Here is a 56,901-nt window from a genome sequence, read left to right as displayed (position 1 = left end):
CAGGTCGGTTGAGTCGACAGGATGGACTCGTGTGAAGGTGACGGTTCAGTCCTGAGGGGCGGTATCGGCAGTATCGAGATCCGCTCCAGCTCTCGACTCCCCACCCGACTCGGATCGCGAAGGCGGCGCGAATTCGGCATCGGAACCGGTGATGACGTACCCGAACAGGATCGCCGAGAGTACGGACTGGGTAGCGAGTCCGAAAATGGAGAATCCGACCCAGATCTGATGGAATGCGATAATCGTCGTGCCGGCGATCAGACTGATCTTCGCCGGCCCAGTGGCTCGAAACGAGAGTCGGATCGCCGACAGTGTCAGCAGGACGTACGCGACGGCACCGACGAACCCAGTCGTCAGCAACATTCTGGCGTAGGAGTTGTGTGTTGCCGCAACCCCATCCGGGGGCGCGTAGGGTGCGATGAAGGCCATGTGATTGCCGAGGCCGACACCGAACAACGGGGAAGTCTCGATGGCTCGCCAGATGCCGAGCCAGATGAGTTCTCTGTCCCTCAGATTGAGGGTCGCGATAGGTTCAGGTCCCGGAAGGAAGCCAAGCGCCACAGCCAGCACGTAGACGAGAGAAGCGAGGAGCGTCCCGACGTACAGGCCGGTCATCCACCGTCCGAGTACTTTGTAGGACAGGTATACGCTGACGGTAATCCCGAGCGCGCCGGCTGCCGCACGGCTCCCCGTAAGATACGCTCCGAGGAAATTGATTCCGAGGACGCCCCACGCGACCCAGTCGCGCCAATCTCGTTCGATCTCGGCCAGCCCGCACGCAAAGCCCAGGCTGACCACGAACCCCATCGAGTTGGGATTGTCCATGATACTCGTGATAGGGTCGATTGTCGCTGGATCGATTACGAACAAGGGGAGATTGAGGTCGTAGACGTGTGGCGTGACAGTGATTCCGAACAACGAGTAGGTCCCGACGACGGCCGTCGGTATCCCGATCAGCGCGACCACGGCACTGACACGCGCCACCATCCAAATGAAGTCCTCGACGGCGAAGATTTTCGGGACGAAAAACAGGTACACCGAAGTTACGAGTGTGAACGTGATCGCCCGGACGAGTTCGTTGAGCGAGGGAGTCCCGAACAGCCCACCGGACAGCGCGTGGAAGACGAACACGGCGTAGATACTCATAAGGAGGATCGCAGTCGGCCTGTGGACCGTGATCTCCAGTTTCCGCTGTCGGAGCAGGAGATAGCCGACTGCGAGCAATGGGAGCGCCGTCAGCACGTAGGCGATCGAGTTCGGGAGCAGTGCGGACCGCGGCAGGAGTGCGAGGCCGACGATACACAGGAGGAGAAACCAGTGTGTCGTGCGAGTCATCGCGGCGCTCCCGACCTCACTCGCCGAGTCAGAGATACTCATGAGTTGACGACGGGAGCGCGTTTCGCGGCCGACGACGAACCAGCCACCGCCGACCACGACTGGCCGTGCGACCGACTGTCAGCCGCCGACCCATATCCCCGGACCGAGAGTGTGTCTGTCATTACCGCTCGTGCAGAAGCGTTTCCAGATTCTCGACGACGTACTCTTTGTCCCGGTTTTCGACGTACCAGTCGATGGTCTTGGCGAGTCCGTCCTCCAGCGAGTACTCCGGTTCCCATCCCAGCAGTTCCTCCGCACGTGTCGTATCGGCGGCACGGTGACGGACCCCTACGGGTTTGTCTTCCTGGTGATCGATCTCGTCGGGCCGCCAGTCGAGCTGGTCGAATATCGTCTCGGCGACCTCGTTGATGGAGATGTAGTCGCGAATCCCTGCGTTGACGGGCGTCCCGTCTTCGATTTTCTCGTTGGCGAGGACGAGTGCGCTGACGATGTCGTCGACGTAGGTGAAGTTCCGCGTCTGCTCGCCGTCACCCCAGATCTGGTAGGGGTCCTGCTCGGCGTAAGCCTTCGCGATAAGCGCGATGATCGCGTGCGTCTCGTTTTCGCGTGGCCCGTAAGCCGTGAAGATCCGAACTGCGCTGGCGTCGACACCGTACTGTTCGTGGAACGCCTGCAGCGAGCGTTCACCCATGAGTTTGGCCCAGCCGTACGCCTCGTCGGCGTAGGCTCCGCCACGTTCGTCGAACGAGACCATATCCTCGGAGAGCCGCTGGCGTTCCTGCTGGATGTCGGTGGGATATGTGCAGGCACTGGAGGCGAAGGTGATCTTGTCGACACCGTTCTCGACTGCCGTCTCGAAGACGATGTTGTCGAGAGCCATGTTCGTCGCACAGTTCGCCGGATAGTTCGAAATGTAGCCGCGTCCGCCGTGATCGGCAGCGAGGTGAAAGAGACGATCGATATCACGCGTGGCCTCCTCGGCGAAGGCCCAGTGTTTGAGATTGCCGTCGAGGACTTCGATGTCGTCACGGACGGCCGCGAGGTTCTTCGGTTTACCGCTCGAGAAGTCGTCAGCGACGCGGACGGACGCGCCGCGGTCGACGAGCGCCTCGACGAGATGACTGCCAATAAATGACGCCCCGCCTGTGACCAGTACGGTTTCGCCCTGATATCCCATGTTGATGGCTACTCTTCCGAGTCAGGTAACCCATATCTTTTGGTTCCGCCGCCGATACGTCGCGGGCCGTCCGACACCTCAGAGTCTGTCACCGTGAACGGTAGAATTTAACGACCGAGGGCCGTCAGCGAATTCACGGCGAATGAACACGTCACTGCTGATCTCGAACGTCGCCCCCGAGGACGCGGGGGACTCACCGGCGGGTCGTATCGAGAAAATCGCCACACAAAAGACATTACTCAGAGAGCACGGCTGGGAACAGATCATCGGCAAAATCACCCGCGGTCGGTACCTCCCACAGGGGATCGCTCATTGTCTCCGTCTCGGATACAAGCACAGCGTTGACGTAGTCCACTCAATCAGCGAACCGATACACCTCCACATCGCCGGGTTCGTCGTCAGCCGCGTACTCGGCGTACCATGGGTCGCCCACGCCCGCGACTCGATGGTCGTGAACAAACCGGGTGTCACACCGGGATCGACTGACGAACGACTCAGGGAGGTCGTCGAAGGGTTCGTTGCCAGGTTCGCCGACAGGGTCCTCTGGGACGAGAACGGAGCGATGATTCCGGAGGGGTACTTCGAACGGACCTACCCAGAGGTCAACCAGTCGAAGTTCGTACAACTGCCGAGTATCGGATTCGTCGCCGAGAAGTTCGACGGTGTCGCGCCGGCGACCTACGAGGAGCAAACGATCACGTTCGCCGGCAGTTTCTACGCCGGGTGGGGGGAACCGTTCGAGTTCTTCGACGGGCTCCAGCGCTACCTGGCCCGCGAGGACGCGGAATCAGTCACGTTCCACGTCTACGGCGAGTGGGGCGAGACCTATCAAGAAGCCTGTGAGGCCCGTGGTATTGAGGACCACGTAGTCCCACACGGCTGGGTCCCGCACGAAGAACTGGTGCCGCCCCTGAAGGGATCGGATATCCTGTTACACATCGGTGGCCGAGACCCACAGCACTCGGCCGGGATCGGGACTAAGGTCTACGACTACATCGGCGCACAACGACCGATTCTCGTCCTGGGAGACCCGTCCTTCCGCGTGGCGACAGTCGTTGAATCGAACGACCTCGGGGTCGTCGTTCCCGGTGACGATCCGGAAGAGGTCGCGACAGCCATCGACCACCTCCTGACCGAGTTTGAGTTCGATCCCGACAGTTCGGTCCGCCAAGAGTTTTCGCGTGAACACCGCATCGAGGCGCTCGCGCACGAACTCGACGAGGCGGTCGCCAACGCCACCTGACACGACCCGCTCATGGGGTTCCGAGATTCTAACATCAAAAATGATTCATAAAATCGAAGATTATATCCCAGACGACACGCGTATGGAGGGACGATGACCTCGTGTGGCTTTACCTTCGAACACTATCGTGATATCCTGACAAAAGCCGACGACAATTTCACTTTCTCAACATTTTCGGCGGACCCGGACGACACGAGACGGCTGTACCTCCGTCACGACATCGACGTGTCGGTTGAAAACGCGGTCGAGATGGCTCGAATCGAAGCCGAACATGGTGTCAAGTCGACATATTTCGTGGCAATCAACTCGCCGTACTACAACCTCCTGAACGACACACAGACCGAACGGCTCCGCGAGATAGCCGAACTGGGTCACACGGTCGGGCTCCACGTCGACGAGCGGGGTGCATACATGGACGGATTCGAGTCGGTCGAGACGGCCGTCGAGTCGATTTATGAGTTACTCTCGAGCGTTGTCGACATCGAGCGCGTACTCTCGTTTCATATGCCCTCGCAGTACGACTTCAACCAGCGTGAAGAGATCGGTGCGTTCAGAAACGCATATGCGACGAAGTACACCGACGGCGACCCGGTGAAGTACCTCTCCGACTCGAACCGACACTGGCGGGAGGGATGTTTCTGTGAGCATCTTGGAGAGCGATCAGCACATACCTATCAAGTACTCGTCCACCCGATCTGGTGGCACGAGACGCCGCTGAGCAACCGCGAACTCTACAGGAAACTCCAGGAGACCACCCAGGAAGGACTGAAGGTGAACCTCAAAGACGACATCGCAATCTTCGACGAGCTATGACTGAGGCGGGGCAGGACGCGACCGTGGGCGTGGCCGGCACCAAAATCTATACTCAGGACTGTCTGGACACGCTCCTTCGAGCGGGTCGCGGAATTGATTATCTAGTGACGCTCACTCCGAGTCAGGCGAGCGAGTATGGCGTTGCCGGCTACCAAGACCTGCGGCCGTTCGCCGAGACCCACGACATCCAGGTGTACCATCCGGAGGAGTACGGTCTCGGGACGGCGACCGACCGGGACGCGATCAAGGGAATGGATCTGGACGTATTACTGGTCACCGGATGGTCGCGTCTGGTCCCAGAACCGATCCTCGAATCGGTGTCAGCTGGCGCGATCGGCGCACACGGTAGTCCAGACGGACTCCCGAAAGGGCGCGGGCGAGCGGTGCTGAACTGGGCGCTCATCGAGGGCGAAACCGAGTTCGAGATCGCGACGTTTTTTTTGGAACCGGGGGTCGACGACGGCAACGTCATCGACACCACAACCTTCTCCGTGACCGAGTTCGACACCGCATCGACACTCAGATACAAGACGTGGATGGTCTATACGGACACCGTCCTAGAACACTTCGACGACATCGTTCGCGACGAGGTAGCGACGACACCCCAACCAGCGTCGGGGGCGACATACTACCCCAAACGGCGACCGGAGGACGGCGCGATCGACTGGAGCAAATCTGCCGTGTGGCTACACGCGTTCGTCCGTGCCCTCACCGATCCGTACCCGGGTGCCTTCACACACCTTGACGGCGACAGAGTGACTATCTGGGACGCACAGCCGTTCGACGACCGGTTGGACTTCAGTTCAGGGACCCCTGGTCGCGTGGTCAAGGTGTTCTGTGACGGTGAAATCCTGGTCGAAACCGGCGATTCGGCTCTGTTGGTGACCGACTTCGAGGGCGTCTCGCCGTCGGCCATCGAGCCAGGATCGGTCTTTCGATCGGTGCCACACGAAGAGACGCTAGGTGAGATCCGAACCCGGTATCCCGACTTCGTCGAGGACAATCAAAAAGAGATATAGACCAGATCTGCATACAGATTTAAGAGCAACCCACCAGTAGCGAGACGGAACCAATGGCGCTCGAAACAGGCGACGACTCTGCGGTTTCGCCACAGGCCGATGTCGGCCACGAGTATCAAGATGGATGTGAGCCGGCGAAGCTAGGGGACCGTGCAGTCGTCAGGTCTCACTCGATCATCTACGCTGACGTGTCGATCGGTGACGACCTGACGACCGGCCACCGGATCCTCGTACGGGAACACACCACCGTCGGTGACGACGCGATTATCGGGACAGACACCGTCATCGAGGGACACGTGACCGTCGGCGATAGAGTCACGATGGAAACGAACACCTATGTTCCGACCCACGTCGAGATCGGCGACGACGTGTTCTTCGGTCCTAACGCGGTGTTGACGAACGATCGATATCCACTCCGCCGCCGGGACGAGTACGAACCCGACGGACCGACGCTGGGAGACGGGGTCACGGTCGGTGCGAACGCCACGCTGCTCCCGGGCGTCGAGGTCGGTGAAGGGGCGATGATCGCTGCCGGTAGCGTCGTAACTGGAGACGTCCCGCCGTGGCATCTCGCAGTGGGCACACCAGCACGGACGGAACCGCTTCCGGAAGACCTACGTGAGCGAAACCGACGTAGGTGAGAGTATGGAGACGATATCCGTCGGTGTCGTCGGCTGTGGCAAGATCGCCGAACGCCACATCAACGCCTACGCGAAACTCGACGGCGTGGACGTGACGATCACCGACATTGACGAGAGCAAGCGGTCGGTCGCCGAAGAGTACGGCGTCGAGTGGTGTACTGATCCCGACACCCTGATCGAACGCGCCGATATCGACGCGATCGATGTCTGTGTCCCCGTCACCGCCCATGAAGACGTGATCAGCCAGTCGCTAGGTCACGACAAGGACGTCTTCTGTGAGAAACCACTCGCACGGACGACCGCGCAGGCGAGGCGGATCAGGGAGAAGGCCGATCAAACTGACAACATCGTAATGGTGGGGTATCTCTACCGATTCCACCCAGCTTTCCAGTTCGTCAAGGAGGTCCTAGATGAGCGGATCATCGGCTCGCCACACTACGCAATCTTCCGTGTCGGTGGCCGCGGCTCCCACCGCCCGTGGAAACACAAACAGGCCGCGGGCGGTGGCGTCGGTAACGAGATGCTCGTCCACATGCTCGATCTCGTATTCTGGTACTTCGGCGAGCCCCAGTCGGCCGAATCACTGCACACCGACACCATCCTGCGAGAACGCGAGATTGGCGGTGAGACTGTCCAGGCGGACGCCAACGACCTAGCGTTGCTCAACCTGGACATGAACGACGGGTTCTCCGTACTCTGCCAGAGCGACCTGCTCACGCCGTCGTACATGAACTACGTCGAAATCCACGGGAGTAACGGCTCTATCTTCACGACGATCCTCGATTACTTCCCGACGATCGTCTACTGTCAGGAGCGACGCGGAATCTACGATAAGGGGCGGAACGTCCGGGAGTTCGACCGCGTCGACCTGTTTGAGCGGGAACTCGATCAGTTCGTCGACTGCGTCCGGACCGGATCGAAACCGGAACTGAACGACGTGGCTGACTCCGTCGCAGTCAGAAGTATTATCGAATCGACGATCGAAGGCGAACCACGATGACCGACCGGATACCGATCGCCGACGTGCAGCTCTCGGACGCGGCCATCGGGGCGGCCGTGGACGTGCTCGAATCGGGCTATCTCAGACAGGGCGATCAGACGGCCGCCTTCGAGGCCGAGTTCGCGGACGCCGTCGGTGCCGACCACGCCATCGCGGTCAGTTCGGGGACGGCCGCCCTCCACGTCGCGTACCTGGCCGCCCTGGACGGCGGGGAGGTCGTCGTCCCGTCGTTCAGTTTCATTTCGACCGCGAGCATGGTCCACTACGCGGGCTGTACGCCCGTCTTCTGTGACATCGACCCCGAGACCTACACGATAGATGTCGAGGACGCACGTGCCCGCGTGACCGAGGACACCGTCGGCGTCGCACCGGTCCACCTGTTCGGCAACGCCTGTGACATCGAGGGCGTGATGGACCTCGCGGCCGACCACGACCTCCGGGTGTTCTGGGACGCCGCCCAGGCCCACGGCGCGACCTACGACGGCCGTGACATCGGGAGCTTCGACGACTTCGTCTGCTACTCGTTTTACCCGACCAAGAACATGACCACCGGCGAAGGCGGGATGATTACCACGAACGACGACGACCTCGCGGCGCACTGTCGGAACCTCCGGAGCCACTGGCAGACGGACAAGTACTACCACCCCGACCTGGGGTTCAACTATCGGATGACCGACATGGAAGCCGCCATCGGGCGCGTCCAGCTCGACCGTCTCCCGGAGTTCGTCGAGCGTCGGCAGGAACTGGCCGCCCACTACGACGAGCGACTCGCCGACGTCGACGGCGTGACGATCCCCCACGTCGACGACCGGGTGGGCCACTCGTACAACCAGTACTCGATCCTGCTGGACACCGACGCGCTCGGGTGTTCCCGCGACGAGTTCGCGGCCCGACTCGACGACCACGGCGTCGGGACACAGGTCAACTACCCGATCCCGCTCCACGAACAACCCGCCTTCGAGACCCACGACGTGTCCCTGCCGACCAGCGAACGGGTCGCGGACCGGATCCTCTCGCTGCCGATGTATCCGACGCTTTCAGAGGACGACGTCGAGACCGTCGCGGCCACCGTCCGGGCGGTCGCGACTGAGTGAGACTTCGACAGGACCATACCGATACCGACACCGACAGACACTGCCGATGAAGAAACGACAACCCCCGTTCGCCGGTAGGTGAGCAAAGAGATGGTACACATCGGACTTCTCGAAACGAACTACCACTCGCACATCCTGTACTATATCGCAAGAGTCGCCGACACGCCGGACTCGTCGGTCACCCTGTTTACCGTTCCCGAGATCGAAGAGAAGATCCGGGATCGAATCGAGGAGACGGGAGTGGCGGTTGAGTGGGTCGTCGCCGATCCCGACGAGAGCGAGCGGGCGTTTCTCGACCGGATCGAACCGATCTGTGAACGGACACTCGACGTACTGATCGTGAACACTATCTCCGGGCCGGCCCCGGAACTGTACAACTACATCCGATTCGACCCAGACTGTCCCAAACTGCTCTGGATCTACAACGTCAGGACGTGGCTGGAACCGAAGCTGTCGGTCCCACGCAACCTCAAGTCGTTTCTGGACTACAACTCACGGACGATCTGCAACCAATTGGTCCGCAGGAACTACGACGGCCTGCTCGTCCAGTACTCGCCGTGGAAGACCTACATCGAGCGCGAAACCGGGTACGACGGGCCGGTCTACGCGTTCCCGCGGATCTTCTACGAGAACGACGAGACGACGGCCGAGGCCGATGTGACCGCCGACCCTCCGACCACGGTCACCGTGCCGGGTGCGATCATCGACAAGCGTGACTACGACCTCGTGCTCGACGCCGTCGAGTCACGGTTCGACGCCGACGACCCCGTCGAACTCTGTCTGCTCGGCCGCCCGGGAACCGCGAGGGGTGAGACCGGCTACGGCGACCGGATCCTCGACCGCTGTGCCACGCTCGACGAACGGGGGTACGACGTGACCTACTACCGCGACTGGATCCCACAGTCAGAGTTCAACGAGTGGCTAGAGGCGTCCGACGTGATACTGAGTCCGGTCACGATTCCGAAAGAGCGGTACGGTTACACCGAGTTGCACGGCCAAACCACGGGGACGGGTGCAATCTTCGACGCACTGGGCTACGGGAAGCCGCTGATCCTCCCGGACGAGTACGTCGTCGGCGACGAAATCGAGGGACTCAGCCATCAGTACGGTACGGCGGACGCGTTCGGGGACCTGCTCGAACGGTTCGTGACCGACGAGGAGTTCCGCCTGTCGGCCAAACGAGCCGCGTTCAGGAACGGCCAGCGGTTCACCCTCGACAAACAGCAGGACCGGTTCGCCAGGATCCTCGATCGGTTCCTCGACGGCGTCGTGGACGCCTGATGGGTCACTCGGAGACGGTCCCGTCCAGTCCGTCCTTCCCGAACGGACGGTAGTCTACGGTCTCGAACGCGTCGGCGTCGAGACACCGCCAGAGGTCGAACAGGACGATCCCGCTCGTGGCGTACAGCGACGGGTCCGTGAACTCGTCCCAGGGGGTCGCGATTACCGCGAGGTCGGCCATAGAGACTGCCGTCTCGGCGTCGACGAAACTGACGGCCGCGTCGATCCGGTCCCGTGCATCCTCGACGGCTGCCGGATCCGCACAGACCAGGTCGTACTCCCTGTCCAGCGCCGCGGCCAGCTCGACACCCTGTGAGTTCTCGGCGATCGGCGTCCCCGGTTTGTAACTGAGGCCCAGGATCGCGACGGTCCCCGAATCGAGTGTCCGGCGGACGGCGTTTGCGACCCACTCCGTGTGTGCCGCGTTGACCCTGTCGGTCGCCGTCGCCAAGTGGCCGACTGCACCCGCATCCTCGGCGAGTGACTCGAACGCGTCGTTGTCTCTGGAGTAACACGGCCCGCCGTACCGTGCGGCAGGTTCGAGGTACTTCGTGTTGATGATCGAGTCCGATTCGAGCGACGCCATCACCTCGTCGATGTCGGCGTCGACGCCTTCGGCGATCTGGCCCATCGTGTTGGCGAAGCTGATCTTCATCGTCCGGTAGGTGTTGTTCATCATCTTCGCCATCTCCGCGCTCGCCGGCCGCATCCGGTGAATCGGGGCGTCGTTATCACAGATCGTGCGACAGACATCGGCGACAACGTCGCCGGCACGGGCGGACTGCTCGCCGATCAAAAAGAAGTCGGGCCGTTCGAGGCCATCGATGATCTCGCCCATCGCAGTGAACTCTGGGTTATAACAGAGGCCGAACTCCTCGCCGGCAGTCAGCCCGGAACTCTCTTCGAGAGTCTCCCGGATGGGACCGTCGACAGATCCCGGCATGACCGTACTGCGAACTGTGACGACGTGGTAGTCGTCGGTCTCGGGGAGTACCTCACCGACCGTCCGGCAGACCGCGAGCACCGAGTCCAGCGAGTGGTGTCCGTCCTCGGAGAGCGGCGTATTGACGAAGACGAAGGTCGCGTCCGAGTCGGCGACGGCACCCGCGGTATCGGTCGTCGCCGTCAGTCGGTCACCTGCGTCGTCGAGATACGCCTGGAGACCGGGTTCGGGGTAGGGAGCAGTGTCCTTCGATACTGTTTCGACGATATCTTCGTCGATGTCAGTCCCAGTGACATCGTATCCAGCGTTCGCGAGGGACGCGGCGAAACAGAGCCCCAGTCTACCGAGACCGACGACAGAGACGTGTCGAGAAGGCATACCTGAGTTCAGTTACCGAGTCCGTAAAAGATGTTCGTTCGGTTTTAGTTCAGATAGCCGAGTTCACGCAGATTCGCCTTGATGTCGTCGGTCAGTTCGGTCTCGTCTGCCACTGACTGGAAGTCATGTCCCAGCTCCTGGAACAGTGCGTCCCGGAGTGTCGACAGCAACTCCTCGTCGGGGTCTTCGACCTCTGTCTCGTCCGGTCGCTCGTAGAGTGTCTCGGTGCCGTCGGAAGCATAAACGTACAGATGGGTTTCGGTCCGGACACACTTGCGCCCCTGAACGAAGTCGTCTATCTGTTCCTCCGACATGTACTCTATCGTCCCCTGCTTCCAGCCATCGCCTTCGATCGTATTGACGCCGTATTCCGAAAACACCGTATCGCGGCTTTCGCCACCGAATACGGATCTGCCACTCGTTTCCTCGGGTGCTGGTATCGACGATACGTCACAGAGCGTGTCGAATATATCGACGAGTGAAACCAGATCACGGCGACGGTCGGACGGAATACCCGGTCCGTTCATCACCAGCGGAACACGGAGCACCTCCTCGAAGAGTCGATACGGGAGGTGGTCGATCTGGTCTTTCTCGCCGAAGTGCTCGCCGTGATCGGAAGTGAATATGACGATGGTATTTTCCAGTTCACCGCTCCGTTCCAGAGACGACAGTAACTGTTCGACCTGCGTATCGAGATACTCCATTCCAGCGACGTACCACTTCTTCAGAACGTCGAATTCGGCGTCCGTGAGGTAGTCGGGGTCGGCCAGAAACCTCGCGACTCCCTCCCTCCCTTGGGCGTTCAGGACGTGGTCCACTCGTGCGTCGCTGAGTTCCAGCGTTTCCTCGAGTCCCAGCAATCGCTCCGTGAGAAACCACTTCGAGCGTTGGAGTTCTGGAACCGCCCGTTCTTTGTACGGCCGAGGCGGGTCGTACGGCCGGTGGACGAGCGTCGTATTCAACATCCCGAAGAAGGGGCGTTCCAGTTCTCGCCGGATTTTGCTGGACAGGTATTTGAATTTGAGATACGTGTGACTGTCGCCACCGTATCTGAACCGCCGTACCAGATTCTTTATCAGCGGACCGCCGATCGTCGGATCGCGGAGACACTTCCTGTAGAACTCCTTGGAACGGTGGCTCGGTCTGTCGTCCGTATAGACCTCGAAGTACTCGTCGAAACCACGGTCGAACCCGTATGCGGCACCCATTTTCGATGGGCCAGGAATACCGAACGTGTCGTACCCGTGTTCGCTGAGCCAGGTGGCGATGAGGGGAATGTCTTCGGGAACGTTCGTTTGATCCACGACCCCGGTTTCAGACGGGTATTGCCCGGAGAACATCGCCGCGTGTGAGACTGGCGTCCACGGACCCGCAGCGTAGGCCTGCTCGAAGATCGTACCGTCCTCAGCGAGTCGGTCTATCGTTGGCGTATCCGCCTCACCGCCATAACAGGACAGGATATCGGCCCTCAAAGTATCAGCGATTATTAATATTATGTTTGGTTTCGTGGTGTCGTCCGACATAACTCCGAGTCCGTTACCTCAGAACAAGAGTATTGGGGGCGGGGTGAGAATGGATACAGCACAGACAGTCGGAACCGGGTCTCGTTCGGTGGGAGTATTACTTCGAGTATCTCTCCCTGTTCTCGACGAGATGTGTCCGTGCGTCCTCCGGCATGTCTTCGAATCGCAGTACGTTTTCACACTCCACGCCAGGGCAGGTAACGGTTCTGGACGACTCCAGCAGGTTCCCCGCAACGACGGTGCCACAGTCGGGACAGACTAGTGTGTAGATTTTCATCGGCTCAGAACGTGTGTATCGTCGGCAATCGTCATTTCGATCTGGCCCCGGGCTTCGACTTCGCTCCGACATCCGACGACGCTGTTTCGAACGTGGCCACCCGTTATATCGACTTCGTCCATGAGTACGCTCGAGGAGACGGTCGTCGACTCGAGGCGGCCGTCGGTCCCGACACTCGCGTACGGCCCGATGGTCGTATCTGGTCCGACGACAGTGTTCGGTCCGATGACGGCGGGCCCCTCGACGGTAGCTGACTCGTCGATAGTACAGTCGTCTGCGATTGCGACTGGTCCGTCGATTTCCCCGTTTACGACCGCGGTTTCGGCGATATCCCGTTCGATGTCGTCCAGTAGCACACGGTTGGCCTCGATTACGTCAGCAGGCGTTCCCACATCGATCCACGTCCCATCGACGATGTCCCAGGTCGCTGAACCTGTCTCGACCACGGAATCGAGCGCGTGTGTGAGTTCCAGTTCACCCCTCCAGGAGGGGTCCAGGTCGTCGATGGTATCGAAGATGGTATGCTTGACAGCGACAGCGCCGACGTAGGCCAAATCCGTCGGGGGATCGTCGGGTTTCTCAAGGATCGATCTCACCCGATCATCCACGATATCCGCGATGCCGTAACGCGAGGGGTTCTCGACGCGTTTGAGGGCGAGATGAGCAGCACAGTCGTTGTTCGTGAACGACTCCACTATCCGTGCAATTATTTCGTCGTCGATTATCGTGTCGCCGAAATACACGACGAACGGGTCACCGTCCACGAACGGTCGTGCACAGCCGACAGCATGAGCGAGCCCTAGTGGTTCCCCCTGCAGAATATATGTCAGATCTACGTTAAATTTGCTACCGTCTCCTATAAAGTCTTTGACTTTTTCGGGGAACTGCCCACCGACGACGACACCAATCTCAGTGATACCGGCGGCTCTCAGGCTCTCTATCGCGTACTGGATGACTGGCTTGTTCGCTACGGGCACCAGTTGTTTCTGTGTAGTATGAGTGATGGGGCGTAGCCGGCTCCCCGTCCCTCCGGCCAGAATCAAACCTTTCATGCGATCCGTTTTCCCATGCGTGTGGAATAAGTATTCTCTTTGTAAAAACCCCGACATTACTTGCGACAACCCGTTTCGACGGCCACGTGTCGAACTTCTCGAAGGGACCGTCACGTCCGGTGGTAGTAGGCTCACGAGCGGGTGACCACCGGTGCGATTCGTTTCTTCAAGCGGGTGTAGACGGAGTCGGGAAGCGCTCGCTTTGCGACCTGGTTCCACACGGTTAGCGCGTCTTTCCCCAGATACCCACTCGAGAGATTCGTCTTCAACCGCGAGAACGGAAGCGGAAGGACTGCGAGATAGCGGAGCGTCAGCCTCCAGAAGTCCAACGAGGCCCAGACGCTCGAAACCTCGTACACGTCTTCGTTGAGTGCTAGTGCCCTGATCTCCGAGAAACTGTGTTCGTTGGAGTAGATCGCCCACGCCGCAACGTTTGCCGCGAAGTGTTGTTCTTTCTTGAGGAATCGCTCCCGGGCAACCGGATCGGATATCATCTCGTCGATCAACTTGATTCGGTACTTTTGCATCCGTACACGTCTCTCAATCTCGCTCCAGGAGTTCCCCCAGTACCGATGTTCGTTTTCATCGACATCGTACTCGTAGTAGTGATAGTTACAGATGTCTCGCGACGTGAGCACCAGACAGTCCGAAACGAGACTCTGCAGTATCAGTACGTCGTGAAGATAGATACACCCGTAGAAGTCCTCGGCCCGGTTTAGATCGATGCGATCCCTGTTGAGGACGAATCCACCGAGATAGTTCCGCCGCCAGGTGTGCTCGGCATACGGGTGCGGGATATCCAAGAAGCCACAGAGCGACTCTCTGCCGGGATCAAACCACTCCTCGTCACCGACGACGTCGTCCCAGTTGCTGTTGTTCCACTCGGACTCGTCCCCGTAGGAGCCGATGAGACAGCCGAAGCCAGATTCGCTCTCCGTAATCGTATCCAGTATCCAACGAGTCGTGTCGTGGATCAACAGATCCTCGTCGGCCATCGGCAAAACGTACTCGCCGTTCGATTGCTCGATGACTTTCAGTAGATTGGGTTCGAACCCCAGATTCGACTCGTTCTCGTAGTACAACAGGCGGTCGTCGTCGAACCCCTGAACTACTTCGTCGGTCGCATCCACGGATCCATCGTTCCCGACGACGAACTCCACGTCGTCGGACTCGAACGAGAGAGCATGCGTGAGGACGTCATGGAGATTGTCCGCATTATTATAAGTTGGAATACATATACTCAGCTTCGGTGGGGACGAACCCGTCATCCTGAGAGCGACGTACGTCGGGCCGATTCAAAACCGTTTTCAATACCGGGCCGAGGTATCGTTTCGTTCCTGGATCCTGCTTGGACCGAACGCGAGTCGACTCGGCACGCGGCCACAGACACGCTTCAATCGTGGTACCCGAGCGATTTCAGGTGGTCATGTAGACTGGTTTCACGACCGGAGTCGAACTCGTCTCTTCCCTTGATACTGTAGGCGCGCTTTGCTTTCCCAGTGGCCTCTGCCCACGGTACTTTTCGGATTGTCGGCAGGGGTATATGCCCAGGGTGTCCGTAAATTCCCCACTCCCCCATCGCGTTCCCGTGGTCTGACGTGACGACCACCGTTCCGTCTGCTTCCTCGATGACGACTTCGACTTCGTCCAGTATCCGAAGCAGGTTCTGCCCGTAATCTCGCCAGACTTCGTCGGTATCGTACTGGCCATCAGCCAGACCGTTCCAGACGTTCTGAGAGTTGCCTCCATCGCCTGCCTTAGAGTTGTACCGCCCGAGACAGTGCAGGAACGGCGCGTGTGGTTGTGCGTAGTGAATTATCACTCGTTCGGCCTCGTCGTTTCTGATCGCCTGGACGCCCGCATCCGTCACGGCTTCGGGCCGGGTTGAGCCTGCTTCGGGGAGTTCCGCGTACCGCCACACGTGATCCAGTTGCTGGAGGCGGCTACTGTTCAACTGGTCCGCGTATCCCATCCCGCTCACGTAGTGCGTTTTCGAGATCGTGTTCGAGAAACGTTCGTCGAACGTCCGTCGGACCCAGAATTTTGTCGACGAGGCTACCGAATAGTAACTGGTGACGCTCTCGAAACTATCGTAAACGTCGTGCTTCGGAGCGAAGGCTTCGAAAAGATCGTATCTGCATGCGTCCAGTACCACGAGGACGTCCCAGTCGCGCTCGAACACGTTGCTACCGATCGGGAGGTTTTTATCGAGGAATTTTAACGTTTTGTAGCTAAGAAAGTCAACTGCCAGTCTCGGATCCCTGAGACCCTTCTTTACCCTTCGCAACGTGGACATGGGTCGCCATTCTGGACCGAGAGATTAAGCTATTACGCTGACGATGGATCGTCAACTAGAACGGTCCGCTTCTTTCCACGGTTTTGCCCGTGGGCTTCAACGCGGGCTACTGTGTGTCTTGTCGCCGATCTCGGCGCGTGTTCAGCGATACGTATCGTATGACAGTGCTTAAGTAGACAGCTATAGAACGCAGGAAAGCAACAAAGAACATCTTGGCAGTATTGGTACATCTCGTGAACCAGTCATCCGAACAGGGTCAGCCACGAGCATATATTCAGGCCATATAGTATTATAATAGAAACACTATAACTTTTCATGAACTTCGATAGAAAGGGTCTGCAGATTGCTTCCGAACTCGGAATCGATCAGGTGTTGCTGAATATACGGGAGAAGTTCGGTACCGATTCATTAGGTCCGAAGGTATCTGTAGCGAACGATATCACGAGTTTCGAGCTGAAGGAAGAGGATCGGAAAGGCGACGTGTTACTTCCCCCCATCGAGGGAGGCCACGTCGGTAATATCCAACGAGCCGGGATCTTGGCGCACGCGTTCAGAAGCCGTGGCTATCGTCCCATTATGTATCTTTGTAACAACGATTTGAACCTCTGCCATCCGCGGGGAAAGAACCGCGACGACAGGTCACAGTGTGCGCTGTGTCATTTTAAGGGTAATAAACATCTGCAGGCTTTCGGAATAGATCATATTTCTTTTGAGGAGGTCCTTCCGAAGAACTACCAGCCGCCAGAGGTGTCAGAGTACGATGATTTGAGGGCGGTCGAGTACAAGAACGTCCCCGTCGCCGACTTCGTGACCGGTTCTGCTCGAAGGTTGTTGAAACAATACAGACTCGATCTCGAAGACCCGTCCGTTCGTTCACTCTACGAGCGCTTGCTCGAGTCCAGTATGAAGCTCGTGGACCTGACGTTAGAAACGATGTCACAGTTCGAGGTGGAGTGCGTTCTGTCGAACCACCACGCGTACGTGTACGGCGGGACGATCCTGTCCACTGCGGACCAGAACGATATTCCGTCGTACTGTTACGGTGGCACCTCTCGTGATAATACGGTGTGTTTCGGACAGACATCGACTCGGACGTCTTCGATGTACGACACGGACGAAGAGTTCGTACGCTCACGTTTGGATGAACCGCTTTCCAACGAAGAGGGCGACACTGCGGATTCGCTGATGCGAGCCAGGAGGACCGGGGAGGATCGGTTCGAGAAGTTCCCCAAAGAAAGCGACTCGTCGTTTTCGACCGCCGACTCGACCCTGAACGTCGGAATCTTCACTAACTTGGTGTGGGACGCGTCGATCGTCGGTGCCCAACCGCTCTTCGAGGATTATTTTCGATGGATATCCGAGACGATCGAGACGCTGAAAGACGTTGACGGGGTCGAGGTGATACTCAAAACACATCCCGCCGAGGCCCTTCGAGGTACCAACGAAAGCGTGTACGACTGGATTCACGAGGAGTACCAGCCACTGCCATCGAATCTCAGTGTCGTCGAACCGAACACGGATTTCGATCCGTACGACATGATGGAGGCGCTTGACGCTGGAATCGTGTACAACTCGACAGTCGGGATGGAGATGGCGTACTACGGGAAACCAGTCATCGTGGCCGGTGCCACACACTATCGCGGGTACGGGTTCACATACGATTCCGAGTCGATCGAGCAGTACCGTTCGCTGCTCGAATCGATCGACGACCTGGAGTGTACGGACGAGATGGAAGAACTAGCCAGGCGCTATGTGTATTTTTATTTATATGAAAAGCACATTCCAGTCCCGGGCGCATCCAAGATACCGGGCAAGGACGAGTATCCGCACGTCCAACACAGTGACATCGGACCCGGCGCGGAGCAGTTCGACAACCTCGTTCGGTCGGTAATAGAGGGACGACCAGTAGTCCGACCAGAGTGAGATGACAGACGAGGGTATAGACACGTTCGTCGGCCTTAACATCAAGCGGTGCGGTCGAGATTCGTGCTCGCTACCCGGAGGGGGCGATTCGGATTTTGTGGGCGAAGAGAGTCGAACGAGTGGCCAGTCGGTGGCGGTCACCAGAGTTCGTCGCAGGCCCCCCTCACGCCATCGATTATCCGCTCGGTCGCGGCCGGCGACAGTTCGGGGTGGATCGGCAGCGAGAGGACCCGCGAGGAGATTTCCTCCGTCACCGGGAGGTCGATCCCGGGCGACTCGTAGTAGTCGGATAGGTGGACCGGCGGGTCCCAGTACACTTTCGAAGAGATGCCCCGGTCTGCCAGGAACTCGATGACGGCGTCCCGGTCGATGTCGGGATCGAAGGTGACGGCGTAGAACTGGTAGACGTGCCGGCCGTCAGGGAGCGTGTGGGGGTCGACGCCGTCGGTGTCCTCGAACGCCTCGTTCATGCGGAGGGCGGCCTCCCGCCGGCCGTCGATGAGCTGTTCGACTTTCGCCATCTGGGAGCAACCCAGAGCGGCAACGACATCGGGCATCCGGAAATTGCCGCCGACGGCGACGTGACGGCCGCTTTTCGACGAGCCGAAGTAATCGGTCGAGGCACGGCCGTGAGAACGAAACAGTTTCGTCGTCGCCGCGATGTCTTCGTCGTCGGTGAGAACGGCCCCGCCTTCGCCTGTCGCGACGATTTTATTCTGACAGAAGCTCAACGCCGCTGCCTCTCCGACCGTCCCGGCCATCGTCCCGTTCCGGTCGGCACCGAGTGCTTCGGCGGCGTCTTCGACGATCCAAAGGTCGTGGTCATCCGCGATGTCCCGCAGGGCGTCGATCCGACAGACGCTGCCGTACACGTGGACGGGGATCATCCCGACGGTGTCCGGGGAGATCGCCGCTTCGACGGCGGCCGGGTCCAGCCCGTACGTCTCCCTGTCGATGTCCACGAACAGGGGGTCCCCGCCGGCCAGTTTGACGGCGTTGACCGTCGCCTGCTGTGTGAAACTGGGCACGATCACCTCGTCACCCTCACCAACGTCCAGAGCTTCGAGAGCGGCGTAGATCGCGGTCGTTCCGGAGTTGACGATCACCGCGTGCTCGACTCCGACGTAGGTTTCGAGCCGCTCCTCGAACTCGGTCACGTAGGGACCCTTGGCCCACCAACTCCCCCGGCCGACGGAATCGACTACGTTCTTGATGTCGTCGACGTCCCATGAAATCTCGAAGAGCGGGATGTCCTCGGGCATGCTACGTCGTTGGGTGAGGGGGGTAAATATTCTGTTGGTCGTCCCAACCGGTGGATTGAATACCGTCGTCTGTCGACCGTGCAAGCACGCGATATGTCCGAACGTATTCTCGTGACGGGTGCTGCTGGGTTCGTCGGACAGCACCTCGTGACGCAGTTACTCGACGACGGCCACAGCGTCACGGCCCTCGACATCGACCCCCAGCCCCCGAGTGCCTACGCGGATCACGTCGGCGACGACCTCCGGTACATCTCCGGCAGTATCCTCCACGACGACTTCATCGACACCATGGTGTTCCCGTCGCCGAACACCTACGACAGGATCTTTCACCTCGCGGCGATCGTCGGCGTCAATCGGTACGTCGATCCGGACGACCTCCTCTACACGATCGACGTCAACATCAACGGGACGCGTCGCCTGCTGGAGCGAGCGCGGGGGTCCGACACGCGGTTCGTCTACACGAGTACGAGCGAGATATTCGGACGAAACCCCGACGTGCCGTGGCAGGAAGACGACGACAGGGTGCTCGGTCCCCCAACGGAGAGTCGCTGGAGCTACAGTTCGAGCAAGGCGGTCTGTGAACACATGATCCAGAACGTCGGCCGAACGGACAGCGGGGTCTCCACCACCATCGTCCGCCCGTTCAACCTGTACGGACCGCGCCAGCGGCCGGACTTCGTCATCCCGAAGTTCCTGGACCTGGTCGACCGTGGAGAGGTCCCGACCGTCTACGGCGACGGCACGCAGAAACGCTGTTTCACTTACATCGAGGACTTCGTGACGGGGATCGTTCGTGCCTCGGAGCGCGACCACGACGGGGCCGAGACGTACAACCTTGGCAGTACGGACGAAATCGAGATCGGTGACCTCGCGGAGTTGGTACTGGAGGTCGCAGGGATGTCAGACCGCTCACCGGTGTACGTCGACCGTGGCGAGGCCACCGAGACGGACTATGAGGAACCCGATCGCCGAGTCCCCGACGTGAGCCGGGCCGAACGACGGCTGGACTGGCAGGCGACGACGCCGCTCCGGGACGGACTGGAGACGACGCTCCGGTCGCTTCGGCAAGAGAGGGGGACATAACAGCACGCTCGCTTCGGACTCGTTCGTTGTCCGACTCGGACACCCTGCTGATTGTAACACGGAGTGGTCCGTGACCGGTCCAGTGTTTGGAGCAAAAAGTTCTACACTGGCGTTTGTGAATTGAGTTCCATGGACATCGTATTCGTGACGCACAACGAACTCGGCCGGAGATGTATCCACACTCTGGCCGACCTCGGTGGGACTATTTCGGCTATCTATACACGGACCGAGTCGGAGCGGATTTCCGATCAGATATCCTTCGATCAAGTCGCCGCAGAGACGAACTCGGATCTACACGAGGTAGAATCGGTAAACGAGGCGGCTGTCGTCGACCGCATAGAGCAGTACGCACCGGACCTCCTGTTTGTCGTCGGTTGGTCACAACTGGTGAATCAGCGCGTGATAGAGATTCCGAGTGTCGCGGCCCTGGGGATGCACCCGACGCCGCTCCCACGGGGCAGGGGTCGGGCACCCGTCGCGTGGAACCTAATAAAAGGATACGAGCGGACGAAGCTTTCGTTGTTCGAACTCGAAGAGGAGGCCGACGCCGGGCAGATCTATGGACAACACGAGATTACAATCGACGAGCGGGACGATGCACAGACACTGAATCAAAAGATCTACGAAGCTGGTGAGCGCCTGCTCAGGAGTTGCTATCCCCGGATAGAGGACGGGTCTATCGCGCCATCTGCTCAAGACGATGCCGAAGCAACGTGGTGGCCGCGACGGCGCCCACATCACGGACTGATCGATTGGAACCGCTCTGCGCGGGATCTCCACAACTGGATACGCGGACAGACGCATCCGTATCCTGGGGCATTCACACATCTGCACGATACCAGAGTCACGATCTGGTCGTCGGAACCGCCGACCGGTGAGAAGGTATTCGCGAAACCGGGGGAGATCATCGCCGTTCGTGGAGACAACCTCGCGGTCGCCGCCTGGGAAGAAGTGATCGAACTCCGGACAGTCCAGATCGAAGACGGAGACGAGGTCCCTGCGTCGGAACTGATCGAGAACGACGGCTTCGACATCGGGGCGGTCTTCGAGAACGCCCGTGATCGGCTGGTGGACACGTGACTGGAGTGCGACCGAGATCGGGTCCGTGGATCAGCGGCGCTCGCGTATCAACTCGAACGCCTCTGCGGCCTCGTAACCTGCTTCTGACCCGCGTTTCGTCGCCAGGGCCCGTATCGCACGTTCCGATCGAGGATGGGGAAATTCACGCACCTCACTCTCGTAAGCGTTCATGGCTTCTATTTTTGCGTCGATCGTGGTAGCGATGTCGACGTACACAGTTGCATCGAAATTCCCACTCGGCGACCCCCACTCCGATTCGGACAACGTTTCGTATGCGAGGATCCGGTCGACGCCGCTTTGTGGGCGGGCGGCCACCAGACCTGCCTCGAATACGATCTCGTGATCGTGATTGAGGTCGACGTAATGTGGCAAAAACACAGTGTCCGGTTCGAGTGAGTCGACGAGTCCTGCGATGTCGTCGTTGATTTCTTTCTGGGGGACGGTATCGAGTTTCACTGACGGATAGCTCAGTTCATGCCAGTCGGCGATTCCGAGTGTCTCCGTCGCAGCGGCGATCTCTTCGGGCCGCTTTCGCAGGTGATCCTCGGACCACTCGGGGGTATATCCCTCCGTGACGATACAAAGGTGGACCTCCTCTCCATCGTCGACGTACCGCCGTATCGTCCCCCCACAGCCGAGAACCTCGTCATCTGGGTGAGGAGCGATTACGAGCGTAGTCATGCGGTATCATATCTATCGTAGGATAATATATTTCCGGTTACCGTCGGACGGTTTTAGAGACCGGACCGTCGAACCACGGTTCGGTATCGACGGCGGTCACGGGAGAGAGACGGACGGTAGGACCGGCGATTCTGTTAGGGGTCCGTCCGGGAGATTCGTTACAGGACAGGTTCGCGAAGTCGGTACTTCGAGGGAAGGACATCCATCCACCTAATATAAGACCGCCAGCCACGAATCCCACTCCATACATGGAAATCGGGGCATCCGAAATCGATTCCAGTTCCGTCTATTTCATCGCGGAAGCGGGGAGCAACCACAACGGAGATTTCGAGGTAGCACGCGAACTCGCAACGATCGCGGCTGAAGCCGGTGCAGACGCGGTGAAGTTTCAGACCTTCGAGCCGGAGAAGCTGGTTTCGCCCGACAGCGAACAACTGGACGAGATCGATCAGCTAACCCTCAGCCACGAGGAGTTCAGATCGCTGAAAGACCACACGGACGAGCTAGGAATAACGCTCCTTTCGACGCCGTTCGACGAGGACAGCGCAACGTTTCTGGATGAGCTGGGGGTCGACGCGATCAAGATCAGTTCCGGGGATATAACGAACTATCCACTGCTCGAACACGTAGCGACTTTCGGGCGACCGTTGATCGTGAGCAGTGGAATGGCAACACGCGAGGAGATCGCGGCAGCGGAGAAACGTATTCGTTCTGTCGCACCGGATCTCGACGTCGCTTTTCTCCACTGTGTTTCTGACTATCCGACGGATATCGCCGATCTGAACCTGAATATGATTTCGGACATCGACGAGTTGGTCGATGGACCGGTTGGCTTCTCCGACCATTCGATAGAAGTCGAGACTCCGGGTATCGCTGTCGGTGCTGGAGCGACTATCGTCGAGAAACACTTCGGCATAAGCAGGCGGTTGCCAGTGCCTGACGCAGCAGTGTCGCTGGAACCGGACGAACTCGAGCGAGCGGTTTCGATAGCGAAAAACGCCGCAGCCGCCAAAGGTGAGTCGAAGAAACGTCCGGTAGACGCGGAAAGGGAAAACATCGACGCGTTCCGGAAGTCGGTGCACGCGATAACAGAGATTCCACCGGACAGTGTAATCGAGAGCGGGGATGTCGCGCTCCTCCGCCCCGGTGACGGGTTATCGCCCGATCAGCTCGAAACGGTGATCGGCAGTGAAGCCGCGTCTCATCTCGAGCCGGGGGACACAGTGACAGATGCAGATATTAAATAATGTTTCCGTTGCGTTCGGACCGACCAGTGACCGTGACCGAGCGTATCACCGAGCACAGTGACTAATCTCAGGATGACTGGATCACACACCACCACGGACGACATCGAACATATCGTCAAAGAACGCGGCTACGAGCCACGCTCGGAGCGCCACCAGATAGTCCTCGAGTCGATGTCAGGTTTCGGACACATCGACACGATCCTGGATATCGGATCCGGACTCGGGGAGTTCCTCGAAGCAGTCGATGCAGAATTCGACGACATCACGGGGTACAGCATCGACATGGACGATGAATTGCTTCAGGTCACGGAACAGAACGTCGACGCTCACTGTGCGAAGGCGGATGCCCAGCGCCTCCCCTTCGAGTCGGAATCGTTCGACGTAGTGACTGCGATCGGGATCGTCGAGCACGTGGAAAACCCTACACAGTTCGTCGAAGAGGTTCATCGAGTTTCACGGAAGGGTGCCGTTTTCGTCACGCCGAACATCGGTCGGCCCAACAGAGTAGTCGCAGCGATGCTTGGGAAAGACGTCCGAGAATTTGACGGGCACAAACAAGGATGGGACTATCACCTGTTCGACAAATTCTTGGAATCGAACGGGTGGGCGGTAACCCATATCGAGGTCCGGTACGTCGATTTCCCGCTGTACAACTACTTTCCGAAGCTCGGTCGGTTCATGAGCTATCGGGTTTTACCCAAGTTTTTCCACAACGCGGGCACGGAACTGTTCGCGTTCTGTGAAAAACGCGAGGATACCTAACGCTACGAATGGAGTCAACACGAGCGAGAAGGGACCGTCCCGAAGATCAGACACGAGGCTTCGAGACCCACTGAGATACATGAAAAACGTAACTGTCGTCACGGGAACGCGGGCAGAGCCACTCAAATCGACGATGGAAGCGATCGAATCGAACGGAGACCTGTCACTGTCACTCATAGCGACCGGGATGCACCTCTCGCCACAGCACGGTCTAACAGTCGAGGATCTGCAGAATCAGGGATTTACCGTTGACAGGGAACTCCACATGTTACTGGAGGGTGACACGAGCAAAGCAATGGCGAAGTCGCTCGGGATCGGGACGGCCAGCATGGCGGAAGCGCTCGAGAGTCTGGAGACGGATGTCACAGTCGTGATCGGAGACCGCGACGAAGGGTTAGCTGCTGCGCTCGCGTCGGCTCACATGAACATTCCAGTCGCACATATTCACGGCGGGGACGTTATGAGTGGGTCCATAATCGACGACAGTATTCGACACGCGATAACGAAGTTCGCCCACATCCACTATCCAGCCACGGAACAGTACGCCGAGAATATCAAAAAGCTCGGCGAGGAACCGTGGCGGATCCAGGTGGTCGGCTCTCCAGGCCTCGACGCGATTCACGCTGAAGAGTACACGCCATCCTCACAAGTGCTCGATACGTACGGCCTCGACGACTCAGAACCTCTGGCGCTCGTCGTCCAGCACCCGTTGACGACGGAACCGGAAAACGCAGCCAGTCAGATGAAAGAGACCCTGTCCGCACTCGACTTCTTCGAGGGGAACGTCGTCATCGTCTACTCGAACGCCGACGCGGGCGGAAAGCGAATGATCGACGTTATTCGCTCGTGGGAATCACAGTCGACCGCGAGTTTCGAGGCGGTTCGGTCGTTCGAGAGCCTCCCCAGAGAGGAGTATCTGGGCGTGATGGCGAGTGCCGATGTGATGCTCGGAAACTCCAGCAGCGGCGTCGTCGAAGCGCCATCGTTCGGACTCCCGGCAGTCGACATCGGCCCACGACAGACGGGACGACAGCGGGCCGAGAACACGATCTCCGTCGAGCACGACGCAGAAGCCATCAGATCGGCTGTCGAAAAGTGCCTGAATGATGATGAGTTTCGAGAACGAGCTGTCGACTGCGAGAACCCGTACTACTACGGTGGGGCAGGCCCGGCCATCGCTACAGACCTCGCTCGAAAGAGTATCGACCAACGGCTTCTACAGAAGAAGACGACGTACTGATCGTGGCGGGTCGTTCAAATCGGCCGAGCCGTCGCACAGGGTGACCTGACAGCCCCTCACTCGGGGTCGGTCGTCGATCACGACGGTGCGTTCGACTCGTCCTGGCACCCTGGCTCGGGGTTGGATTCGTCCCCAAGCAGGCACTCGACGACATCGATTTCCCACGGGTGGTCGATGTCGATCGCTCGTTCGGGCGGCATTTCGTATCCGACCGTCTCCGGCGTGTAAAATCGTTCATACTGATCCCAGGTGTCAGTGTCGGCGATGTAGATCGCACCGTTCGGGCAATAGAGGGTGTCGAGATCCTGGGACCGGACGTACTGATCGGAGAAGACCATCTCCGGGTCGAACCGCTCACCCAGTGTTCCGTCGTCGTACATCTCAAGCGCGAACTGAGGTGGTGACTGATATTCAGTTACGCTCACCAGCGTACCTGCATTGCGACCTGCAAACTTCTCGACCGCACCACACACGTCCGAATCCGACCGAAGGGGGCTGGTCACTTGCAATACACAGACAGCGTCGAAAGTGGATCCGCGATCTTCGAACCAGTCCAACGCATGTGACACCACGGCATCCGTAGATGCATCGTCCGTCGCGAGCGCTTCCGGTCGTTTGAAAGGAACGCTGGCACCGTACTGTTCCGCGATGTCGGCGATCTCGTCGTCGTCAGTAGAGACGACGACCTTCTCGAACAGGTCGGTACGAATCGCCTGTTCGACAGTATGTGCGATCAGCGGCTTTCCGGCTACGTTTCTAATATTCTTCCGTGGAACCCGCTTCGATCCCCCACGCGCGGGGACAACTCCAAGCATACCGCCAGACACGATATCGGCTTACAAGAAACCTGTTCATGCGTCCAAAGGATCGGACTGAACAGCCACTGATATGGACTGGAAGCACCAGATATCCGTGTACGGACCGCGGATCCTGTCGGGGAGAACGGCAACGGTGGCAGTACGGCTCAGTACCGATGTAGCTCGGCAACGTCGCCGTCGAACGACTGCTCACACCAATACCGGCTCAGTCGTCGCCCGAACTCGACCTCGGGTTCGGGAACGGAGCCACCGAGCAGTTGCTGGACCGCGAGGTACTGGAGGCTCGGTGTGACGAACTCCCGGCACATCGTGCCCGCCGTCCGCGCACCGACTTCGGTGATCCGTGGGTCGCCGTCGTCGTCGGCTTTCACCTGGACGAAAAACGGCCCGACGAACTCCAGTTCGTCGGCCACACCACGGGCGATGTCGACGAGTGCGGGGTCGTCGACGACCTCGACTTTCGTCGAGATGCCGCTCGTGATGTCGAGCCGTTTCCGCGGGACACAGGCCAGCAGATCCCCCGAACCGTCGGTCAGGCAGTCGATCGTGTACTCCGGACCGGGCAGGTACTCCTGAACGATCGGGTCCGTAACCCGCTCGAAGTAGAACTCGAGGTCCCGTCGTGAGGTGATCTCGTGGATGCCTTCCGATCCGGACCCGGTTCGGGGTTTGATGAAAAGTTCGTCGCTAGGGTCCACGTTCGCGATATCGATCCAGGAGTCGGGAAACGGGAGCGTGTCACCGAGCCGTTCGTACGTCTTCCACTTGTCCTGTGTGACGGTGAGCGTCTCCGGCGGGGAGATCATGACCCGTGCGCCCACCTCGCGGAACCGGTCTTTGGTGTTGGCGAACCGTTTCAGGATCGGATCCAGGGACGGGACGACGACGTCGATGTCTTCGGTCTCGACGATATGGAGGATCGAAGCCATGTACTCGTCGTCGTCGAACGGCGGAACGATGTAGCCGGCGTCGGCCAGGTGGAGCCCGGGAGAAAGGTCGTCGATATCAGTAGAGACGGTCCGGATGTCGCCGTGTTCGTTCAGTGCCTTGAGGCTGGTGACGGCCATTCCGGAGCCAGCAGGTGTGAAAAGAACGGATGTCATAATTCAGTTTCCCACTTGCGGATGATATCTGGAACTGGCAAGAGACTTTCGACGGTCATCGTCGGACGTTGCACGTCCGTTTCGGGACTCTCTGCCGCGTATTCACCCCACGACCGGTCGAGCCATATAGATCGCATCCCCAGTTCGTTCGGAGCGACGAAGTCCTTGGTCGGATTATCTGCGATGTACACCGCACACGTGGGATCGTGGCCAGTGTCTTTCAAAAACGCCTCGAACATATCCGTAGCCGGTTTCTCGTTTCCAGATCCGAACTCCTCGGAGATGTAGATCTCGTCGATCCACTCTGTCAGACCGAGCGCCGCAATCTTCCGGCGTTGTTTGCGTGTTTTCCCGTCAGTGATAAGGGCGAGTGGTCGATCGGCGAGACGATCCAGACACGTCACGGCGTTCGTAATTAGGTCGATTTGGGGGTCGTGCGTCCGGTACTGTTCGACCAGTTCCGTGACTGATGCATCAAGATCCATCTCTTCGAGCAATCGGTCGAAGTTGTCGCCTCGCACACCGTTCTTGAACTCCGCTTCAAGAAACTCGTAGATTCGGTCGGCGGACGCTCCCGAGCGCTCCGCGAGCATGTCCGCAACGGCGCGAAACCCGCTCAGCACGAATTCGGATTCGGGATACAGCGTGTCGTCGAGATCAAAGGCAACGGCAATCTGTGCCTCAGTCATGTGTTTCGATAGCAGCAGTATCTCGGGTGGCCACATACCGCTTTTGATCAGTTGTAGCGAATCGTTCGAGAACACCGGAACGTAAAGTCACAACCGCGAAACCGAGTCGTCGTCGAGCCCGGCCGTCGCGTTGCGCGTGTCGAACACGAGTGGGGCGTGCTCGACGACGAACTCGAAATCGTAGTCGGCGTGGTCGGTCACGATGATCACGCAGTCCTGCCGCGAGAGAGCCTCATCCGTCAACTCGACGGACTCGTACTGGCCGGCGTCGGACACGTCAATCGAGGGGACGTGTGGATCGTTGTATTCGATCACCGCACTCCGGTCGTCCAGCTCGCGGATGATATCACGGGCGGGCGACTTCCGTGTGTCTGGTACGTCCGGTTTGTAAGCCACACCGAGGACGAGGACGTTTGCGCCGGGCAGTGGGACGCCATTTTCGTTCAAGATTCGTGTCACCCGATCAACAATATAGACCGACATCTCACGGTTGGTCCGGTCGGCCAGATCAACCAGCGGCGTATCGATGCCGTCCTGTTTCGCTCGCCAGGAGAGATACATCGGATCCACCGGGATGCAGTGACCGCCGAGTCCGGGGCCTGGATAGAACGGCATGAACCCGTACGGTTTCGTTTTCGCTGCCTCGATCACGTTCCAGAAGTCGATGTCGAAGTTGTCCGCGACTTTGACGAGTTCGTTCACCAGCGCGATGTTGACGTTCCGGAAGGTATTTTCCAGGATCTTCACCATCTCGGCTTCCGTCGAGCCACCGGTGCGGACGATGGTCTCGAACAGATCAGCGTAGAACGCTTCCGCCCGGTTACCACACTCCTCGGTGACGCCGCCGATCACTTTCGGAATTTCGACAAGGTCGTACTCCTCGTTTCCAGGGTCGATACGTTCTGGCGAGAACGCGAGGTACACGTCCTCACCGACGGTGAACCCCGCCTCCTCGAAGACGGTCGCGAACAGCTCTTTAGTCGCGCTCGGATAGACCGTACTTTCGATGATGACTGTCGTATCGGGGCTGATGACGGCAGTGAGTTGCTCACAGGCTTTGAGAACGTAGGAGACATCCGGCTGGCCAGACTTCTGGAGCGGTGTCGGCACACAGATGGCAACGTGTGTCGCCTCCGAGAGCAGGTTGTACTCCGCAGTCGGTGTGAACCCCTCCTCCATCGCGACCTCAACGTCGACATCTGAAACGTCCTGAATGTACGATCGGCCTTCCTGTAGGGCGGTAGTTCGCTCCTGATCGATATCGACGCCGACCACCGGAAATCCCGCTCGCGTCGCTGCCAGACCGAGCGGCAGACCGACCTCGCCGAGACCCACGACGCCGAAGAGGATGTCAGAATTCAGATCGGCTACGGATCCATCACTCATCAGTTCGGGCATAATGAATCGCTGACCTAAAAGTGATCCGACGGATTATTCCGCCGGCATCCTACTGCGAAGCATACAGTTCGGCATACGTCCCACCCTCTTCGACGAGATCATCGTGTGTTCCGGACTCGGTTATCCGGCCGTCTTCCATCGCGTAGATCCGGTCCGCGTTGACGACGGTCGAGAGGCGGTGGGCGATGACGATCAGGATCCGGTCTTGTTCCGAGGCTTCGAGGTTCGCCTGGATGTTCTCCTCAAGAGACGTATCGAGGTCGCTCGTCGCTTCGTCCATGACCAGTACGTCAGCATCCTTTAACAGTGCGCGGGCGATAGCAATGCGTTGGCGCTGCCCGCCGGACAGTCGAACACCGTCGTCGCCGAGAACGGTATCGAGTCCGTTCGGGAGATCCTCGAGGAATTCAGTCACCTGTGCCAGCTCACACACCTCTTGGATCTCAGCCTCGCTCGCCTCGCGGTTCCCGATGGTTACGTTGTACCGCACCGTGTCGTTGAAAATGAATGGATCCTGACGAACCATCGATATATCCGCCCGCCAGGCATCCAGATCGAACTGCTGAACATCAGTTCCGTTGGCGGTGATGCGACCCGAGTCGGGGTCGTACAGCCGGGTGAGCAGAGAGACGACCGTGGACTTTCCCGCACCGGACGGGCCGACGAACGCGACGAACTCGCCTCGATCGACGCCAAACGAGACGTTCCGCAAGACCAGTTCCTCGTCGTAGGCGAAAGACACCTCCTCGAACGCAACAGACTCAACCGTCTCAGGAGTGGATTCGGCCCCGTCATCGGGTTCGCGGCGGACCGCCAGTTCGTCGATGAACCGCTGGGTTCGAACTAGATGGGGAAGGTCGCCGGCAGTCCGGTACGCGAGGTTGTTTAGTGTGCTCACCCGGGGTGCGAGACGGAAGACGGCAAAGAGGAAGATACCGAGGGCTGCGACGGTCAGCGCTACGATTTCCAGCGCGAAGTAGATAAGAGCGAAGACCGTCACGGCGGTCAGCATCTGGTAAACATTATCCATCGCGGCCTCGTTTCGGGCCTTCCGTACCCTCGACCGGTAAAACTGATCGACGGCGTCGGTGAAGTCCGCGAATACTTCCTCGACGAGGCCGAATACTTTCACGTCTCGGATCCCCTGTGTGCCCGCCTGGGCGCTCTCGTGGATCCGTTCGTTGGCGTCGGCGATCCGGTCGCCGATGGCGTAACCGGATTCAACGACGTACCGCATGAGAAAGAGAATCACGCCGAGTAGTATCGCCGTCAGGACCGTCATCTGAGGGGCGATGTACAGCGCGACGCCGAGATAGACGAGGCTCAATGCTCCCTGTTCAACCAGTCGTACGACACGGCGGATGACCCGTGCGGCGTACTCGGACTGGGTCACGATGGCGTTGAGTACCTCGTCGGACCCTTTCTCGTCGTAGTAGGCAATCTCGGCGTCAAGGGCATGGTCAAGGCCAGTCGTCTGGAGGTGTCGGACGTAGTCCGTCTGGAGCGCCGCACGAAACCAGTCGACCAAAAAACTCGACGTGTACCGGACAATCATCACGAGTGCCACGCCAGCGACGATGAACTCAAGCGTGAACGGGATCCCCAAGAACGCGTAGGTATCGAGAAACGCTTGGCCCATCCGACTCAACTCGCCACGGCTGGCCGTTCCCTGTGCAATCTCGATGATCGGGACGAGGAAACTCAATCCGATTCCTTCCAACAGCGCTGCGAGGATACTCAAGAGGATAATTCCCACAGTCATCGCGGGCCGGTAGAGCGCGACGATATAGAGCGCGTGCAGTTGTTCGCGGAGAGAGATATCCGCAGTGTTCGGTTCCGTCACTGAGACACTCTTTTGGAGTCGCGTACAAAAAGTGTCTGGTCCATCTACAGTCGGTTCCCCGCCCGCCTCGGGCGGTTCAATCGCGGAGCCTTGCTGGTGTACTGAAGTATCAGTCGGCGCGACCGGCCGCCGATGATTTTGATCACTCAACCGACAGCAACCCACGAACCGAGTCCTCGACGCTCTCAGACACCTCCCACCCCAGCCGATCCCGCGCGGCCGCCGTATCCACGCCGAACTCCTCCACCATCGTCTCCCCGCTCCGGGGGTTCTCGACGAGTTCCACGTCGGCGTCGATGCCACGCTCCTCACGCGCGATCGACTGCACCAGTTCCGCCACCGCCATCACGCCGGGGTCCTCGTCGCTGGCGATCTCGTACTTCTCGACGCCGGTCTCGCCCGCCCGAGATTGCTCGACCAGTCGCTCGGCGCTCTTGACGAACGCGTCGGCCACGTCCTTGACGTGGACGAAGTTCCGGGACTGACTCCCGGGCTCGTAGACGGTCAGCGTCTCGCCCGCGAGCGCCCGGTTCACGAAGAAGTTGATCACCGTGCCCTTCGACACCTCTTTTCCACCGACCTCGTGACGACCGTACAGATTGGAGATCATGAACTGGTGAGCGGGGAAACTCCCGTCGGCGAGGGTGTCGATGGCTCGCTCGCCCAGCACTTTCGTCCGGCCGTACCAGTTCAGCGGGTCCCGCGGGAGGTCGACGGTGATGGGGAAGGTTTCGGGGTCGCCGATGACGGCCATCGAGAAGGGGAAACACAGCGCCGCGCCGGACTTCTTGCAGAACCAGGCGACGTTGTTCGTGCCCTGGACGTTGACCTCGTAGGCCAGGTCGGGCTTGTCGTCACAGTCGTCGACGCCCGAGATGGCGGCCAGATGCAAGACCACGTCCGCGCCGTCCAGCGCCGCCTCCAGTCGGTCGCGGTTACGGATGTCGACGTGTTCGACGGTCACGTCGCCGATCTCGCGGAGGTCGCCGAGATAGAAGTTGTCGAGTGCGGTGACGGTCCAGTCGGGGTGGTCCTCTTGCAATTGTGCGACGACGCGGCTGCCGATGTAGCCGGCCGCGCCGGTGACGGCGACGTGGACGGGCTCGGCGGTTTCGCTCATGCACTGGGTGTCCACGTGAGGGGTTACAAATCTCGTGGTTGTGGACGGACAGGTCGGCGCGTCGGCAACACGAACGTTGACACGACCAGCGGATTTATCCGCTCGAAGCGACTGGGATTGTGCGGCATGAACGAACCGCGAACGGGACTGAGCTACGGGGACGTGTTACTGGTGCCACAGCGCTCGCCCGTCGACAGCCGGAGCGACGTGGCCCTCACCACCGACCTGACGCCCGGACTCGAACTGGATACACCGCTGGTCTCGGCGGCGATGGACACGGTGACGGAAGCCGAGCTGGCCATCGCACTGGGCGAGGCCGGCGGGCTCGGGACCATCCACCGGTTCCTGACCGTCGACGAGCAGGCCAGCGAAGTCGCGGCCGTCGCCGACGCCGGCCAGCGGGTCGCGGCCGCCGTCGGCATCGACGAGGATTCGGTCGGGCGCACGGAAGCGCTGGTCGACGCGGGCGTCGACGCGGTCGTCGTCGACGTGGCGCACGGACACATGGAGCGGACGCTCGACACCGTCGGCGCGATCCGGGAGGCCTACCCAGACCTCGAACTCGTCGCGGGCAACGTCGCCACGCCCGCGGGCGTCGAAGACCTCTACGCGGCGGGTGCGGACTGCGTGAAGGTCGGGATCGGCCCGGGCTCGCACTGTACCACGCGCAAAGTCGCCGGTGCGGGCGTGCCCCAGCTCACGGCGGTCGACGACTGCGCCGAGGCCGCCGCGGATCTGGACGTGACCATCTGTGCCGACGGCGGCATCCGGACCTCGGGGGACGCCGTGAAGGCGCTGATGGCCGGCGCGGACACCGTGATGCTGGGCAGCCTGTTCGCCGGCACCGCCGAGGCCCCCGGCGAGACCGTCGAAGTCGACGGCGTCCGGTACAAGCGCTCGCGCGGGATGGCGACGACAGCGGCGGCCGAGGACCGCTCGGACAAGGCCGAGGACGTGAACAAAGACGAGGGCGTCGAGGGGCTAACACCGTTCAAAGGCCCGACGAAAGCGGTGGCCGAGGAGTTCTGTGCCGGTATCAAGTCCGGCCTCTCCTACTGCGGGGGTCACACCATCCCCGCCGCCCGCGAGAAGGCCGAGTTCATCAGAGTCGCCGCCAGCGCCCGCGAGCGCGAGGGTGCCCACACCGACCAGGAGTGGGAGACCGTCAGCGTCGACAGCACGAAACACGCCCAGGTCGAAGGCGACGACTAGTTCGGTCCGCTCTTTTCCCCGGTAAACCGGTCGGCCAGGTCCCGCACGCCCTCCCGCAGGGACCACTCCGGCTCGAAGCCGGTCTCGGCAAGCCGGTCGAAGTTGACGTGATACGACGGCCCGGGATGCTCGTCTTCGAGATAGGTCACGTCGACGGGGCCGACCTCGTCCCGGACCAGATCGGCGATCTCGCTGATCCGGTAGTTGCCCGCGTTGGTGCCGACGTTGTACACCTCTTTCTCCCAGTCCTCGGGGTTGCAGGCGGCGTGTTTGTACGCCGCGGCGGCGTCCTCGACGTGAATAAAGGGCCGCCAGTTCGACCCGTCGCCGTAGACCGTTAGCGAGCGACCGGTCAGCGCGCGGAAGACGAAGTGGTTCACGACGAGGTTGAAGCGTACCCCCGGCGAGTAGCCGAAGTTCGTGCTCATCCGGAGGGCGGTCCCGGCCATGTCGTGGTCCTCGCAGTAGGCCGCGAGGAGGGACTCGGCCTCGTACTTGGCCTCGGCGTAGGGGTTGATCGGGTCCGGCTCCACGGTCTCGTCGATGTCGCGGCTCATCGCCCGCCCATAGATGTTACACGACGAGGCCGAGACGACGTTCTCGACGCCGAGTTTCCCCGCCGCCTTCAGGACGTTCTCGGTGCCGTCGTAGTTGACCGCCATCGTCTCCGCGCGGCGGTCGTGGGTGCTGGCCGCGCCGGTGATCGCCGCGAGGTGGATCACGGTGTCGGCGTCCCGCATGGCGTTCTCCACGTCGCCGTACTCGCGGACGTCGCCCCGGCGGAAGTCGACGCCCTCGTCGGGGTCGGTGGCGAGCGTCCCCAGGAGCGCGCGGGGTGAGCCGTTCGACAGCGAATCGAGGACGACCACTCGGTCCACGTCGTCGTCGGCTCGCAACATCGGGACGAGTGCGCTCCCGATGTAGCCACAGCCGCCGGTGACCAGCACGTCCACGGGTCAGTCCTCCGAGTCTTCCAGCACGCCCGGGAGGAACCGGTCCTCGTGGGCCTCGATGGTCTCGGTGTAACGGGTCAGCGTCTCGAAGATGTCCCGCACGCCGCCCTCGAAGTCCTGGGCCTGCTCGCCGATCACGTTCATGTACCGGTCGTTCTCGATCTCCATCTTGTGGGTCTCGTCCTCGTCGCGCGGGTTCTCGAAGTGCTCGACGGCCACGTCGAGGTCGAACTCGTCGCCCACGTCGGCGATCGTCTCGGCGATCTCGACGATGCTGATGGCCCGCGTGACCTGGTTGTAGACGGTGACGCCGTCGTCATCGTCGGGCCGCTCGTCGGCGTCCGCGAGCGCCAGTTCGGCCAGCCCCTCGACGGTGTCTTCCAGGCTGATGAACGGCTTGCGCTGTTCGCCCTTCCCGTAGACCGTGACGGGGTAGCCCGCGACGGCCTGGGCGCAGAAGCGGTGCCCGACCGTGCCGAAGTAGTAGTCGAAGTCGAAGCGGGTCTTCAGCCGGTCGTCGGCCCGCGTCTCCTCGGTCTCGGTGCCGTAGACGATGGCCGTCCGCACGTCCGAGATGGGGATGTCGAACTGCGACTGGGCCAGCCGGAGGTTGGCCGCGTCGTGGCTCTTGGTGAGGTGGTACCAGCTCCCCGCCATCGCCGGGAAAGGCACGTCGTCGCGCTCGCCCTGGTTCTCCATGACCGCGCCGCCCTCGGGGATGGGGAACTCCGGCGCGCCGTAGACCCCAGTGGTCGTGGTCTCGATGAAGTGCGTGTCGGTGAGGTCGTGTTCTTCGAGCCCCCAGACGAGGTTCCGGGTGGCCTGCATGTTGTTGTGCTGGGTGTAGTTGGCCCGCTCGCCGTTGATCTGGGAGTACGGCGCGGAGGGCTGGGCGGCCGTGTGGACGATGACTTCGGGTTCGTGGACGGTGAGGAGTTCGTCCACGAAGTCCTTCTCGACGAGGTCGCCCTGGACAAAAGACAGGTTGTGCACGTCGTGGGCCTCCCGGGCCGCCGCGAGGCGCTCGTCCATCCAGCCGATGGGCACGGCGCTGGTCGAGCCGACCTCCTCGACCCACTCGCGCCGCTCGAAACTGTCGACTGCCAGCACTCGGTCCTCGGTTCGTGTCGCGATCCGGAGCGCGGTGGGCCACCCGACGTAGCCGTCACCGCCAGTGACGAGTATCGTCATTAGTTACTCACATTTCGAGTAACCACGCGCGGCTAAATAGTTTGTGATCTGTCACTGGCGGTGACCGTCGGCGTCGCTGGTGTCGGGGCACTGACGGCTGAGTCTGTCGAAACCACTATACCCGCAGGATTCGACGCGGGGGACGAGTGATGGAGTTGATCGACGAGAAGGGACGGTTGTTCGGACGCGTCAACGTGGTCGACGCGCTCGTCGTGCTGGTCGTGCTGGCAGTGGTCGCCGCGGGCGTGGCGCTGGTGACCGGTGGTGGCGGCGGTCCCACAGCCCCGAGCGGCGACGGTACCGACGCCGAAACTCGCTACGCGACGCTCGCGCTGGGCGCACAGCCGGTCTGGTCCGTGTCCCCGATTCTGTCGGATCAGAACGTCACACTCTCGGGGTCGAGCGCGACCGTCTCCGTCACGGACGTGCATCTGACGGGCGCGACGAACGACCGGGTGAGAACGCTCGTCCGAATCGCCTATCCCGAGGGGACGACCGTGGGGAACGCGCCGCTTCGGGCCGGGCAGGCCGTCACCATGGTCGGCGACGACTACCAGACGGAAGCGGCCGTTCGCTCCGTCGGTGGCAACCGGTCGACGTTCCGCAGTGCGTCGACGCCCGTCGCGGTCACGGCGACCGTCGACCCAGCGACGGCCGCGGCAGTCGAGTCCGGTGACCGGTTCACAGTCGGTAACCGGACACTCGCGACGGTCGAGTCCGTCGCGGTGTTGCCGACCAACGAGAGCGACGTTCGCCGGCTCCAGCTCGGCGTCACGCTCGCGACCCGCACCGTCGCCGGGACGCCCGAGTTCGCCGACCGAGCGCTCCGCGTCGGGTCGAGGGTCCCGCTCCGGACGAACGACGTTGGTGACATCGCCGCCACCGTCACCGCGGTGGGCTCGCTCGACCAGCCCGGCGACCCGGTGAACGGCACGATGACCGTCGTCTGGGAGGGCGTCCGTCCGAGCGTGGCCGACGCCCTCACCGCAGGTCAGAACGCACGTCACCGCGGGGCGACGGCCCGTATCACCGGCGTCGCGTCCGACCCTTCGAGCGTCGTCGTCCCGACGGCCGACGGCGATCTGGTCCTCCGCGACCACCCGCGTCTCCGTGACGTGACGCTGACGGTCCAGGCGACCGCGAGACGGACCGACTCGGAGGTCCTGTTCCACGGTCGCCCGCTGACGGCCGGCCGGACGGTCACGCTCGACTTCGACAGCATTAGGGTCCGCGGAACCGTCGTCAATTTCGAGTCGGATGAGTGACGCGTCGAGCAACGAGGCGTCCACCCTCGGTCGACTCCGTGCGACCGTCGACGGCTGGGTGGCGGCTTCCCGGACAGGCCAGACGCTGACCGCCGTCACCGACCGCCTGTCTGTCGCGGCCGCCGAGTCCAGGGTCGGCAGTGCCACGGCCACCCTCGGCGACTGGATTCGCGCGTCGTGGTGTTATCGGTGGTTGACCGCCGACCCCGATCCGGACGTGATCGTCATCGACCTCCGGGAGACCTACACCGTCGGGCCGATCATCCGCGTGCTGGACGGTGTCGTCGATCCGCTCGCCGAGTCCTGGGAGGGCTCTGCGGCCGAATCGACGCTGTCGGGAATCGCGGACGCACCGGTGCGTGCGCTCGGAATCGTCGCGGCGGTCGCGGTGCTGACCGAGACGGCCCTCTCGCTCGCGCTGGGCGGTTTCACGCAGTCCGGCCTGCTGACCCGGGCGGTCCTGTTCGGCCTCGCCGCAGTGGCGATCCAGGTCCCGCTGTCGGCCTCGGAACTCGCGGAGACACGCACCGGCCGCCTCCTCCGGGCGGTGTTCGAACCGCCGGAGCCGCCGAGCGAGGAGACCGAACGCACGAGAGAGCGACCGAAAGACGACGAAGCGGACGACTGCGACTGATCACTCGACGGTGACGCTTTTCGCCAGGTTGCGCGGCTTGTCGATGGACCGGCCGAGCATGTCCGCGGTGTGGTAGGCCACCAGTTGCAACTGGACGTTCGCGACGACGGCCGCCACGCGGCGGTGGGTGTCGGGCACTTCCAGTACGTGGTCGGCGTACCGCTCCACGTCGCTCTCGCCGTCCGTGACCGCCACCACTGGCGCGTCGCGGGCCTCGACTTCCTTGACGTTGCCCACGGTCTTGGTGGCCTGCTCGTCGTCGCCGGTGACGACGGCGAACACGGGCGTCTCGGCGGTGACCAGCGCCAGCGGCCCGTGTTTGAGTTCGCCGGCGGCGAAGCCCTCGGCGTGTTTGTAGGTGATCTCTTTCATCTTCAGCGCCCCCTCCAGCGCGACGGGGTAGTGCAGGCCCCGGCCGATGAAGAAGTACGACTCGGCGTCGCGGTAGGTCTCGGCGATCTCCTGTGCGGTGGAGGTGTCGAGGATCTCCTGGACCGCCCCCGGAAGATCGCGCAGGCCGCTGATGACCTCGCGGGCGTCCCCGACGCTGGTTATCGCCAGCGCCAGCAGGTTCAGCGCCGCGATCTGGCTGGAGAAGGTCTTGGTCGCGGCGACGCCGATCTCCGGCCCGGCCCGGATGTACATGGCGTGATCGCACTCCCGGGCGACCGTCGAGCCGACCGTGTTGGTCACCGCGAGCGTGCGCGCGCCGCGCCGCCGGGCCTCCCGGAGCGCGCTCAGGGTGTCGGCGGTCTCCCCGCTCTGGGTGACCCCGATCACCAGCGCGTCCCCGATGGGCGGCGGGCTGGTGGCGTACTCGCTGGCCAGGAACGCCTGGGCCGGAATCCCGGCCTGCTGGAACAGCTGAGCCGCGTAGACGGCCGCGTGGTAGCTCGTCCCGCAGGCGACCAGCTGGACGCCCCGCGGCGAGAGGTCCCCGAGGTCGGAGAGGTCGACGGTGCCGGACAGTTCGTCCACCCGCCCCCGGAGGCACTGCCGGAGCGCCCGGGGTTGCTCGTGAATCTCCTTGAGCATGAAGTGGTCGTAGCCGCTCTTTCCCGTCTCCTCGGGGTCCCAGTCGACGGTGTCTTCGGTCTTCTCGACTGGTTCGCCGTCGAGGGTGGTCACCCGGTAGCCGTCGGCGTCGACGACCGCGAACTCGCCGTCGGCCAGATAGACCACCCGGTCGGTGTGATCGCGGAAGGCCGGCACGTCGCTGGCCAGATAATACGCGTCGTCCTCGATGCCCAGCACGAGCGGCGAGTCGTTGCGCGCCGCGAAGATCCGGTCGACGCCCGACATGACGACGGAGACGGCGTAGCTGCCCTCCAGCCGCGCGATGGCCTGCCGGACCGCGTCCTCGGGGTCTGCGCCGTCGGCGAGCGCGTCCTCGATCAGGTGCGGGACGACCTCGGTGTCGGTGTCGCTCCGGAACTCGTGACCGGCCGTCGAGAGTTCGTCGCGGAGTTCCTGGTAGTTCTCGATGATCCCGTTGTGGACGACCGCGACCTCGCGGTTGCAGTCCAGGTGCGGGTGGGCGTTCTCGTCGGTCGGCGGCCCGTGGGTACTCCAGCGAGTGTGGCCGATGCCGACCGATCCCGAGGGACTGCGCTCCTCCAGCGCCGCCCGGAGGTCGTCGATCTCGCCGGCGGTCTTGCACACGTCCAGTCCCTCGCCGGCCAGCGCGACGCCCGCCGAGTCGTAGCCCCGGTATTCGAGTTTCGAGAGCCCGTGGACGAGGACGTCGAGGGTCTCGCCGTCGCGGCCGGCACAGCCGATGATGCCACACATCAGCGCATCACCTCCGCGCCGTCGGGGATCTGGCCGCGGGCGTGGGCACCGGTGTGGAGGTGCGCCGACGGTCCCACGAGCGTGCCGGGGTCGAAGCTCACGTCGCCCTCCGCCGTCACTCGGTCCGCGAGGACCGCGCCGAGGCGCTGGTCCTCGAAGACCTCGTTGCCCACGCGCACGTCGGCCTGCCCGCCGGGGACGACCGAGCCCGCCCCAACGTCGACATCCTGGCCGGTCACGGTGTCGACGAGGACGCTCCCGGCGTCCACGCGCGCGTCGGCGTCTAGTACTGTTCGTTCGACGGTCACGTTCGCGCCGACGGTGACGTTGTACCCCAGCGCGGCGTCGGGACCGACGACCGCACCCGGGCCGATCTCCGAATCCGGACCGACGACGACGGGCGGTCGCAGGGTCGCGTCGTCGTGGACGCGAGCGTCGGCGTGGACCCAGACCCCCTCCTCGCGCTCGGTCACGTCGACTTTCCCCCGCGCCAGCACCGTCCGGGCGACGGTCAGCAGGTCCCAGGGGTAGGTCGCGTCGACCCACATCCCCTCACAGCGGACCCCGCGGACCTGCTCGCGCTCGGCCAGGCGGGCGATGGTATCGGTCAGCGCGAGTTCCCCCGCGGATCGGGGTGTGTCGGCGATCTCGTCGAATATGCTCGCATCGAAGGCGTAGATGCCGGCGTTGATCAGCCGGTACTCCCCGGTCGTGGGTTTCTCGATGATCTCGGTGAGATCCTCGTTCTCGAGGACGACCGCGCCGTACTGGCCGGCATCGGGGTGTTCCATGACCGCCAGCGCGGCACTGGGACCGTGGCGCTCGAACCCCTCCGCCACGGCCTCGACCATCGAGGACTCGATGAGGCGGTCACCGTTGACGACCAGCGGCGGGCCGTCCACGGCCGCGCGGGCCTGCAGGAGGGCGTGGCCGCTTCCGAGCTGTTTGTGCTGGCGGACGTACTGGACGGGCACGTCCCGATAACTCGGGCCGAAGTGGTCCTGCACCCGGTCGTGCTTGTAGCCGACGACACAGACGAGTTCGTCCATGCCGGCGTCGACCAGGGCGTCGAACACGTGTTCGAGGATCGGGCGATTGGCGGCGGGCAACATCGGTTTCGGACGGTTGCGCGTCAGCGGACGCAACCGAGTCCCTTCACCGGCAGCGAGAACAACCGCCGTGCTGACGCTCATACCGAATGGTTGCCGGCGGCCCGTTTCAACTTTCCGGCCGGCGAACCCCACTTTCCCCACTAATCCACACGTTAGTCGCTTTATTACGGGAATTCGGGCACGAGTAGTGGCAGACTACTCGTCACTCATGGCATCACTGGCCAGATTTCTCCCACGCGCGTTCAGTGCGACCTCCGTCCGAACCCGGACCTCGTCGACCGCGCCGATGTCGAGCAGGCGCTGGTAAATCTCCTCGACCTCGTCCGGTGGGATGCCGACGAAGTCGGACATCTCGAACGGCGAGACGCCCGAATAGAGCGCCATCAGCACCTGACTCTCCATGTCGTCGAGTTCGTCCACGTCGCCCTCGTTGCGCTCGACGGCGCTCGAAAACAGCGAGGACAGCGCTCGCGTGTGGCGTTCGGTCCCCGTCAGGTGGGTCTCGACGCTGAGATCGTCCTCGGTGTGTTCGACCGAGATGACGGTGCGGTCGGTCCCCCGCACCGTCGACTGGCTCGTGTCGATGGTCCCGACGTTGTCCATGTCGATGGCGACCCGCCCGTCCGAGAGGGCCATCTTGATCGTATCGTCGACGTAGCGGAACTTCGCTTTCTCCCACTCGGTGTCCTGGACGACGCCGCCCTCGACGGCCGGGTGTTTGACGAGAACGATCTCGTCGTGTAGCGTCGCCCGACAGATCGTCTCCTCCAGCTGGGCGTCGGGCAGCGTCAGGAAGATGACCGCGCTCCCGACCCGGATGGCGGTGAAGCTCGCGACGTGTTCGGTCGCCTCGATCTCCGGTGGATCGTCGACCAGCGAGAGCTTCGCCAGCGGGACCGTCTGTTTGTTCCCGCTGGTCGCCAGCACCAGCCGCTTGTTCGTCACGATCAGGCGACAGGACTGCCAGGTCGCACCCTCGTCGACCTCCCCGCCCCGGACGGCGTAGAGGAAATCCCCCTGCGCGTCCAGCAGCTTCTGCTCGGCGTCGCTCATGGGCGACCACCTCGACGACTGGGCTGTCTCCGGTCCATGCGTGCCTGTCGTGACCAGCGGCGGGGCGCGAGTCACCGAGTGACCTGACTACCGACCCCGCCGAACTGGTCGAACTCGTCGGTACCTACCCCGCTCTGAAAGATAAACGTTGTCGGGTCGTTCTCAGAAGTTGTACGGACTGTCGGGGCCGCTGGCGCTTTCGACCGGAAACGGTGGCCGGTCACAGCAACAGGAGGCCACCGCCGACCAGTGCCAGCGTCCCGAAGCCGACACAGACGCCCCAGAAGGCGACCCGGCGGACCAGCGCCACCAGCGCCCCCACGGTGAGGTAGCCGACGACGGCGCTCACCGCGAGCGCGGTCACCGCCGCGGTCGGTGCGATTCCGAGTCCCTCGAAGGAGAGCAGTCCCGCGCCCAGCGACGCGGGAATCGCGAGCAGGAAAGACAGCCGGAGCGACTCGACGCCCTCGTGGCCCCGCAGGAGGAGCGCGCTGACGGTCGTCCCCGACCGGGAGACACCGGGCAGGATCGCCAGCCCCTGCAGGACGCCGACCGCCAGCGCGTCGACGAGGTCCGGTTCTGTCCGGCGGTCGACGCCCCCGCGTGACTCCGCGACCTTCTGGACGATGCCCGTCACGACCAGCAAGCCGCCGATCAGCGCCACGAACGCGCCGCCGGCCAGTTCCGACACGAGGGCTTCGAGCGCGGTGTAGGCCGCCAGCCCGACGACCATCGAGGACAGCGTGGCGACGATCAGGAACGACACGTCGGCGGTCCCCTCGCCGAAGGGATCGGCCGCCGAGAGGTCGGGCAGTGTCTCCAGCACGTCCCGGATCTCGTCGCGGTAGTAGACCGTCGCCGCCAGCGCCGTCCCGGCGTGGAGAAAGAGCGCGAACTGGACCGCCGCCTCCGGATCGGCGTTCCCGAGCAGGTTCAACACCAGCGCGACCGTCCCCTCGCTGGAGACCGGCAACCACTCCAGCACGCCCTGCACGATCCCGACGATCACGGCGAGCAACTGCTCGTCCATACGTCGGAGGCGGCACGGCGGCCCAAATAGCGTTCGGTACTGTGGCGGCGACCCCGCGACTAGGTTGGTCGTCGCGTCACAGGAGAGAAGTGTGGACCCGCGAGGGGGCGCGGATCCGAACGAGAGTGAGCGGGTCCCGGAGTGTGGGGAGCGGGACCCGAATCGCGTGCAGTTGGGAGTCGTGGTGTCGGGAGCGTGCAGTCGGGGAATTTCGGGGTGTCGGGAACGGAGTTCTCAGTCGGCCGCCGCGGCGCTCTCGTCCATGTCGACGAGTTCGTGGACGTCGGGGACCTCGGCCTCGGCGTCGGTGATGATCTCGATCCTGCGGGTGAGTTTGTCCCGGGAGTAGGCCACGAGCGGCGCGGGGTTCAGGCTCTCGGTGAGGTCGCTGAACGTGCCCGCGACGTGTGGCATCAGGCTCTGGAGCGTCTCCTGGACCACGTCCTCGCTGACCTCGCCGGACTGGACGTAGCCACGGACCTTGTTCATCCCGAAGCCGACGTGGCGACCCTCGTCGGAGCGAACCTTGGCAATGCCGTCGACCAGCCCCTCGGAGTTGGGGAAGTCCTCGTCGGTGACCTCGTCCGAGCCCTGGTCGGAGAAGGCCGACTGGAAGCCGTAGTAGCCGGTCTGGGCGAGGACGGACTCGACGACCAGATGGTAGTGACAGTACGCCCGGACGCGGTTCTCGGGCGTGTCGTCGGTCAGCAGGCGCTCCATCGCGTCCTCGGTCTTGTCGAACAGCGCGATGTAGTCGTCGTTGAAGTAGCGCTGGTCGGTCGGGTTGGTGACCTCGTACCCCATCTCCTCGGCGACCGGGTTGATGACCTCACGCCAGAAGCGGTCGAAGAACTGCGTGTGCTTTGCCTCCTCGTAGATCTGGCTGGAGAGGAACATCTGGTCGTTGATGTCCTCCAGCACCATCGCCAGCGGCATCAGGTCCTCCGTGACGGCCTCCTCGCCCGCGCCGAAGCGGGCGATCGCGGTCCGGAGTTCGTCGAATTCGGCCTCGCCCGGGCCGTACTCGACCATCTTCCGTTTGTCCTCGTCCAGCCCCTCGATCTCGTAGGGGTCCCAGTGCCGGTAGACGGCGTTTTTGAAGTAGCCCTGTGCGAACGAGTCGGGGTCGAGTCGCATCTCGCGGCTGTCGTCCTCCACCTGTGTCATTGTACACCCAACTGTTCGCCACGAGTCCCCTATCCGTGGTGCAAATCATCAGTGGGTCATTTATACCGCCGCAATAGCACGGGTCCCGATTGGGAGATTGGCAGGCCGGGACTCACCGCCCGACTCGACCGTCGCACCCATATGGGATCGGCCGTTAGCGAGGGGCATGCGTTACGTGGAGATGGTGTTGCGGCCGGACCGGGAGGGCTTCCACCCGGCCGAGCAGGCCATCGTGGACGACCCCGACCTCCAGCGGGTCGCGATCCACCACCTCAACCAGCTCGACGACGGGACCATCGTCTTCCTCTACGAGGCCCGGGGCCCCCTCGACCGCGCCCGGGAGCTGATGGACGGCCACGAGGACGTGCTGGAGTACAGCGTCTCCCGCGAAGGCTCGAAACTCCACGCGTACATCCACTTCGAGCCCAACGACCTGGTCGACGCGCTGTTCCGTGCGACCCAGGAGTACAGCATCGTCGTCGACACCCCCGTCGAGTGTCTGTCCGACGGCGGCATCCGGATCACCGGCATGGGCGATCAGGAGACGATCACCGAGGCGCTCGCGGTCGTCCCCGACAGCGTCGACGTGGAACTGGAGGCCATGCGCGAGTACCACCCCGACGACCGCCAGCTGTTCTCGATGCTCACCGACCGCCAGCAGGAGATCCTGCTCACCGCGGCCGAGTTGGGCTACTACGACGTACCCCGCGATGCCACCTACGAAGACATCGCCGCCGAACTGGATCTGGCCCCCGTGACGGTCGGCGAACACCTCCGGAAGATCGAGTCACGGGTGCTCACCGAGATTCTGCCGGGGTGACGCTCTTTGTGTTGAAGAACGAAGTTGACGACCACCGCCAGTGGAAACTGTCGAAGACAGGGCGGTCAGACGGACGGGTTCGCAGCCGTCGAGAGACGCGTGATTTCCTCGACGGCGTCGAAGTCGTCGTCGAAGGTGTAGAGATATTCGAGGTCGGTCCGCATCATGTAAGCCGTGATGATCCCATCGACGAACGACAGTGATTCGAACCGGTCGAACAGGTCGAGTGCTCGATTGTAATCCGATTTCGTCGCGTGGACGATTTCGAATCCGAGACCGGCATCGAGGCGGTCGTACACGTCCGTCGCAACGCCGCCCCGATTCCGTTCCCGGAGGTAGTTCAACACCTCGGCGACGACGTAATTCGTAACTCTCACAGCCGGAAGGTCGCCCTGGTCGATGCCTGAGACGATATCGCGAGCGATGTCGTGGGCCTGGTCGCGTCGACTCGCCATCGCGATGAGTACGTTCGAGTCGATTACCGCAACCGGCATTAGCTCTCCCGTTCGTCGGCGTCCATCTCGCGCTCGATGCCCATCAGGGAATGGTCGTTAGCGGCGTCTGTCTCCCCCATGTCGACCGGTTCGAAGTCCTGGAAGACACCAGTCCGCTGCCGTACTACTTCGACTGAGAGGTCACCGTCGTCACTCACGGACCACCGGATCTTGTCTCCGGGCTCCACGTCCAACCGCTCGCGGATCGCCGCTGGAACAGTCACCGCGTACCGGTCGTTCAGTGTCGTCTCGTCGCTCGTCTCGTCAACGCCCATACCGAACGCTACGTCGCTCACCTACAAAAACCTCATGAGCGCCCTCATGAGATCGGGCACGGGACACAAGACAGACGGACACTGATTCCTACATATCCGGCAGGCCGCCGAAGTTCATCGTCACCGACTTCTGCTGGGTGTAGTCGTCCAGCGTGGACTCGTCGAGTTCGCGGCCGATCCCGGACTGCTTGTAGCCGCCGTAGGGACTGGGCTCGAACATGTCGTTGTAGGTGTTGACCCAGACCGTGCCAGCCTCCAGATCGTCGGCGGCCTGTTTCGCGCTCTCCAGATCGGTCGTCCAGACGCCGGAGGCCAGCCCGTAGATGGTGTCGTTGGCCTCGGCCATCATCTCGTCGTAGTCCGACCACTCCAGAACGCTCAGGACCGGGCCGAACACTTCCTCGCAGGCGATGGTGTCCGAGTTGTCGATGTCCGTGAGGATCGTCGGCTTGTAGAAGGGCGCGCCGTCGAGGTCGGCGTCGGCGGGCTGTTCGCCGCCGTAGGCCAGTGTCGCGCCCTCCTCCAGCGCGGTGTCGACGTACGAGCGCACGTCCTCCAGATGGTCGTGGTCGATGAGCGGCCCCACGTCGGTCCGGGGGTCGAGCGGGTCGCCGATCTGGAGGTCGTCGGTCGCCTCGACGAAGGCCTCCAGGAACTCGTCGTAGATGTCCTCATGGAGGAACATGCGCGAGCCCATCGTACACTGCTGGCCGACGTTGAACCACGAGGCGATGATGCTCCCCTGGACGGCCTTCTCGATGTCGGCGTCGGGGAAGACGATGTTGGGGCTCTTCCCGCCGAGTTCCAGCGACACGGGGGTGATGTTCTCGGCGGCGTTTTGCATCGTGTACTGGCCGGCCGCGGTCGAGCCGGTCAGGGCGACCTTGCCGACGCCGGCGTGGCCGGTCAGCGCGTTCCCGACCTCGCTGCCCGCGCCGGTGACGACGTTGACGGCCCCGTTGGGGAGGACCTCCTGGATCGTGCGGGCCATCTCCAGCGTCGAGAGGGAGGCCCGCGAGGAGGGCTTGAACACGACGGCGTTGCCCGCGGCCAGCGCGGGGGCCATCTTCCAGGCGACGAACATCGCGGGGAAGTTCCAGGCGCTGATGAGGCCGACGACGCCGTAGGGTTCGTTTTGCGTGTAGGTCAGCCGGTCGGGGCTGGCCGGCGGCCGGCGGCCCTCGTCGGCGGTGCGGGCGAGGCTGGCGAAGTACCGGAACTGCTCGATGGCGACCTCCAGGTCCACGAACATCGAGTGCTGGTTCGCCTTCCCCACCTCCAGCGAATCGAGCCGGGCGATGGCGGAGCGACGGTCCTCCAGTCGGTCCGCAACCTCCAGCAGTTTGTTCGAGCGCTGCTGGGGCGACATGACCGACCACTTCTTGAAGCCCTCTTGGGCGGCCTCGACGGCGCGGTCGACGTCCGCGGGTGTCCCCTTCTGGAACCGCGCCAACTGCTGGCCGGTCGTGGCGTCGACGGACTCGACCGTCTCGCCGCTTGCCGACTCGACCCACTCGCCGCCGATGAGCATGCCGTACGTCTCCTCCCCCACCGCTTCGCTGGCGACCTGCTCGTGTTTCTCGGCGACCGAATCCCCCACGTTCACCTGATCGGAATCGAAGTACTCGCGCTGCATTCCTTCCGTCGTTCACCGGACCGACAAAAACGAGTACCGCCTCAGTTGTTCGCCCGTTTAAGTCATCGACGTGTGATACCAGACGCCACACGTCGCCCTGTCACGACAGCACGGCTATATATCGGGGCGGCGTACCGAGTGCATGCAACTCGCGGAATTGTTGACGGACGCCGAGGCGGCGGTGGTGGGACTACCGCCGTGGGCGGCCGTCCTCGTGATTCTCGGTGGGTCGGTGGCGGTCGCCTGGCTCGTCCGGGTGGGTGGCGACGCCGCGATCCGTCGGCTGACCCGCCGCATCGACGGCGACGTGGACGACGTGGTGTTCTCGACGCTGCACCCGCCGCTGTACGTGTCGGTCCTGATCGGCGGCGTCTACCTCGCCGCCACCGTGGTCTGGAACCTCTCGACGCTGGACTATCCCGTGCGGGCGGGGACGTTCTCCATCCTCGTCGTCCTGTGGGCGTGGACACTGACCCGCCTCGGGCGGCGCGTGGCAGCGGCCGCCACCGACGAGGTGAGCTTCGACCGGAAGATCCTCCCGATCTTCCAGAACGTCTGGACGGCCATCGTCCTCGGCGCGTCGGCGTTCGTCCTGCTCTCGCTGTGGGCGGTCGACGTGACGCCACTGCTGGCCTCGGCGGGGATCGTCGGGATCGTCGTGGGCTTCGCGGCGAAAGACACCATCGCGAACTTCTTCGGCTCCATCGCGCTGTACGCCGACGGGACCTACGCCGTCGGCGACTTCGTCGTCCTCGACTCGGGCGAGCGCGGCCGTGTGGAGGACATCTCGATCCGCTCGACGGTGATCCGGACCCGCGACGACATGCTCGTCACGGTGCCCAACAGCGTCCTCAACTCGGCGCTGATCGTCAACGAGTCCACGCCGGGGCGGGACCGCCGCGTCCGGATTCCCGTCGGGGTCGCCTACGACTCCGATCTGGACCACGTCGAAGCCGTCCTCGAAGCCGTCGCGGCCGCCGAGGACCTGATCGAGGACCGGCCCAGGCCACGGGTCCGCTACCGTTCGTTCGGCGACTCGGCCGTCGACGTGGAACTGCTGGGCTGGATCGACGACCCGGTCCTCCGGGGGCGCGTGACCCATCGCCTCGTCAAGGCCGTCCACGCCGCGTTCCGCGAGGAGGGGATCACGATTCCGTTCCCCCAGCGGGAACTCACCGTCGTCGGCGGTGGCACCGACGCGACCCCCGGTGCCGGTCTCGACGGTACTCGGGACGGCGTGGCCAGGTGAAACCGACAGCCGAGATAAGAAGGCTTATTCAGGGCTGTTGCACACGGTGGCGTATGGTGGAGTTCGAGGTACCGGGAGTCGGAAACGGGGGATGGTCCGGATGAGCGCCATGACCGACCTCCCGGACCGGTTCCCCGACGTCGACTACACGCGGTACACGAACAGACAACTCGCGGCGGTGCCGCTCGCCGTCCTCGCGGTCGCGCTGGCGATCCTCGCCGCCTGGTACGTCATGACCGGCACACCGGTGGCGCTCGGGATCGAGTTCACCGGCGGGACCGAGGTACAGATACAGACCAGTGCCTCCCAGAGCCAGGTCGAGCAGAGTCTCAGCGGGCTCGACCCGACGGTCCAGCCGGTACAGGTCAGCCAGGGGACACAGGAGTACATCATCACGACCCAGCAGACCGAGGGCGTGCGGCAGGCAATCGAGGGGCAGGGGTACGAGATCGCCTCGTTCAGCGAGACCTCGCCCAGCTTCGGGTCCGACTCGGTGCGACTCACACTGCTCGGACTCGGGGTCGCGTTCGTCGGCATGAGCCTGCTGATCTTCCTGCTGTTCCGGTCGTTCGTCCCCTCGATCGCCATCGTCATCTCGGCGTTTTCGGACCTGGTGATCCCGCTTGCACTGATGAACCTGCTCGGGATCAACCTCTCGCTGGGGACGGTCGCCGCGCTCTTGATGCTGATCGGTTACAGCGTGGACTCCGACGTACTGTTGAACAACCACATCCTGCGACGGCGCGGGGACTTCTACGAGTCGGCCTACCGGGCGATGCGGACCGGGGTGACGATGACGCTGACCTCTATCGCGGCGATGACCGTGATGTCGGCGGCGGCGTTCCTGCTCGCGATTCCGCTCCTGCCCCAGATCGGACTCGTCCTCGTCCTCGGGCTGTCGGCGGACCTGATGAACACCTACATGTTGAACCTCAGCCTGCTTCGCTGGTACAAGTACGAGGGGGTCACACGATGACGGAGGGAGACCGATGAACGTCCGAGAGAACTGGCGGGTCGTCTTGCTCGTCCTGTTCACGCTCGCGAGCGCCGGCATCCTGTTCGGGCCCTTCGTGGCCGCGCAGGCGACCGGTGGCGACGCCAGACCGGTCAGTCTGGACTACGGACTGCAACTCTCCGGTGGCACCCAGATCCGGGCACCGCTGGTCGGCATGACCGCCACGGACGTCGAGTTCACACAGAACACGAGTTTCCCGGAGAAGCGCCAGGCCATCGCCAACGAGCTTGGCCTCGAACCGAGCCAGGTACGGTTGAGTGCCGGTGGCGGGCAACGGCAGGGCCAGACGCAGGCCCAGAGTGGCAATACCATCGAGGTGTTCTCGAAGAACGTCACGCGGGCGGAGTTCGCCACTGCGCTCCAGAACAACGGGTTCGACGTGTCCCAGGACCAGATCAGGGACGGCGTCACGGCCCAGACCAGAGAGACGGTCGTCAACGTCCTCTCGGACAAGATCAACGAGGGCGGTATCTCCGGCGGGAACGTCAAGACCGCCGCGGCCGGGAGCGAGTACTTCATCGTCGTAGAGGTCCCCAACGCCGGCGAACAGGAGGTCAAGGACCTGATCTCCGGAACCGGTCGCGTCCAGATCGTCGCTCACTACCCCGTGCAGGAGAACGGGACGACAGTCTACCGCCAGACGCCACTGCTCAACAACAGCGACTTCACGGACATCGGGGCGGCCCAGCAGGCCGATCCACAGAGCGGGATCGACCAGCCCCACGTCCCGGTGGCGATCCGGCAAGATGGGTCGGCGGAGCGGTACTCCCAGCGGCTCCAGGACTTCGGCTTCACCCGCGAGGGGATCGGAAGCTGTCCACCGAACGCGGACCGGAACCCGGACAACGCGACCGGGTACTGTCTGTACACGGTCCAGAACGGGCGGGTCGTCTACGCGGCCTCGATGGGCCAGCAACTGGCCCAGTCGATGGAGAACGGCGACTTCGCCCAGAGTCCCTCGTTCGTGATGACGACCACGAACATCAGCGAGGCCCAGCAGCTGGCGGTCAACCTCCGTGCGGGTTCGATCCCGACGGAGCTGAACTTCACCGCGGGCACGACCTACACGCTCTTGCCCTCGGTCGCCGAGCGGTTCAAGCTGTTCTCGCTGATCGCGGGCCTGGTCGCCTACCTCGCGGTCAGTGGCGTCGTGTTCCTGCGATACGGGAGTCCGCGGGTCGCCGTGCCGATGCTGGCGACCGCCGCCGCCGAGGTGTTCCTGTTGCTCGGCTTCGCGTCGGCCATCGGCCTGGCGCTGGACCTCTCGCACATCGCCGGGTTCATCGCCGTGATCGGGACGGGGGTGGACGACCTGATCATCATCGCCGACGAGATCCTCCAGGAGGGGAAAGTCGCCACGGGCAAGGTGTTCCAGAGCCGATTCAAGAAGGCGTTCTGGGTCATCGGTGCCGCGGCGGCGACGACCATCCTCGCGATGAGTCCGCTGACGGTGCTGTCGCTGGGTGACCTCACCGGGTTCGCCATCGTCACCATCGTCGGCGTCCTCCTGGGCGTCCTCGTCACCCGTCCGGCCTACGGTGACATCCTCCGGAACCTGATGCTCTCGGAGGAAGAGCGGGAACGCTACACGGAACAGTAGCGGTCTCCGACTCGCCGCTCGTCGCCGGTATTTTCACGCGTTGAAAACGCTCCTGCCCTTTTGTAGTGGTGTAGTCCGTACGTTCAGGTGCAGTCACCCCACACTGCGATGCGCTTGCGACTCCCCCAACACCCCCACCCCACCCCCACCCACAATCTGTCCCCCGCTTTCCTCTCGTTCGGTGATCGGCGAGCGACCGCCACGTATCCTCAAAACTCCGAGAGCGCCGACTGTTCGGCAGCCGCCAATACGTCCTGACTCGTCGACCACGAGCGCCGCGCACACGGCGGCAGGTCGCCGTGTTCGGCCACGTACTCCCGGAGGAAGGTTCTCGTCGCGGGGTCGCTCGGGTAGCCACTCCCCACGTCGGTGTCGGGGTACTCGGCCGCCAGATCCGTCACGTGGGCGTCCCGGGCGACCTTCGCGAGGACGCTCGCGGCCCCGACCAGCGCGTAGGCTTCGTCGGCTCCGTGTTCCGCGGTGATCGATACGTCGGCCCCGATGCGGTCGGCGACGCGGCGGCCGAAGCGCTCGGCGTCCGTGTCACCGGCGTCCACGACCCCGGCCTCGCCGTCGCGAGCCACGCCGTCGAGCGCCTCGGCCTGTGCGGCGACGGTGAGCGTGTTCATGTCCGTCTCCGGATCGTCGATCCGTGCCGGGGGAATCTCCGCGACGGCGATCTGGACGCGCTCGTCCGCGCGCAACTGTGCGGCCAGCTCCTCACGCCGGCCCGGTGTGAGGTTCTTGGAGTCGTCGATGCCGTCAGGGAGTGCGCCCGGGTCGGCCCGGACGGCCGCCGCGAACATCGACCCCAGGACCGGGCCCTTGCCGGCCTCGTCGACGCCGAACTGCATGGCTACGGCGTCGGACGACGCGGACAAAAAGCAGTGGGTTCCCGCCGACAGTATCAGTCGTCCAGCTCGGCCTGCCCCAACTCCGGCTCGTCGAGTTCCGGCTCCTCGAACTCCGGTTCGCCGATCTCCGGTTCTGCGATGTCGACCTCCGGTGGCTCGTCGTCGTCGTCGGCCTCGGCCTCACGGAGTTGCTCGCGCCAGTCGATGTATTCGTCCATGCTGTGGCACATGATCACACACCACTAGGAGGGAGGGACTGGTCGTTCCTAAGGGTTGTGGCGGGGCTACTCGGCGTCGTCGTTCCGGAAGAACTCCGGGCGGGCGAACGGTTCGTCCTCGCCCTCCACGTCGATCACGTCGAGCGCGGTCACGACCGCCCCCGTGTCGAGGAGGCCGGCGAGGCTGGGCTCGGTGCGGCCCTCGTCGCCGCTGACGAGTTCCTTGACGTAGAGGCCGCCCTCGCCGTTGATCTCCAGTTCGGCCTCGGTGTCTCCCTCGAGGGTCCCGTCGATGTCGTAGACCTCGCGAGTCCGGGTCACGTCCGCACGGCGGTGGGTGACCCGCTGTGGCGTGTCCTGGTAGATCGTCGCGCCGTCGAGTTCCGCCAGCGCGTCCGCGAAGGCGTCCTCGCTCACGGGGTCGTCGAAGGCCACGTCCATCCGGTAGGTCTTGTTCGCGTCGAGTTCCTTGACGCGCTCGACCATGTCGTGGGTCGCGAGCCTGAGCCCCTCGACTTCGACCTTGCCGTCGGCGAACTCGTTGACCTCGGCTTCCAGGTCGTCCGGGTCCACGTCGCGGGTGCGGGGTTCCTTGATCTCGATGACGAAGGGACGACCGGATTCGAGCATCAGCGCGTCCACGTCTTCGCGGCCCGCGCCGTGGAAGACGGCTTCCTCGCCGTCCATCGCGTCGAGTACGACGGGGGCGGTGAGTTGCTCGACGCTCTCGTCGTAGCGGTAGCCCGAGCCGCCACAGCCCTCGCAGGTGTCGCCGCGTTTCAGTCCCGTTCCGCCGCAGTCGTTGCAGGGCCACTTCGTCTGGGGAATGTCGCGCTCTAGTTTGCGGTAGCGGCCGTAGACGAACGCGGAGTTGACCTGCACTTCGAGTTCGTCGGTCGCCAGGTCCAGCAGGACCAGCACGTCCGGGCGCTGGAAGTCGACCTCGGTATCGGTCTCGGCACCCAGTCGCTTGCCCACCTCGCGGTTGATCTCGCTTTTGAGCGGTTCGCCGGCGTCGGGTTCGAGGCCGACTTCCTCGCGGAGGAGACGGTCGTTCTCCTCCAGCAGGGGCGGGACCTTCGTCCCGGTCTGGTAGGTGTCGAACTCGTAGGGGCCGAGGGCGTGGACGGCGCGGTCGGCCCACTCCTCGTAGCGGTCGCTCTCGTCTTCACAGACCCAGCAGGGGCCGTCGGGTTCGAGGTCGCCGACGGGCTCGTCGTCTTCGAGGGCGACGGCGACGCGGAGCGACCGGCCCCGTTCACGGTTGGTCAGTCCGAAGCTCCGGTCGGCCACCAGCCGCCCGAGACAGGCGTCACAGAGCGGGCCCGAATCGAGCGCCCGACGGGCGGTCGAAAGCACTGTCATCGTCGACCGGAGGTGGGGCGCGCCTAACTCCCTTTCCTTTCTCCGGAGCGCCCGTCGCTCAGGAGCGCAGCGTCGTCTTCAGGTTGTACGGTTTCTCGCCAGTGAGCCACTCGTAGGTGAGTTCCATGCTGGTGAGACTCGCCCGGACGCCGTCGTGGTCGGTCCGCAGGAGGACGTTCTCCGCTCCCTCCAGTGCGGGGCTGTCCTCGCAGTTCCAGAACAGCGGATCGTCGGTCCCGCGGATGGTGTAGTAGTCCACGTCGCCCGGCGTCTCGTTCTCGTTGAGTGCCGCGAGCGGGTGGCCGTCGACGGTGTCGTAGTCCCGGCGCAGAAAGTCGCTCATCTTGTAGGTCCCGCCGGTGAGGCCGGCGGAGGCGGCGTAGGAGTTCAGGACCGATCCGTGGTTCGCGCCGGCCATGAACACGCAGGTGTCGATCCAGTCGTAGCGATCCTCGCGGAGGAGCCAGTACCGGGCACCGGTCACCCCGAGGCTGTGGGCGACGACCGAGACCTCGTCGCTCCCGGTGTACGCCCGGACCTCGGCCACGAAGTCGTCGAGCTGGTCGGCCATGCGCGCGTGGCTCGGGCTACCCGACTCGAAGGTGATCGCCCAGAGGTCGTCCCCCGAGAAGGCGCGGTTCAGACAGAACTCGGCGTGGGCGTCCCAGTCGCAGGCGTCGCGCTGGTTCCCGTGGACGAACACGACCGGCGTCTCCGAGGACCCCGCATCAGTGTCGTGGTGCTCGTGGCCGCCCCAGCCGCCGTACCCGCTGGCGGACCACGGTAATCGGTGCGCCGCAGTGCGTTCGTGTCGGCAGTCGACTCGGCATCCCCCATTGCGACGACAGCGCCGCAGTCCGGCGAGGTTCGAAGTCAACTGCTGGAAGACGGGTCGCGACCGACCCGACCCCCTGTCGACGGACATAACCGTGTAGTGTGAACGTGTGACATATATAGCTATCTCCTTACAACGGTTTCCGAACGGCGAAACAAACGTCTGACTGGTAACGAGCGGCGGGAAATATTTAGCACAGGTGTCCAGAAACACGGACAGGTTTTACACGTCTGGACGGTGACCAATCGTCGAGTGTCGCACCCGAGGCTCGACTGGCGAACGGAGTGGGTCAATCCGCATCGACGGGAGGGCGACCCGACGCGCTGTGGACGGTCGGTCCCTGGCGCGGGATCGTGATGGTGACGACGCTCCCGCTCACGTCGTCGTCCCGGCCGAAGGCTACCCGGTCGCGGAAGTCGATGTCGCCGCCGAGCATCGTCACGCCCCAGTTGACCAGCCAGAGGCCGAGCCCGCTCCCGTGTTCCAGGGGCGTCTCGGTGCCCTTGACCAGCACCTCACGTTCCTGCTGGGGGATGCCGGGGCCGTCGTCGGCCACCGAGATTTCGACCTGGCTTTCGTCGCCTTCGATACGCACCCAGACGTGTGGCTGCTGGCTGTCGTTGTGGACGACGGCGTTCTCGAGGACGTTCTGCAGGACCGATTCGAGGATGCCGGTCGAGTGAATCTCCAGTTTGTCGGGCAGGTCCGCCTCGATCTCGGCCGCGGGGTACTCGTGCCGGAGCGTGTCGAGTTGGCGAGTCACCAGCGACGGGAGGTCGATGGGCTGGGGATCGTTGTGCCGGCGGGACATGATCCGCTCGATCTCGCGGGCTTTGGTGCCGGTCTCGCTCAGGTCGCGCGCGACCGACCGGATGCGGTCGGCCAGTTCCGCGTCCTCCCCGTCGTGACGCTCGACGAGCTGGGTCGCGCACACGTCGATGACGTTCATGTCGTTGCGGAAGTTGTGCCGGAGGACCCGGTTGAGGACCTGCAACTGCTGGCGGCGGTTGGTCCGGTCGGTGATGTCCCGCAGGACCAGAATGCGACCGAGCTGTCGGCCGTGCTGGTCGGTCAGCGTCGAGACTTTCACCTCGTACTCGAAGGGGCCGTCCGACGACCAGACGACGGTTCCCTCGCCGACCGGTAGCTCGAACTCCGGATCGTCGAACACGTTCCGGACCGGGCGGCCGACGACATCCTTCGAGAGGTCGAACTGCTGTTGGGCGAGCGGGTTCACGTCGACGATCACGTCGTCCTCGTCGACGACGATGACGCCGTCACGCATGTTCCGGACGACGGCAGTGCGGCCGATCTGTCTGGTCGCCGGGACGCGATCCAGCAGATCAGACCGGTAGAAGGCGTAGCCGTAGGTGATGCCGCTGATGGTGAACATGTACGGCGTCATGTCCAGCCCGGAGATCGGGACGGCCCCGGTGACGGTGGCGACGTTGGCGAAAAGCGGGGCGGAGACGCCCAGCAGGAGCGCTACCCCCTGGTCGACGAACAGGTGATCGGCGGTGAACACCAGCCGCATGATGAGGACGATGCCGGCCAGGACGAGTGTGTAGGCGTACGCGAGGAATCCCCAGAACGCCGGGCCCTTGCTCAGGATACCCACGGCGACACCCTGAGTGTACACCATCCGGACCTCCGACCACACCAGGTCGTGGAGCGGATTCGTCCAGACCAGTGCGAGCATGATGACCGCCGGCAGGGCCAGGAGCGCGACCGACCGGCGCGTGACCCGGTCGCCGTACCCCGTGTACTGCAGCGCGAACAGGGCCCAGGCCGCCGGAACGCCGATCCGTCCGATCCAGGCGACCTGCTCGAACGTGATCCATGTCGCCCTGTCCGGTGCCAGGAGCGCGAGCGCACTCCCGCCGGCCCACAGTGCGATCGAACACAGGAGGAGACGCAGGGCTCTGACACCCGGCCCGCTGCAGCGACGCCACGTCTCGACGAGGAACGCTGCCGCGAGCACCACGGGCACGCCAAGCGCCAGCGCGTACGGTGAAACAGACACGTTCTCGACTACCCCCTACGCCCCCTTCTCGGGCTCACTTACCACTGTTAGATCCACCTGCATAAGAGTAGAGCCGTCAGAGTCCGGCAATATTTAAGCACAGGTGAGGGGTCCGACGGGCGGCCGCGACTGGCGAGGCCGGCGTGGCCGTCGGTGGCTCCCAGTCAGGGCAGATAGCGGACGCTGAGCGCCTGTCCGTCGGCGCGGACCTCGACGCGGTCGACGCCCAGCCGGGCCGCACGGGCCAGGGTCTCCTCGTCGTCGAGGACGTCGGCGGCCGCGTCGTCGGCCTCGCCGTCGGGGACGGTGATGACGTGGAGTTCCCCTTCACCGGCGCGCTCCTGGCGCGTGATCTCTCCGACGGGCTGGTCGGCGGCGATCTCCCTGGCCTGCTTGGTCGGCGGCTCCGGGCTCCGCTCGACCGGGATCGTGCGCTGGTCGGTGATCTCGACGACCTGCCAGGCGACCTCCATCGGCGGTTCGGGCTCGATGCTGGCGGCGACGATTTCGCCGACCTCGACGCCGGGGTTGGTACTCAGGGTGTGGACCTGGCTGTCGGTCACGTCTTGGAGGACCGCCGACTCGTCGTCGGCGGCCGTGACGAGGAAGGTAGCGTCTTTCATGGGCGAGAGTTGTGTCCCGGACGGTTTCGGCGTTTCGAGTTTATCGCGTCAGTCGGTGTCTTCGCGAGTGAAACGAGTGAAGGCTCGGATGACGCGCCTATCGCGTCATCCGGTGGGCGGCGTAGATCGCCGCCGCACCGACCACCGGCGGCACCAGCCCGA

52 protein-coding genes (1 of these 52 running past the window's edge) are annotated in these 56,901 nt (G+C 62.8%); 20 read left to right on the top strand and 32 right to left on the bottom strand.

The features are described from left to right. Window positions 1-45: 45 nt before the first annotated feature. Both ACOZ4N_RS17755 and ACOZ4N_RS17750 read right to left on the bottom strand, forming a co-directional pair. Window positions 46-1,335, bottom strand: coding sequence for an O-antigen ligase family protein (locus ACOZ4N_RS17755; protein ID WP_424017694.1), 1,290 nt, complete (start codon window positions 1,333-1,335; stop codon window positions 46-48). Between the two features lie 163 nt (window positions 1,336-1,498). Then, a complete protein-coding gene (locus ACOZ4N_RS17750) occupies window positions 1,499-2,515 on the bottom strand; it encodes an NAD-dependent epimerase/dehydratase family protein (protein WP_424017693.1) in 1,017 nt (338 codons plus the stop codon). Window positions 2,516-2,657: 142 nt separating this feature from the next. Here ACOZ4N_RS17750 and ACOZ4N_RS17745 point away from each other — a divergent pair, with 142 nt between their 5' ends. From ACOZ4N_RS17745 to ACOZ4N_RS17715, 7 genes are all read left to right on the top strand, one after another. Continuing rightward, entirely contained in the window at window positions 2,658-3,758 is a 1,101-nt protein-coding gene (locus ACOZ4N_RS17745; RefSeq protein WP_424017692.1) for a glycosyltransferase, read from the top strand. Window positions 3,759-3,851: 93 nt separating this feature from the next. Beyond that, complete coding sequence (locus ACOZ4N_RS17740) at window positions 3,852-4,571, top strand: hypothetical protein (protein ID WP_424017691.1); 720 nt, start codon at window positions 3,852-3,854, stop codon at window positions 4,569-4,571. Then, the gene (locus ACOZ4N_RS17735) at window positions 4,568-5,590 is read left to right on the top strand and encodes a methionyl-tRNA formyltransferase (protein ID WP_424017690.1); all 1,023 of its coding nucleotides are present in this window, start codon (window positions 4,568-4,570) and stop codon (window positions 5,588-5,590) included. Before ACOZ4N_RS17740 ends, ACOZ4N_RS17735 begins: the two co-directional genes overlap by 4 nt. A 53-nt stretch (window positions 5,591-5,643) precedes the next feature. Then, window positions 5,644-6,231: an acyltransferase gene (locus tag ACOZ4N_RS17730; protein WP_424017689.1), complete on the top strand. Its 588-nt coding sequence runs from the start codon at window positions 5,644-5,646 to the stop codon at window positions 6,229-6,231. A 4-nt stretch (window positions 6,232-6,235) separates the two neighbouring features. Continuing rightward, complete coding sequence (locus ACOZ4N_RS17725; RefSeq protein WP_424017688.1) at window positions 6,236-7,231, top strand: Gfo/Idh/MocA family protein; 996 nt, start codon at window positions 6,236-6,238, stop codon at window positions 7,229-7,231. Then, window positions 7,228-8,325, top strand: coding sequence for a DegT/DnrJ/EryC1/StrS family aminotransferase (locus ACOZ4N_RS17720; RefSeq protein WP_424017687.1), 1,098 nt, complete (start codon window positions 7,228-7,230; stop codon window positions 8,323-8,325). The genes ACOZ4N_RS17725 and ACOZ4N_RS17720 overlap by 4 nt, the downstream gene beginning before the upstream one ends. A gap of 90 nt (window positions 8,326-8,415) precedes the next feature. After that, window positions 8,416-9,606 carry a hypothetical protein gene (locus ACOZ4N_RS17715; protein ID WP_424017686.1) on the top strand — a complete coding sequence of 397 codons (1,191 nt, stop codon included), beginning with the start codon at window positions 8,416-8,418 and terminating at the stop codon, window positions 9,604-9,606. Window positions 9,607-9,610: 4 nt separating this feature from the next. Here ACOZ4N_RS17715 and ACOZ4N_RS17710 read toward each other — a convergent pair whose 3' ends face one another. From ACOZ4N_RS17710 to ACOZ4N_RS17690, 5 genes are all read right to left on the bottom strand, one after another. Continuing rightward, window positions 9,611-10,927, bottom strand: a complete 1,317-nt coding sequence (locus ACOZ4N_RS17710) for a nucleotide sugar dehydrogenase (protein ID WP_424017685.1) — start codon at window positions 10,925-10,927, stop codon at window positions 9,611-9,613. Between the two features lie 44 nt (window positions 10,928-10,971). After that, window positions 10,972-12,450 (bottom strand): sulfatase family protein, encoded by a 1,479-nt coding sequence (locus ACOZ4N_RS17705; RefSeq protein ID WP_424017684.1) that lies wholly within the window; start codon window positions 12,448-12,450, stop codon window positions 10,972-10,974. 273 nt (window positions 12,451-12,723) lie between these two features. Continuing rightward, the gene (locus ACOZ4N_RS17700; RefSeq protein WP_424017683.1) at window positions 12,724-13,779 is read right to left on the bottom strand and encodes a glucose-1-phosphate thymidylyltransferase; all 1,056 of its coding nucleotides are present in this window, start codon (window positions 13,777-13,779) and stop codon (window positions 12,724-12,726) included. 131 nt (window positions 13,780-13,910) lie between these two features. Further along, window positions 13,911-15,047 (bottom strand): glycosyltransferase family 2 protein, encoded by a 1,137-nt coding sequence (locus ACOZ4N_RS17695; RefSeq protein WP_424017682.1) that lies wholly within the window; start codon window positions 15,045-15,047, stop codon window positions 13,911-13,913. A 125-nt stretch (window positions 15,048-15,172) separates the two neighbouring features. Then, complete coding sequence (locus ACOZ4N_RS17690; protein ID WP_424017681.1) at window positions 15,173-16,075, bottom strand: hypothetical protein; 903 nt, start codon at window positions 16,073-16,075, stop codon at window positions 15,173-15,175. Window positions 16,076-16,390: 315 nt separating this feature from the next. On the opposite strand from ACOZ4N_RS17690, the gene ACOZ4N_RS17685 reads away from it, so the two are divergent. Further along, entirely contained in the window at window positions 16,391-17,998 is a 1,608-nt protein-coding gene (locus tag ACOZ4N_RS17685; RefSeq protein WP_424017680.1) for a hypothetical protein, read from the top strand. Window positions 17,999-18,135: 137 nt separating this feature from the next. Here the strand turns inward: ACOZ4N_RS17685 and ACOZ4N_RS17680 are convergent, their stop codons facing one another. Further along, window positions 18,136-19,260 (bottom strand): DegT/DnrJ/EryC1/StrS family aminotransferase, encoded by a 1,125-nt coding sequence (locus tag ACOZ4N_RS17680; protein ID WP_424017679.1) that lies wholly within the window; start codon window positions 19,258-19,260, stop codon window positions 18,136-18,138. A gap of 93 nt (window positions 19,261-19,353) precedes the next feature. On the opposite strand from ACOZ4N_RS17680, the gene ACOZ4N_RS17675 reads away from it, so the two are divergent. Then, a complete protein-coding gene (locus ACOZ4N_RS17675; RefSeq protein WP_424017678.1) occupies window positions 19,354-20,343 on the top strand; it encodes an NAD-dependent epimerase/dehydratase family protein in 990 nt (329 codons plus the stop codon). Between the two features lie 129 nt (window positions 20,344-20,472). Next, complete coding sequence (locus ACOZ4N_RS17670; RefSeq protein ID WP_424017677.1) at window positions 20,473-21,423, top strand: methionyl-tRNA formyltransferase; 951 nt, start codon at window positions 20,473-20,475, stop codon at window positions 21,421-21,423. Between the two features lie 30 nt (window positions 21,424-21,453). Here ACOZ4N_RS17670 and ACOZ4N_RS17665 read toward each other — a convergent pair whose 3' ends face one another. Next, complete coding sequence (locus ACOZ4N_RS17665) at window positions 21,454-22,104, bottom strand: PIG-L deacetylase family protein (RefSeq protein ID WP_424017676.1); 651 nt, start codon at window positions 22,102-22,104, stop codon at window positions 21,454-21,456. A 248-nt stretch (window positions 22,105-22,352) separates the two neighbouring features. Here ACOZ4N_RS17665 and ACOZ4N_RS17660 point away from each other — a divergent pair, with 248 nt between their 5' ends. The 3 genes from ACOZ4N_RS17660 (at window position 22,353) to neuC (ending at window position 25,353) form a co-directional block, all read left to right on the top strand. Beyond that, window positions 22,353-23,351: an N-acetylneuraminate synthase family protein gene (locus tag ACOZ4N_RS17660; RefSeq protein WP_424017675.1), complete on the top strand. Its 999-nt coding sequence runs from the start codon at window positions 22,353-22,355 to the stop codon at window positions 23,349-23,351. Window positions 23,352-23,423: 72 nt separating this feature from the next. Then, complete coding sequence (locus ACOZ4N_RS17655; protein WP_424017674.1) at window positions 23,424-24,113, top strand: methyltransferase domain-containing protein; 690 nt, start codon at window positions 23,424-23,426, stop codon at window positions 24,111-24,113. After that, the gene (neuC, locus tag ACOZ4N_RS17650; RefSeq protein WP_424017673.1) at window positions 24,091-25,353 is read left to right on the top strand and encodes a UDP-N-acetylglucosamine 2-epimerase; all 1,263 of its coding nucleotides are present in this window, start codon (window positions 24,091-24,093) and stop codon (window positions 25,351-25,353) included. The genes ACOZ4N_RS17655 and neuC overlap by 23 nt, the downstream gene beginning before the upstream one ends. 77 nt (window positions 25,354-25,430) lie before the next feature. Here neuC and ACOZ4N_RS17645 read toward each other — a convergent pair whose 3' ends face one another. The 6 genes from ACOZ4N_RS17645 to ACOZ4N_RS17620 form a co-directional block, all read right to left on the bottom strand. After that, window positions 25,431-26,168: a cytidylyltransferase domain-containing protein gene (locus tag ACOZ4N_RS17645; protein WP_424017672.1), complete on the bottom strand. Its 738-nt coding sequence runs from the start codon at window positions 26,166-26,168 to the stop codon at window positions 25,431-25,433. Between the two features lie 149 nt (window positions 26,169-26,317). Further along, on the bottom strand, window positions 26,318-27,274 hold the full coding sequence (locus ACOZ4N_RS17640) for an ATP-grasp domain-containing protein (RefSeq protein WP_424017671.1): 957 nt from the start codon (window positions 27,272-27,274) through the stop codon (window positions 26,318-26,320). Further along, entirely contained in the window at window positions 27,271-27,963 is a 693-nt protein-coding gene (locus ACOZ4N_RS17635) for an HAD family hydrolase (protein ID WP_424017670.1), read from the bottom strand. The genes ACOZ4N_RS17640 and ACOZ4N_RS17635 overlap by 4 nt, the downstream gene beginning before the upstream one ends. A gap of 87 nt (window positions 27,964-28,050) precedes the next feature. Further along, a complete protein-coding gene (locus ACOZ4N_RS17630; RefSeq protein WP_424017669.1) occupies window positions 28,051-29,349 on the bottom strand; it encodes a nucleotide sugar dehydrogenase in 1,299 nt (432 codons plus the stop codon). A gap of 61 nt (window positions 29,350-29,410) precedes the next feature. Further along, a complete protein-coding gene (locus ACOZ4N_RS17625) occupies window positions 29,411-31,204 on the bottom strand; it encodes an ABC transporter ATP-binding protein (RefSeq protein WP_424017668.1) in 1,794 nt (597 codons plus the stop codon). A gap of 142 nt (window positions 31,205-31,346) precedes the next feature. Beyond that, a complete protein-coding gene (locus ACOZ4N_RS17620) occupies window positions 31,347-32,324 on the bottom strand; it encodes an NAD-dependent epimerase/dehydratase family protein (RefSeq protein WP_424017667.1) in 978 nt (325 codons plus the stop codon). 126 nt (window positions 32,325-32,450) lie between these two features. On the opposite strand from ACOZ4N_RS17620, the gene ACOZ4N_RS17615 reads away from it, so the two are divergent. Then, window positions 32,451-33,536 carry a guanosine monophosphate reductase gene (locus ACOZ4N_RS17615; RefSeq protein WP_424017666.1) on the top strand — a complete coding sequence of 362 codons (1,086 nt, stop codon included), beginning with the start codon at window positions 32,451-32,453 and terminating at the stop codon, window positions 33,534-33,536. Here ACOZ4N_RS17615 and ACOZ4N_RS17610 read toward each other — a convergent pair. Both ACOZ4N_RS17610 and ACOZ4N_RS17605 read right to left on the bottom strand, forming a co-directional pair. Beyond that, window positions 33,533-34,489 carry an NAD-dependent epimerase/dehydratase family protein gene (locus tag ACOZ4N_RS17610; protein ID WP_424017665.1) on the bottom strand — a complete coding sequence of 319 codons (957 nt, stop codon included), beginning with the start codon at window positions 34,487-34,489 and terminating at the stop codon, window positions 33,533-33,535. The two genes, ACOZ4N_RS17615 and ACOZ4N_RS17610, sit on opposite strands and share 4 nt — an antisense overlap. A gap of 3 nt (window positions 34,490-34,492) precedes the next feature. Further along, window positions 34,493-35,680: an NAD-dependent epimerase/dehydratase family protein gene (locus tag ACOZ4N_RS17605; protein WP_424017664.1), complete on the bottom strand. Its 1,188-nt coding sequence runs from the start codon at window positions 35,678-35,680 to the stop codon at window positions 34,493-34,495. 149 nt (window positions 35,681-35,829) lie between these two features. Between ACOZ4N_RS17605 and ACOZ4N_RS17600 the strand changes: the two genes are divergently transcribed. Then, window positions 35,830-36,945, top strand: a complete 1,116-nt coding sequence (locus tag ACOZ4N_RS17600; RefSeq protein ID WP_424017663.1) for a DUF4330 domain-containing protein — start codon at window positions 35,830-35,832, stop codon at window positions 36,943-36,945. After that, entirely contained in the window at window positions 36,938-37,579 is a 642-nt protein-coding gene (locus ACOZ4N_RS17595) for a hypothetical protein (protein ID WP_424017662.1), read from the top strand. The genes ACOZ4N_RS17600 and ACOZ4N_RS17595 overlap by 8 nt, the downstream gene beginning before the upstream one ends. Here the strand turns inward: ACOZ4N_RS17595 and glmS are convergent, their stop codons facing one another. The 5 genes from glmS to ACOZ4N_RS17570 all read right to left on the bottom strand — a co-directional run bounded on the left by glmS (window position 37,580) and on the right by ACOZ4N_RS17570 (window position 43,732). Next, window positions 37,580-39,370, bottom strand: a complete 1,791-nt coding sequence (glmS, locus tag ACOZ4N_RS17590; RefSeq protein ID WP_424017660.1) for a glutamine--fructose-6-phosphate transaminase (isomerizing) — start codon at window positions 39,368-39,370, stop codon at window positions 37,580-37,582. Further along, entirely contained in the window at window positions 39,370-40,563 is a 1,194-nt protein-coding gene (gene glmU / locus ACOZ4N_RS17585) for a bifunctional sugar-1-phosphate nucleotidylyltransferase/acetyltransferase (protein ID WP_424017659.1), read from the bottom strand. Before glmU ends, glmS begins: the two co-directional genes overlap by 1 nt. A gap of 114 nt (window positions 40,564-40,677) precedes the next feature. Next, complete coding sequence (locus ACOZ4N_RS17580) at window positions 40,678-41,535, bottom strand: CheF family chemotaxis protein (RefSeq protein WP_424017657.1); 858 nt, start codon at window positions 41,533-41,535, stop codon at window positions 40,678-40,680. A 220-nt stretch (window positions 41,536-41,755) separates the two neighbouring features. Beyond that, complete coding sequence (locus tag ACOZ4N_RS17575) at window positions 41,756-42,565, bottom strand: undecaprenyl-diphosphate phosphatase (protein WP_424017655.1); 810 nt, start codon at window positions 42,563-42,565, stop codon at window positions 41,756-41,758. A gap of 234 nt (window positions 42,566-42,799) precedes the next feature. After that, entirely contained in the window at window positions 42,800-43,732 is a 933-nt protein-coding gene (locus ACOZ4N_RS17570) for a ribonucleoside-diphosphate reductase (RefSeq protein WP_424017654.1), read from the bottom strand. Window positions 43,733-43,898: 166 nt separating this feature from the next. On the opposite strand from ACOZ4N_RS17570, the gene ACOZ4N_RS17565 reads away from it, so the two are divergent. Continuing rightward, on the top strand, window positions 43,899-44,552 hold the full coding sequence (locus ACOZ4N_RS17565) for a helix-turn-helix domain-containing protein (protein WP_424017653.1): 654 nt from the start codon (window positions 43,899-43,901) through the stop codon (window positions 44,550-44,552). Between the two features lie 65 nt (window positions 44,553-44,617). Here ACOZ4N_RS17565 and ACOZ4N_RS17560 read toward each other — a convergent pair whose 3' ends face one another. The 3 genes from ACOZ4N_RS17560 to ACOZ4N_RS17550 form a co-directional block, all read right to left on the bottom strand. Continuing rightward, a complete protein-coding gene (locus tag ACOZ4N_RS17560) occupies window positions 44,618-45,046 on the bottom strand; it encodes a type II toxin-antitoxin system VapC family toxin (RefSeq protein WP_424017652.1) in 429 nt (142 codons plus the stop codon). Further along, on the bottom strand, window positions 45,046-45,321 hold the full coding sequence (locus ACOZ4N_RS17555; RefSeq protein WP_424017651.1) for an AbrB/MazE/SpoVT family DNA-binding domain-containing protein: 276 nt from the start codon (window positions 45,319-45,321) through the stop codon (window positions 45,046-45,048). Before ACOZ4N_RS17555 ends, ACOZ4N_RS17560 begins: the two co-directional genes overlap by 1 nt. A gap of 88 nt (window positions 45,322-45,409) precedes the next feature. After that, entirely contained in the window at window positions 45,410-46,957 is a 1,548-nt protein-coding gene (locus tag ACOZ4N_RS17550) for an aldehyde dehydrogenase family protein (protein WP_424017650.1), read from the bottom strand. Window positions 46,958-47,099: 142 nt separating this feature from the next. On the opposite strand from ACOZ4N_RS17550, the gene ACOZ4N_RS17545 reads away from it, so the two are divergent. The 3 genes from ACOZ4N_RS17545 (at window position 47,100) to ACOZ4N_RS17535 (ending at window position 50,821) form a co-directional block, all read left to right on the top strand. Next, a complete protein-coding gene (locus tag ACOZ4N_RS17545) occupies window positions 47,100-48,206 on the top strand; it encodes a mechanosensitive ion channel family protein (RefSeq protein WP_424017649.1) in 1,107 nt (368 codons plus the stop codon). A gap of 100 nt (window positions 48,207-48,306) precedes the next feature. Then, a complete protein-coding gene (gene secF, locus ACOZ4N_RS17540) occupies window positions 48,307-49,182 on the top strand; it encodes a protein translocase subunit SecF (protein WP_424017648.1) in 876 nt (291 codons plus the stop codon). 13 nt (window positions 49,183-49,195) lie between these two features. Then, the gene (locus ACOZ4N_RS17535; RefSeq protein ID WP_424017647.1) at window positions 49,196-50,821 is read left to right on the top strand and encodes a preprotein translocase subunit SecD; all 1,626 of its coding nucleotides are present in this window, start codon (window positions 49,196-49,198) and stop codon (window positions 50,819-50,821) included. 209 nt (window positions 50,822-51,030) lie between these two features. On the opposite strand, the gene rnhB is transcribed toward ACOZ4N_RS17535, so the two are convergent. The 7 genes from rnhB to ACOZ4N_RS17500 form a co-directional block, all read right to left on the bottom strand. After that, window positions 51,031-51,675 carry a ribonuclease HII gene (rnhB, locus tag ACOZ4N_RS17530; protein ID WP_424017646.1) on the bottom strand — a complete coding sequence of 215 codons (645 nt, stop codon included), beginning with the start codon at window positions 51,673-51,675 and terminating at the stop codon, window positions 51,031-51,033. A 53-nt stretch (window positions 51,676-51,728) separates the two neighbouring features. Continuing rightward, window positions 51,729-51,893 carry a hypothetical protein gene (locus ACOZ4N_RS17525; RefSeq protein WP_424017645.1) on the bottom strand — a complete coding sequence of 55 codons (165 nt, stop codon included), beginning with the start codon at window positions 51,891-51,893 and terminating at the stop codon, window positions 51,729-51,731. A 66-nt stretch (window positions 51,894-51,959) separates the two neighbouring features. Continuing rightward, window positions 51,960-53,258, bottom strand: a complete 1,299-nt coding sequence (locus ACOZ4N_RS17520; protein WP_424017644.1) for a tRNA pseudouridine(54/55) synthase Pus10 — start codon at window positions 53,256-53,258, stop codon at window positions 51,960-51,962. A 58-nt stretch (window positions 53,259-53,316) separates the two neighbouring features. After that, complete coding sequence (locus ACOZ4N_RS17515; RefSeq protein ID WP_424017643.1) at window positions 53,317-54,183, bottom strand: esterase/lipase family protein; 867 nt, start codon at window positions 54,181-54,183, stop codon at window positions 53,317-53,319. A 199-nt stretch (window positions 54,184-54,382) separates the two neighbouring features. Further along, on the bottom strand, window positions 54,383-56,116 hold the full coding sequence (locus tag ACOZ4N_RS17510; RefSeq protein ID WP_424017642.1) for a histidine kinase N-terminal 7TM domain-containing protein: 1,734 nt from the start codon (window positions 56,114-56,116) through the stop codon (window positions 54,383-54,385). 164 nt (window positions 56,117-56,280) lie between these two features. After that, entirely contained in the window at window positions 56,281-56,739 is a 459-nt protein-coding gene (locus ACOZ4N_RS17505; protein ID WP_424017641.1) for a DUF5812 family protein, read from the bottom strand. A 97-nt stretch (window positions 56,740-56,836) separates the two neighbouring features. Continuing rightward, window positions 56,837-56,901: the end of a hypothetical protein gene (locus ACOZ4N_RS17500; protein WP_424017640.1), read on the bottom strand. The gene runs 535 nt beyond the window's last position; 65 of the gene's 600 nt are visible here — the last part of the coding sequence; the start codon falls outside the window, past its right edge; the stop codon is at window positions 56,837-56,839.

The sequence above is a fragment of the Halorientalis pallida genome (assembly GCF_049605515.1).
Classification (GTDB): Archaea; Halobacteriota; Halobacteria; order Halobacteriales; family Haloarculaceae; genus Halorientalis; species Halorientalis pallida_A.
Note: the sequence above shows the minus strand (reverse complement) of the source record. Positions and strands in the feature narration are given on the sequence as shown.

Bases quoted from the DNA above. Each gene is read 5' to 3' on its own strand.
- ACOZ4N_RS17755 (WP_424017694.1), bottom strand. From the start codon at position 1,335: ATGACTCGCACGACACACTGGTTTCTCCTCCTGTGTATCGTCGGCCTC.
- ACOZ4N_RS17750 (WP_424017693.1), bottom strand. From the start codon at position 2,515: ATGGGATATCAGGGCGAAACCGTACTGGTCACAGGCGGGGCGTCATTT.
- ACOZ4N_RS17745 (WP_424017692.1), top strand. From the start codon at position 2,658: ATGAACACGTCACTGCTGATCTCGAACGTCGCCCCCGAGGACGCGGGG.
- ACOZ4N_RS17740 (WP_424017691.1), top strand. From the start codon at position 3,852: ATGACCTCGTGTGGCTTTACCTTCGAACACTATCGTGATATCCTGACA.
- ACOZ4N_RS17735 (WP_424017690.1), top strand. From the start codon at position 4,568: ATGACTGAGGCGGGGCAGGACGCGACCGTGGGCGTGGCCGGCACCAAA.
- ACOZ4N_RS17730 (WP_424017689.1), top strand. From the start codon at position 5,644: ATGGCGCTCGAAACAGGCGACGACTCTGCGGTTTCGCCACAGGCCGAT.
- ACOZ4N_RS17725 (WP_424017688.1), top strand. From the start codon at position 6,236: ATGGAGACGATATCCGTCGGTGTCGTCGGCTGTGGCAAGATCGCCGAA.
- ACOZ4N_RS17720 (WP_424017687.1), top strand. From the start codon at position 7,228: ATGACCGACCGGATACCGATCGCCGACGTGCAGCTCTCGGACGCGGCC.
- ACOZ4N_RS17715 (WP_424017686.1), top strand. From the start codon at position 8,416: ATGGTACACATCGGACTTCTCGAAACGAACTACCACTCGCACATCCTG.
- ACOZ4N_RS17710 (WP_424017685.1), bottom strand. From the start codon at position 10,927: ATGCCTTCTCGACACGTCTCTGTCGTCGGTCTCGGTAGACTGGGGCTC.
- ACOZ4N_RS17705 (WP_424017684.1), bottom strand. From the start codon at position 12,450: ATGTCGGACGACACCACGAAACCAAACATAATATTAATAATCGCTGAT.
- ACOZ4N_RS17700 (WP_424017683.1), bottom strand. From the start codon at position 13,779: ATGAAAGGTTTGATTCTGGCCGGAGGGACGGGGAGCCGGCTACGCCCC.
- ACOZ4N_RS17695 (WP_424017682.1), bottom strand. From the start codon at position 15,047: ATGACGGGTTCGTCCCCACCGAAGCTGAGTATATGTATTCCAACTTAT.
- ACOZ4N_RS17690 (WP_424017681.1), bottom strand. From the start codon at position 16,075: ATGTCCACGTTGCGAAGGGTAAAGAAGGGTCTCAGGGATCCGAGACTG.
- ACOZ4N_RS17685 (WP_424017680.1), top strand. From the start codon at position 16,391: ATGAACTTCGATAGAAAGGGTCTGCAGATTGCTTCCGAACTCGGAATC.
- ACOZ4N_RS17680 (WP_424017679.1), bottom strand. From the start codon at position 19,260: ATGCCCGAGGACATCCCGCTCTTCGAGATTTCATGGGACGTCGACGAC.
- ACOZ4N_RS17675 (WP_424017678.1), top strand. From the start codon at position 19,354: ATGTCCGAACGTATTCTCGTGACGGGTGCTGCTGGGTTCGTCGGACAG.
- ACOZ4N_RS17670 (WP_424017677.1), top strand. From the start codon at position 20,473: ATGGACATCGTATTCGTGACGCACAACGAACTCGGCCGGAGATGTATC.
- ACOZ4N_RS17665 (WP_424017676.1), bottom strand. From the start codon at position 22,104: ATGACTACGCTCGTAATCGCTCCTCACCCAGATGACGAGGTTCTCGGC.
- ACOZ4N_RS17660 (WP_424017675.1), top strand. From the start codon at position 22,353: ATGGAAATCGGGGCATCCGAAATCGATTCCAGTTCCGTCTATTTCATC.
- ACOZ4N_RS17655 (WP_424017674.1), top strand. From the start codon at position 23,424: ATGACTGGATCACACACCACCACGGACGACATCGAACATATCGTCAAA.
- ACOZ4N_RS17645 (WP_424017672.1), bottom strand. From the start codon at position 26,168: ATGCTTGGAGTTGTCCCCGCGCGTGGGGGATCGAAGCGGGTTCCACGG.
- ACOZ4N_RS17640 (WP_424017671.1), bottom strand. From the start codon at position 27,274: ATGACATCCGTTCTTTTCACACCTGCTGGCTCCGGAATGGCCGTCACC.
- ACOZ4N_RS17635 (WP_424017670.1), bottom strand. From the start codon at position 27,963: ATGACTGAGGCACAGATTGCCGTTGCCTTTGATCTCGACGACACGCTG.
- ACOZ4N_RS17630 (WP_424017669.1), bottom strand. From the start codon at position 29,349: ATGAGTGATGGATCCGTAGCCGATCTGAATTCTGACATCCTCTTCGGC.
- ACOZ4N_RS17620 (WP_424017667.1), bottom strand. From the start codon at position 32,324: ATGAGCGAAACCGCCGAGCCCGTCCACGTCGCCGTCACCGGCGCGGCC.
- ACOZ4N_RS17615 (WP_424017666.1), top strand. From the start codon at position 32,451: ATGAACGAACCGCGAACGGGACTGAGCTACGGGGACGTGTTACTGGTG.
- ACOZ4N_RS17605 (WP_424017664.1), bottom strand. From the start codon at position 35,680: ATGACGATACTCGTCACTGGCGGTGACGGCTACGTCGGGTGGCCCACC.
- ACOZ4N_RS17600 (WP_424017663.1), top strand. From the start codon at position 35,830: ATGGAGTTGATCGACGAGAAGGGACGGTTGTTCGGACGCGTCAACGTG.
- ACOZ4N_RS17595 (WP_424017662.1), top strand. From the start codon at position 36,938: ATGAGTGACGCGTCGAGCAACGAGGCGTCCACCCTCGGTCGACTCCGT.
- glmS (WP_424017660.1), bottom strand. From the start codon at position 39,370: ATGTGTGGCATCATCGGCTGTGCCGGCCGCGACGGCGAGACCCTCGAC.
- glmU (WP_424017659.1), bottom strand. From the start codon at position 40,563: ATGAGCGTCAGCACGGCGGTTGTTCTCGCTGCCGGTGAAGGGACTCGG.
- ACOZ4N_RS17580 (WP_424017657.1), bottom strand. From the start codon at position 41,535: ATGAGCGACGCCGAGCAGAAGCTGCTGGACGCGCAGGGGGATTTCCTC.
- ACOZ4N_RS17575 (WP_424017655.1), bottom strand. From the start codon at position 42,565: ATGGACGAGCAGTTGCTCGCCGTGATCGTCGGGATCGTGCAGGGCGTG.
- ACOZ4N_RS17570 (WP_424017654.1), bottom strand. From the start codon at position 43,732: ATGACACAGGTGGAGGACGACAGCCGCGAGATGCGACTCGACCCCGAC.
- ACOZ4N_RS17565 (WP_424017653.1), top strand. From the start codon at position 43,899: ATGCGTTACGTGGAGATGGTGTTGCGGCCGGACCGGGAGGGCTTCCAC.
- ACOZ4N_RS17560 (WP_424017652.1), bottom strand. From the start codon at position 45,046: ATGCCGGTTGCGGTAATCGACTCGAACGTACTCATCGCGATGGCGAGT.
- ACOZ4N_RS17555 (WP_424017651.1), bottom strand. From the start codon at position 45,321: ATGGGCGTTGACGAGACGAGCGACGAGACGACACTGAACGACCGGTAC.
- ACOZ4N_RS17550 (WP_424017650.1), bottom strand. From the start codon at position 46,957: ATGCAGCGCGAGTACTTCGATTCCGATCAGGTGAACGTGGGGGATTCG.
- ACOZ4N_RS17545 (WP_424017649.1), top strand. From the start codon at position 47,100: ATGCAACTCGCGGAATTGTTGACGGACGCCGAGGCGGCGGTGGTGGGA.
- secF (WP_424017648.1), top strand. From the start codon at position 48,307: ATGAGCGCCATGACCGACCTCCCGGACCGGTTCCCCGACGTCGACTAC.
- ACOZ4N_RS17535 (WP_424017647.1), top strand. From the start codon at position 49,196: ATGAACGTCCGAGAGAACTGGCGGGTCGTCTTGCTCGTCCTGTTCACG.
- rnhB (WP_424017646.1), bottom strand. From the start codon at position 51,675: ATGCAGTTCGGCGTCGACGAGGCCGGCAAGGGCCCGGTCCTGGGGTCG.
- ACOZ4N_RS17525 (WP_424017645.1), bottom strand. From the start codon at position 51,893: ATGGACGAATACATCGACTGGCGCGAGCAACTCCGTGAGGCCGAGGCC.
- ACOZ4N_RS17520 (WP_424017644.1), bottom strand. From the start codon at position 53,258: ATGACAGTGCTTTCGACCGCCCGTCGGGCGCTCGATTCGGGCCCGCTC.
- ACOZ4N_RS17515 (WP_424017643.1), bottom strand. From the start codon at position 54,183: ATGTCCGTCGACAGGGGGTCGGGTCGGTCGCGACCCGTCTTCCAGCAG.
- ACOZ4N_RS17505 (WP_424017641.1), bottom strand. From the start codon at position 56,739: ATGAAAGACGCTACCTTCCTCGTCACGGCCGCCGACGACGAGTCGGCG.